This is a genomic window from Flammeovirga sp. MY04, assembly GCF_001682195.2.
Taxonomy (GTDB): domain Bacteria; phylum Bacteroidota; class Bacteroidia; order Cytophagales; family Flammeovirgaceae; genus Flammeovirga; species Flammeovirga yaeyamensis.
Window position 1 is genome coordinate 4,105,001 of sequence record NZ_CP003560.2, and the last position, 57,671, is coordinate 4,162,671.

At 36.0% G+C, this 57,671-nt stretch carries 48 protein-coding genes and 2 rRNA genes (2 of these 50 running past the window's edge); 27 read left to right on the plus strand and 23 right to left on the minus strand.

The features are described from left to right. The 3 genes from MY04_RS16375 to MY04_RS16385 form a co-directional block, all read left to right on the plus strand. Nucleotides 1-1,357 (plus strand): 23S ribosomal RNA (locus MY04_RS16375); it begins 1,524 nt to the left of the window's first position. 69 nt (nucleotides 1,358-1,426) lie between these two features. Next, nucleotides 1,427-1,538 (plus strand): 5S ribosomal RNA (gene rrf, locus MY04_RS16380). A 670-nt stretch (nucleotides 1,539-2,208) separates the two neighbouring features. Further along, the gene (locus tag MY04_RS16385) at nucleotides 2,209-3,198 is read left to right on the plus strand and encodes an alpha/beta hydrolase (RefSeq protein WP_084005928.1); all 990 of its coding nucleotides are present in this window, start codon (nucleotides 2,209-2,211) and stop codon (nucleotides 3,196-3,198) included. Between the two features lie 64 nt (nucleotides 3,199-3,262). Here the strand turns inward: MY04_RS16385 and MY04_RS16390 are convergent, their stop codons facing one another. Continuing rightward, the gene (locus MY04_RS16390; RefSeq protein WP_066211356.1) at nucleotides 3,263-3,772 is read right to left on the minus strand and encodes a phosphoribosyltransferase family protein; all 510 of its coding nucleotides are present in this window, start codon (nucleotides 3,770-3,772) and stop codon (nucleotides 3,263-3,265) included. A 22-nt stretch (nucleotides 3,773-3,794) separates the two neighbouring features. After that, entirely contained in the window at nucleotides 3,795-5,987 is a 2,193-nt protein-coding gene (gene rnr / locus MY04_RS16395; RefSeq protein ID WP_066211358.1) for a ribonuclease R, read from the minus strand. A gap of 129 nt (nucleotides 5,988-6,116) precedes the next feature. Between rnr and MY04_RS16400 the strand changes: the two genes are divergently transcribed. Beyond that, nucleotides 6,117-7,244, plus strand: coding sequence for a hypothetical protein (locus tag MY04_RS16400; protein ID WP_158297739.1), 1,128 nt, complete (start codon nucleotides 6,117-6,119; stop codon nucleotides 7,242-7,244). A gap of 8 nt (nucleotides 7,245-7,252) precedes the next feature. On the opposite strand, the gene cdd is transcribed toward MY04_RS16400, so the two are convergent. Then, nucleotides 7,253-7,741 carry a cytidine deaminase gene (gene cdd, locus MY04_RS16405; RefSeq protein ID WP_066211363.1) on the minus strand — a complete coding sequence of 163 codons (489 nt, stop codon included), beginning with the start codon at nucleotides 7,739-7,741 and terminating at the stop codon, nucleotides 7,253-7,255. Between the two features lie 89 nt (nucleotides 7,742-7,830). Then, nucleotides 7,831-8,460 carry a hypothetical protein gene (locus MY04_RS16410; RefSeq protein ID WP_084005929.1) on the minus strand — a complete coding sequence of 210 codons (630 nt, stop codon included), beginning with the start codon at nucleotides 8,458-8,460 and terminating at the stop codon, nucleotides 7,831-7,833. A 228-nt stretch (nucleotides 8,461-8,688) separates the two neighbouring features. On the opposite strand from MY04_RS16410, the gene dtd reads away from it, so the two are divergent. The 8 genes from dtd to MY04_RS16450 all read left to right on the plus strand — a co-directional run bounded on the left by dtd (nucleotide 8,689) and on the right by MY04_RS16450 (nucleotide 16,970). Beyond that, a complete protein-coding gene (gene dtd, locus MY04_RS16415) occupies nucleotides 8,689-9,141 on the plus strand; it encodes a D-aminoacyl-tRNA deacylase (protein WP_066211368.1) in 453 nt (150 codons plus the stop codon). A gap of 186 nt (nucleotides 9,142-9,327) precedes the next feature. Then, complete coding sequence (locus MY04_RS16420) at nucleotides 9,328-10,284, plus strand: DUF4271 domain-containing protein (protein WP_158297740.1); 957 nt, start codon at nucleotides 9,328-9,330, stop codon at nucleotides 10,282-10,284. A gap of 55 nt (nucleotides 10,285-10,339) precedes the next feature. Continuing rightward, on the plus strand, nucleotides 10,340-11,119 hold the full coding sequence (locus tag MY04_RS16425) for a uroporphyrinogen-III synthase (RefSeq protein WP_066211372.1): 780 nt from the start codon (nucleotides 10,340-10,342) through the stop codon (nucleotides 11,117-11,119). Between the two features lie 199 nt (nucleotides 11,120-11,318). Beyond that, nucleotides 11,319-12,290 carry a PorP/SprF family type IX secretion system membrane protein gene (locus tag MY04_RS16430; RefSeq protein WP_066211374.1) on the plus strand — a complete coding sequence of 324 codons (972 nt, stop codon included), beginning with the start codon at nucleotides 11,319-11,321 and terminating at the stop codon, nucleotides 12,288-12,290. Nucleotides 12,291-12,447: 157 nt separating this feature from the next. Beyond that, nucleotides 12,448-13,500, plus strand: a complete 1,053-nt coding sequence (locus MY04_RS16435; RefSeq protein ID WP_066211376.1) for a type IX secretion system lipoprotein PorK/GldK — start codon at nucleotides 12,448-12,450, stop codon at nucleotides 13,498-13,500. A gap of 86 nt (nucleotides 13,501-13,586) precedes the next feature. Beyond that, complete coding sequence (gene gldL / locus MY04_RS16440) at nucleotides 13,587-14,405, plus strand: type IX secretion system motor protein PorL/GldL (protein WP_066211378.1); 819 nt, start codon at nucleotides 13,587-13,589, stop codon at nucleotides 14,403-14,405. Between the two features lie 51 nt (nucleotides 14,406-14,456). After that, complete coding sequence (gldM, locus tag MY04_RS16445; RefSeq protein ID WP_066211382.1) at nucleotides 14,457-16,073, plus strand: type IX secretion system motor protein PorM/GldM; 1,617 nt, start codon at nucleotides 14,457-14,459, stop codon at nucleotides 16,071-16,073. 15 nt (nucleotides 16,074-16,088) lie between these two features. Then, entirely contained in the window at nucleotides 16,089-16,970 is an 882-nt protein-coding gene (locus MY04_RS16450; protein ID WP_066211385.1) for a hypothetical protein, read from the plus strand. Nucleotides 16,971-17,479: 509 nt separating this feature from the next. Here the strand turns inward: MY04_RS16450 and tsf are convergent. The 8 genes from tsf to MY04_RS16490 all read right to left on the minus strand — a co-directional run bounded on the left by tsf (nucleotide 17,480) and on the right by MY04_RS16490 (nucleotide 23,958). Beyond that, nucleotides 17,480-18,310: a translation elongation factor Ts gene (gene tsf / locus MY04_RS16455; protein ID WP_066211387.1), complete on the minus strand. Its 831-nt coding sequence runs from the start codon at nucleotides 18,308-18,310 to the stop codon at nucleotides 17,480-17,482. 119 nt (nucleotides 18,311-18,429) lie between these two features. Beyond that, the gene (locus MY04_RS16460) at nucleotides 18,430-18,615 is read right to left on the minus strand and encodes a hypothetical protein (protein ID WP_066211389.1); all 186 of its coding nucleotides are present in this window, start codon (nucleotides 18,613-18,615) and stop codon (nucleotides 18,430-18,432) included. A 35-nt stretch (nucleotides 18,616-18,650) separates the two neighbouring features. After that, a complete protein-coding gene (rpsB, locus tag MY04_RS16465; RefSeq protein ID WP_066211391.1) occupies nucleotides 18,651-19,412 on the minus strand; it encodes a 30S ribosomal protein S2 in 762 nt (253 codons plus the stop codon). A 99-nt stretch (nucleotides 19,413-19,511) separates the two neighbouring features. Continuing rightward, nucleotides 19,512-19,898: a 30S ribosomal protein S9 gene (gene rpsI, locus MY04_RS16470; protein ID WP_066211395.1), complete on the minus strand. Its 387-nt coding sequence runs from the start codon at nucleotides 19,896-19,898 to the stop codon at nucleotides 19,512-19,514. Between the two features lie 12 nt (nucleotides 19,899-19,910). Next, complete coding sequence (gene rplM, locus MY04_RS16475; RefSeq protein WP_066211397.1) at nucleotides 19,911-20,354, minus strand: 50S ribosomal protein L13; 444 nt, start codon at nucleotides 20,352-20,354, stop codon at nucleotides 19,911-19,913. A gap of 250 nt (nucleotides 20,355-20,604) precedes the next feature. Beyond that, nucleotides 20,605-21,450 carry a hypothetical protein gene (locus MY04_RS16480; protein ID WP_066211399.1) on the minus strand — a complete coding sequence of 282 codons (846 nt, stop codon included), beginning with the start codon at nucleotides 21,448-21,450 and terminating at the stop codon, nucleotides 20,605-20,607. Between the two features lie 194 nt (nucleotides 21,451-21,644). Continuing rightward, nucleotides 21,645-22,919, minus strand: a complete 1,275-nt coding sequence (gene glyA / locus MY04_RS16485) for a serine hydroxymethyltransferase (RefSeq protein WP_066211400.1) — start codon at nucleotides 22,917-22,919, stop codon at nucleotides 21,645-21,647. A 352-nt stretch (nucleotides 22,920-23,271) separates the two neighbouring features. Next, nucleotides 23,272-23,958 carry a Crp/Fnr family transcriptional regulator gene (locus MY04_RS16490; RefSeq protein ID WP_066211401.1) on the minus strand — a complete coding sequence of 229 codons (687 nt, stop codon included), beginning with the start codon at nucleotides 23,956-23,958 and terminating at the stop codon, nucleotides 23,272-23,274. A 263-nt stretch (nucleotides 23,959-24,221) separates the two neighbouring features. On the opposite strand from MY04_RS16490, the gene MY04_RS16495 reads away from it, so the two are divergent. The 3 genes from MY04_RS16495 to MY04_RS16505 all read left to right on the plus strand — a co-directional run bounded on the left by MY04_RS16495 (nucleotide 24,222) and on the right by MY04_RS16505 (nucleotide 30,634). After that, nucleotides 24,222-28,892 carry a gliding motility-associated C-terminal domain-containing protein gene (locus tag MY04_RS16495; RefSeq protein WP_066211403.1) on the plus strand — a complete coding sequence of 1,557 codons (4,671 nt, stop codon included), beginning with the start codon at nucleotides 24,222-24,224 and terminating at the stop codon, nucleotides 28,890-28,892. Nucleotides 28,893-29,027: 135 nt separating this feature from the next. Beyond that, nucleotides 29,028-29,270 carry a type B 50S ribosomal protein L31 gene (locus tag MY04_RS16500; RefSeq protein WP_066211405.1) on the plus strand — a complete coding sequence of 81 codons (243 nt, stop codon included), beginning with the start codon at nucleotides 29,028-29,030 and terminating at the stop codon, nucleotides 29,268-29,270. A 176-nt stretch (nucleotides 29,271-29,446) separates the two neighbouring features. Further along, the gene (locus tag MY04_RS16505) at nucleotides 29,447-30,634 is read left to right on the plus strand and encodes a GlmU family protein (protein ID WP_205960481.1); all 1,188 of its coding nucleotides are present in this window, start codon (nucleotides 29,447-29,449) and stop codon (nucleotides 30,632-30,634) included. A gap of 169 nt (nucleotides 30,635-30,803) precedes the next feature. Here the strand turns inward: MY04_RS16505 and MY04_RS16510 are convergent, their stop codons facing one another. Further along, nucleotides 30,804-31,550, minus strand: coding sequence for an outer membrane beta-barrel protein (locus MY04_RS16510; protein ID WP_066211409.1), 747 nt, complete (start codon nucleotides 31,548-31,550; stop codon nucleotides 30,804-30,806). A 199-nt stretch (nucleotides 31,551-31,749) separates the two neighbouring features. On the opposite strand from MY04_RS16510, the gene MY04_RS16515 reads away from it, so the two are divergent. From MY04_RS16515 to MY04_RS16525, 3 genes are all read left to right on the plus strand, one after another. After that, nucleotides 31,750-32,370, plus strand: coding sequence for a hypothetical protein (locus MY04_RS16515; protein WP_066211411.1), 621 nt, complete (start codon nucleotides 31,750-31,752; stop codon nucleotides 32,368-32,370). Between the two features lie 175 nt (nucleotides 32,371-32,545). After that, nucleotides 32,546-33,565, plus strand: coding sequence for a pyruvate dehydrogenase (acetyl-transferring) E1 component subunit alpha (pdhA, locus tag MY04_RS16520; protein WP_066211413.1), 1,020 nt, complete (start codon nucleotides 32,546-32,548; stop codon nucleotides 33,563-33,565). Nucleotides 33,566-33,766: 201 nt separating this feature from the next. Continuing rightward, on the plus strand, nucleotides 33,767-34,495 hold the full coding sequence (locus MY04_RS16525) for a tetratricopeptide repeat protein (RefSeq protein WP_066213393.1): 729 nt from the start codon (nucleotides 33,767-33,769) through the stop codon (nucleotides 34,493-34,495). Between the two features lie 41 nt (nucleotides 34,496-34,536). Here MY04_RS16525 and MY04_RS16530 read toward each other — a convergent pair whose 3' ends face one another. From MY04_RS16530 to MY04_RS16545, 4 genes are all read right to left on the minus strand, one after another. After that, a complete protein-coding gene (locus tag MY04_RS16530) occupies nucleotides 34,537-35,376 on the minus strand; it encodes a helix-turn-helix domain-containing protein (RefSeq protein WP_066211415.1) in 840 nt (279 codons plus the stop codon). An 81-nt stretch (nucleotides 35,377-35,457) separates the two neighbouring features. Further along, nucleotides 35,458-36,009: a carboxymuconolactone decarboxylase family protein gene (locus MY04_RS16535; protein WP_066211418.1), complete on the minus strand. Its 552-nt coding sequence runs from the start codon at nucleotides 36,007-36,009 to the stop codon at nucleotides 35,458-35,460. Nucleotides 36,010-36,113: 104 nt separating this feature from the next. Further along, on the minus strand, nucleotides 36,114-36,431 hold the full coding sequence (trxA, locus tag MY04_RS16540; RefSeq protein ID WP_066211421.1) for a thioredoxin: 318 nt from the start codon (nucleotides 36,429-36,431) through the stop codon (nucleotides 36,114-36,116). Between the two features lie 346 nt (nucleotides 36,432-36,777). After that, nucleotides 36,778-37,557: an alpha/beta fold hydrolase gene (locus MY04_RS16545; RefSeq protein ID WP_066211423.1), complete on the minus strand. Its 780-nt coding sequence runs from the start codon at nucleotides 37,555-37,557 to the stop codon at nucleotides 36,778-36,780. Between the two features lie 130 nt (nucleotides 37,558-37,687). Here MY04_RS16545 and MY04_RS16550 point away from each other — a divergent pair, with 130 nt between their 5' ends. The 4 genes from MY04_RS16550 to MY04_RS16565 all read left to right on the plus strand — a co-directional run bounded on the left by MY04_RS16550 (nucleotide 37,688) and on the right by MY04_RS16565 (nucleotide 40,980). Beyond that, nucleotides 37,688-38,566: a dienelactone hydrolase family protein gene (locus tag MY04_RS16550; protein WP_066211428.1), complete on the plus strand. Its 879-nt coding sequence runs from the start codon at nucleotides 37,688-37,690 to the stop codon at nucleotides 38,564-38,566. A 164-nt stretch (nucleotides 38,567-38,730) separates the two neighbouring features. Continuing rightward, nucleotides 38,731-39,291: a hypothetical protein gene (locus MY04_RS16555; RefSeq protein ID WP_066211429.1), complete on the plus strand. Its 561-nt coding sequence runs from the start codon at nucleotides 38,731-38,733 to the stop codon at nucleotides 39,289-39,291. A 109-nt stretch (nucleotides 39,292-39,400) separates the two neighbouring features. Continuing rightward, nucleotides 39,401-40,054, plus strand: coding sequence for a DUF1349 domain-containing protein (locus MY04_RS16560; protein WP_066211430.1), 654 nt, complete (start codon nucleotides 39,401-39,403; stop codon nucleotides 40,052-40,054). A 143-nt stretch (nucleotides 40,055-40,197) separates the two neighbouring features. Then, nucleotides 40,198-40,980 (plus strand): toxin-antitoxin system YwqK family antitoxin, encoded by a 783-nt coding sequence (locus MY04_RS16565; RefSeq protein WP_169055538.1) that lies wholly within the window; start codon nucleotides 40,198-40,200, stop codon nucleotides 40,978-40,980. A 63-nt stretch (nucleotides 40,981-41,043) separates the two neighbouring features. On the opposite strand, the gene MY04_RS16570 is transcribed toward MY04_RS16565, so the two are convergent. Both MY04_RS16570 and MY04_RS16575 read right to left on the minus strand, forming a co-directional pair. Further along, complete coding sequence (locus MY04_RS16570) at nucleotides 41,044-41,685, minus strand: MarC family protein (protein WP_066211432.1); 642 nt, start codon at nucleotides 41,683-41,685, stop codon at nucleotides 41,044-41,046. A gap of 46 nt (nucleotides 41,686-41,731) precedes the next feature. Continuing rightward, complete coding sequence (locus tag MY04_RS16575; protein ID WP_066211434.1) at nucleotides 41,732-43,096, minus strand: saccharopine dehydrogenase C-terminal domain-containing protein; 1,365 nt, start codon at nucleotides 43,094-43,096, stop codon at nucleotides 41,732-41,734. Nucleotides 43,097-43,376: 280 nt separating this feature from the next. Here MY04_RS16575 and thrA point away from each other — a divergent pair, with 280 nt between their 5' ends. From thrA to MY04_RS16590, 3 genes are all read left to right on the plus strand, one after another. Further along, the gene (thrA, locus tag MY04_RS16580) at nucleotides 43,377-45,839 is read left to right on the plus strand and encodes a bifunctional aspartate kinase/homoserine dehydrogenase I (RefSeq protein ID WP_066211435.1); all 2,463 of its coding nucleotides are present in this window, start codon (nucleotides 43,377-43,379) and stop codon (nucleotides 45,837-45,839) included. A 152-nt stretch (nucleotides 45,840-45,991) separates the two neighbouring features. After that, nucleotides 45,992-46,924, plus strand: a complete 933-nt coding sequence (locus MY04_RS16585; protein WP_066211437.1) for a homoserine kinase — start codon at nucleotides 45,992-45,994, stop codon at nucleotides 46,922-46,924. Between the two features lie 137 nt (nucleotides 46,925-47,061). Next, entirely contained in the window at nucleotides 47,062-48,876 is a 1,815-nt protein-coding gene (locus MY04_RS16590; RefSeq protein ID WP_158297741.1) for a hypothetical protein, read from the plus strand. A gap of 71 nt (nucleotides 48,877-48,947) precedes the next feature. Here the strand turns inward: MY04_RS16590 and MY04_RS16595 are convergent, their stop codons facing one another. Together MY04_RS16595 and MY04_RS16600 are read right to left on the minus strand one after the other, a co-directional pair. Then, the gene (locus tag MY04_RS16595; protein WP_066211441.1) at nucleotides 48,948-50,168 is read right to left on the minus strand and encodes an outer membrane beta-barrel protein; all 1,221 of its coding nucleotides are present in this window, start codon (nucleotides 50,166-50,168) and stop codon (nucleotides 48,948-48,950) included. 59 nt (nucleotides 50,169-50,227) lie between these two features. Further along, on the minus strand, nucleotides 50,228-51,430 hold the full coding sequence (locus tag MY04_RS16600; RefSeq protein WP_066211443.1) for an outer membrane beta-barrel protein: 1,203 nt from the start codon (nucleotides 51,428-51,430) through the stop codon (nucleotides 50,228-50,230). A gap of 213 nt (nucleotides 51,431-51,643) precedes the next feature. Between MY04_RS16600 and MY04_RS16605 the strand changes: the two genes are divergently transcribed. After that, nucleotides 51,644-53,263, plus strand: a complete 1,620-nt coding sequence (locus tag MY04_RS16605) for a cation:proton antiporter family protein (RefSeq protein ID WP_066211445.1) — start codon at nucleotides 51,644-51,646, stop codon at nucleotides 53,261-53,263. Nucleotides 53,264-53,482: 219 nt separating this feature from the next. After that, nucleotides 53,483-54,673, plus strand: a complete 1,191-nt coding sequence (locus MY04_RS16610) for a potassium/proton antiporter (RefSeq protein WP_066211449.1) — start codon at nucleotides 53,483-53,485, stop codon at nucleotides 54,671-54,673. A gap of 95 nt (nucleotides 54,674-54,768) precedes the next feature. On the opposite strand, the gene MY04_RS16615 is transcribed toward MY04_RS16610, so the two are convergent. Both MY04_RS16615 and MY04_RS16620 read right to left on the minus strand, forming a co-directional pair. Then, the gene (locus MY04_RS16615; RefSeq protein ID WP_066211452.1) at nucleotides 54,769-55,719 is read right to left on the minus strand and encodes a succinylglutamate desuccinylase/aspartoacylase family protein; all 951 of its coding nucleotides are present in this window, start codon (nucleotides 55,717-55,719) and stop codon (nucleotides 54,769-54,771) included. Nucleotides 55,720-55,950: 231 nt separating this feature from the next. After that, a protein-coding gene (locus MY04_RS16620; protein WP_066211455.1) for an AMP-dependent synthetase/ligase crosses the window boundary here: on the minus strand, nucleotides 55,951-57,671 show its 3' portion. It continues 40 nt past the right edge of the window; only the last 1,721 of its 1,761 coding nucleotides appear in the window; its start codon lies beyond the right edge, outside the window — the gene reads right to left on this strand; its stop codon occupies nucleotides 55,951-55,953.

The window sequence follows — 57,671 nt, forward strand, 5'->3', positions numbered from 1 at the left end:
CGACTTGGGGAAACAAGACAGTACAGAGCGGCCACGGCCAATCTGATAACGATATGAAACGCTTCCAAGAAAACCTTCTAAGATTATGTTATAGGATCCCGTACCCCAAACCGACACAGGTGGTCAGGGTGAGTAACCCGAGGCGCTCGAGTGATTCATGGCTAAGGAACTAGGCAAATTAGCCCCGTAACTTCGGGAGAAGGGGCGCCTACTTACTTTGTAAGAGGCCGCAGCGAAGAAGTCCAGGCGACTGTTTAACAAAAACACATGGCTATGCGAACTCGAAAGATTCAGTATATAGCCTGACACCTGCCCGGTGCTGGAAGGTTAAGAGGGGGAGTTAGTGGTAACACGAAGCTCTGAATTGAAGCCCCAGTAAACGGCGGCCGTAACTATAACGGTCCTAAGGTAGCGAAATTCCTTGTCGGGTAAGTTCCGACCTGCACGAATGGTGCAACGATCTGGACGCTGTCTCGGCCATGAGCTCGGTGAAATTGAAGTAGCGGTGAAGATGCCGCTTACCCGCAACGGGACGAAAAGACCCCATGAACCTTTACTGCAACTTAACGTTGGCCGTTGGCCAGGAGTGTGTAGGATAGGCGGGAGACTGTGAAGGAGCGTCGCCAGGCGTTTTGGAGTCATTGTTGAAATACCGCCCTCTCCTGTTCGACGGTCTAACGGGTTTTGAACCCGGACATTGTTTGGTGGGTAGTTTGACTGGGGTGGTCGCCTCCAAAAGAGTAACGGAGGCTTTCCAAGGTTCCCTCACGACGGTCGGCAATCGTCGGAAGAGCGCAATGGCATAAGGGAGCCTGACTGCGAGAGAGACATCTCGACCAGGCACGAAAGTGGGACATAGTGATCCGGTGGTACCGCATGGAAGGGCCATCGCTCAAAGGATAAAAGGTACTCTGGGGATAACAGGCTGATCTCCCCCAAGAGCTCATATCGACGGGGAGGTTTGGCACCTCGATGTCGGCTCGTCACGTCCTGGGGCTGGAGAAGGTCCCAAGGGTTGGGCTGTTCGCCCATTAAAGTGGCACGCGAGCTGGGTTCAGAACGTCGTGAGACAGTTCGGTCTCTATCTGTTGCGGGCGTTGGAAATTTGAGAGGCTCTGACTTTAGTACGAGAGGACCGAGTTGGACACACCTCTGGCGTACCGGTTGTTCCGCCAGGAGCATCGCCGGGTACCTATGTGTGGAGCGGATAAGCGCTGAAAGCATCTAAGCGCGAAACCCACCTCGAGATGAGATTTCCTTATGAGGGTTGTTATAGATGATGACGTTGATAGGCTTCAAGTGTAAGTTCAGAGATGGATTAAGCTGAGAAGTACTAATCGCCCGAAAGCTTTTCTTCGGTTGGTGTCCCCTTATGGGGGCACCGACAAAGTTTTTACTGTTTCACAGTCAATGATATTAAGACATTGATGGTGCCAATGACGTAGGTGTTCACCTCTTCCCATTCCGAACAGAGCAGTTAAGCCCTACAGTGCTGATGGTACTGGGTTAACCCCCGGGAGAGTAAGTCGGCGCCACATTCATTAAATATAGAAGGTTAGTTAACACGAGATGTTGGCTAACCTTTTTTTGTTTGTCCATATTTTGGAGTAAATCCCACTGCCACCCGCTTGAAATATCAGGATATTCCTGCGGGGTGTTGTTGTGATTTACACTCAAAATCTGAACAAACGGTTATGGATGATCATACATCGAATAAGCAAGGGATTGCAATCCAATGCACATATTTCTACGAAAACCGATAGTTCCCGAGGGGCCAAGGCCGCCTCGCTGGAGACGGGGATGTAGATGGTAAATCCAAAATCTCGAGAATTGAATATACCCAAATAGTGTAGGCCAATAGAATGTGTAACGAGGGGCCAAGGCCACCTCTAGGAAGACGGAGAAATAAATAGATTTACTTTGGAAATTATACCTCAAAACCTTGGAAGCTATTAGTGTGGTAGAGAACTTCCCTCTTCCCTCTTCCCTCTTCCCTCTTCCCTCTTCCCTCTTCCCTCTTCCCTCTTCCCTCTTCCCTCTTCCCTCTTCCCTCCAACCTCAAAAAATTCCCCCATCCCCTTTCCTATTCTCTATATTTTCCCTTAAATTTCAGTTGCTAAATAATCAGGTTTCTAAATATTAATTTCATTTATTGGAATGTATTATTTTCAACCAAACTAAATAAGACGAATACTGAAAAGAAAAAAGATGAAAAAACTATTTTTAATTCTATTAGCCCCGATTGTCCTTTTCTCATGTTCCTCAACAGAGAATAAAACCGAGACTAAAAGTGAAAACAAAAAGGAAAATAAATTAAGTATTGGCGAAGCCTCACAGCTTCAAATACCAAAGGTTGTTGGAGGTAAAATTGAACGAATAGAGTCCTTTAAATCTAAATATATTGACGACCGATTAGTGGACGTATATCTTCCTGAAGGCTATTCTTCAGATAAGAAATACTCCGTATTGTATATGCATGATGGTTTAATGCTATTTGATTCAACGATCACATGGAATAAGCAAGAATGGCAAGTAGATGAGCACATCACGAAACTACTTGGAGAGAATAAAATTGAAGATGTAATTGTAGTAGCAGTTCCTAACAATGGGAAATATCGCTCATCAGAATACTTACCTCAGAAGTCAATTGAAACTTTGGACAAAGCATTACATGATAAGGTCGTGAATGTAAGAATGGCCGGTAAAGCAATATCAGATAATTATTTAAAATTCCTAACAGAAGAGTTAAAGCCTTATATCGATAATAAATACCCAACGCTTTCAGATCGTGATCATACTTTTGTAATGGGATCAAGTATGGGAGGATTAATTTCTCTTTATGCTATTTGCGAATACCCTGATGTGTTCGGTGGTGCAGGATGTTTGTCAACACACTGGCCAATGATTTTCCCAGATAAATTCACAGAAGAAGAATTGAAATTGGTTACTGATGGTATCATCAATTATGCAGATAAGAATTTACCAGACCCTAAAACTCATAAAATCTATTTTGATTATGGTACAGAAACATTAGATGCAATGTACGAGCCTTATCAATTAAGAATTAATGAGGTGATGAAAAAACACAAGTTTGATAATTCAAATTGGATAACGAAAAAATTCCCTGGTCAAAACCATTCAGAAAGATCATGGGATAGTCGTTTAGATATACCATTAACCTTCTTGATGGGTAAATAAACAATCAAACATAAAAAAGCCGAGTGACTCTTAGAAATCACTCGGCTTTTTTATATCAAGTAGTCTAGTTTAATGTGACAACAAACTTGTGAGGGTCAGAAAAATCAGCCTCCACATTTTGCTTTACTGTAGTGGATAACTCATACCCTAAAAAGTTAGGAACAATTGGAAATGTATGATATCCCCTATCCACTAAAACAGCTACTTGTAATTTTTCAATTCGAATACCTAAGAAAGGTTTGATACTATAAGCCAAAGTACGTCCAGTATTTAGAACATCATCGACCAATACAATCACTTTACCTTCCATTGCCTTTAGATCTTTATCTACTTCAATAAAAGTTTGAAGCGGAGCTGTTTTATCTATGGTGATCATGGTAATATCAGAAGGAATAGAAGCGATTTTATCAAACTGATTTTTTAATAACTCAGTAAATTCAAATCCAGATCCTTTGATACCGGCAAATACTATTTCTTTTGCACCGAAATTATCTTCATATACTTCGAAGGCAATTCGACGAATTTTTTGAACGATTTGTTCGTGTGATAAGATGACGTTGGTTGTTAACGACATAATATTTATTTTTTGATAAGTTTTAAACTAATTCAAAATCAATTGACCTCTTCTCGATATTGGTCTCTTTCACAATCACTTTGATAGGATCACCCAATTGGAATTTCTCTTTGTAGCGGACGCCCTGAACAATCATAGCATCATTATCAAAGATATACTGATCTCCAGTCATAGAACTGTATCTAATCAGACCTTCACATCTTGTGTCATTCAATTCGACAAACATGCCCCAATCAGTTAAACCAGAAATTGTGCCTTCCATTTCTTCGCCCAAGAACTCTGACATAAACTCTACTTGTTTATATTTAATCGAGGCTCTTTCAGCATCAGCAGCTACTTTTTCTCTGGCTGATGAGTGCTTACATTTGTCTTCGTACTCATTTTCATCAGCTGATTTACCTTTATCTAAATAGTGCTGCAATAAGCGGTGCACCATCATATCAGGGTATCGACGAATAGGTGATGTGAAGTGAGTATAATGAGCAAATCCAAGGCCATAGTGACCTTCTGCAGTAGTGGTATATACTGCTTTGGCCATAGTACGGATAGCTTGTTGCTCGATAATATTTTGTTCAGGTTTACCTTCTACCTCATCCGTTAACTTGTTCAATGTTTGAGGCAGTTTTTTCATGCTAAGATTTAAGTCGTAACCAAAACGTTTAGCAAAAGTGGCAAACTGAGCCAATTTATCTGGATCTGGATCACCATGTACACGATACACCATAGTACAAGGTTTACCATCTTGTTTCTTTCTGAAAATGCTTTCTGCCACACGTTTGTTGGCTAAAAGCATAAACTCCTCGATCATTTTATGTGCATCTTTTCTGATCTTAGGAGTTAAACCGATTGGTTTTCCTTCTTCATCAAGGTCAAATTTAAGTTCAACTGATTCAAAAGAGATTGCACCATTTTTGAAACGTTGATTTCTTAACTTCAATGCGATATCATTCAGAATATTAATTTCTTCTTGATAATCACCCTTGCCCGACTCAATTCTTTCTTGTGCTTCTTCGTAAGTGAAACGACGATCAGAGTGGATAACTGTACGGCCAAACTGTTGTTTGTGTATTTTACCATCCTCATCCATTTCGAAAATAGCACCAAAGGCCAAACGGTCCACATTAGGATTTAATGAACACAAGCCATTACTTAACTTTTCAGGAAGCATAGGTACTGTTCTATCCACTAAATAGACTGAAGTTGCTCTTTTTAAAGCTTCTTCTTCTAATTGAGATCCAGGACGGACATAATGTGTTACATCTGCAATATGTACCCCGATTTCATAATGACCATTTTTCATTTTTCTGATAGACAAGGCGTCATCAAAATCTTTGGCCGTTAGTGGGTCGATAGTGAATGTGGTTCTATTTCTAAAGTCTTTACGATTCTTGATTTCTTCTTCTGGAATTTCATCAGGAATCATATTGGCTTCCGCCTCTACTTCTTTAGGGAATTCAAAAGGCAATCCGAATTCAAACATAATAGAATGAATTTCAGTATTGTTCTCTCCTGCTTTGCCTAATATTTTAATGATTTTACCTGTAGGCGACTTATCATTCGGTTTCCATTGCGTCATCTTTACGATCACTTTGTCACCGTGATTAGCCTCTCCTATCTGATCTCTTGGAATGAAGAAGTCGAAGAACATTTTTCTATCTGAAGCAGCAACAAAAGCGAAACGGTCAGACACTTGAAGTTGTCCAACATATTCGTCTTTTTCTCTCTTTAAGATCTTAGTGATTTTAGCTTCAGTCCTATTTCTATTACGGTTATAGAAAGTAGTAAATTCAACCTTATCCCCATGAAGCGCACGATTCATGTTAGTAATTACTACACGAATATCTTCTTGAGGCTCCTCATCTACTTTAGTATCTACAATTAAAAAGGCAAACTTAGGATTGACGAAATCAACGGTAGCAGTTCTCGACTCAGAAATTTCATTTTCTAAAGTGATGGACTGATATTTCTTACCTTTAATTTGAAGTTTTCCTTCTTCAGCCATTTGGGCAAGAATATATTTTAGTTTATCCTTATCTGTTTGGCTTTTGATTCTAACCTCTTTATTGATTTGTCTTAAGCTGAAACTACTTTCAGGGGAAGAGTTCAATAAATTGATAATGTTCTCAATGGTGTATTTATTCAAGCTACTTCGCTTTTGAGGTTTTCGCTTTCCTCTAGAATTTTCTTTTTTATTCTTTTTTTTGCCTTTTGTCATGTTTTTGATTTACATCTAGAAAAAGATGAGACAAGATTTCTTATATTAAAGTAATGATGTTGACACAAACCTTGTTACATCTGCTAAATTACGATAAAAACCTAGTATATTGACGATCACCCCCTACATATGTTACGAACTTTATACATAAGTCTACTTTTTTTATTCTTATTATCAAAAAGTACCGCTCAAACTCCCAAAATGTTATGGGAAAATGATGATGCTCTGAACATTGCCTCAGAGATAATGGACTGTTATTACCACTGGAATTTTAAAAAAGCAGACAGTTTATTGGTTCGTTATGAAGTAATGATGCCTAAACATCCCTCACTTCCACTATTAAAAGCATTAGAAATATATTGGGAAAACTCTCCGTTTGATTATCAAAATGATGAGACCGTAGAGAAAATGTTTCTTCATATTAATAGATGTATAACTATATCGGAAAGCCGGATATCGAAAAATAAATCCGATAAAGAAGCGACCTATTTTATGTTATTGGCCAAAAGTCTAAAAGCTAGAGCCTATAACTACAGAGGAGCCACTTGGAAAGCTGTAAATGAAGCCAAGGCAGTGTATAATTTAACCAGAAAAGGAATGGGGTATACAGAAGAACTGCCTGAGTTTAATTTCTCTTCAGGTATTTATAATTATTACAGGGAGTTTTATCCGGAGAAACATCCTATCTATAAACCATTTCTAACTTTTTTTCCATCAGGAAATAAAGACTTAGGTGTAAAACAATTGGTCTATAGTATGAAATCAAGTGTTTTTGCCTCAGCTGAAGCACAAAAGTACCTTATGTGGATTTATTCTCATACGAATAGCCAAAAATCGGTAACTCTTGCTAAAGATATGATCAGTAAATATGATGATAATGAATGGCTTATTTTCGAATCTTTACTAGTATTGTCTAATTACAATATGTTGTCTGATTCTATCATTAATTTAGAAATATTGAAGCTATCTGATTCGAAGAATAATTTCTTTTCATTATCAAGCAAAATGCTTTTGGGAATGAAGTATTATGAGATGCAAGATTTTAGTCAATCTAAGAAGATTTTATTGGAAACTGAGGATAAAATAGATCAAATTTCTACAAGAAAGACTTATTTACAACCCTATATATTTTCCTACTTAAAATCCATTTATGAGTTAGAGGGCAACCAAGAACTCATGAAGAAATATCAAAAAATGGCCAGTAATACGATGTATGGTGATGAGATAATGGCAAGACTATACGCTTCAAGACAATAACGCAATTCTTATTCAAACAAGTCCTTTTGAGTGAATTTGAATGGTAAAAGATCAGATACAGAGTGTATCTCAAATATTTGATCGTCCCCTTTCATGATTACTCGAATATTTTCGTTTTGTTTTACTTCATATTCAAGCATAGCCTGTCTGCATGACCCACAAGGTGAAATAGGTATGAATTCTGTGTCCTCACCTTTTCTAGCTGCAATAGCAATGGTTTTGATCACAGCATTTGGATGAGTAGCACCTGCGTAGTACATCGCTGTTCTTTCCGCACACATCCCAGATGGATAAGCAGCATTTTCTTGATTATTGCCAACGATAACTTCTCCAGTTTCTAATCTTAGGGCGGCTCCTACATTAAAATTGGAATAGGGAGCGTAGGCATTAAAAGTAGCTTTTTCAGCAGCAGCTAATAATTCTTGATCTTCCTTTGATAGGTCATTTAATTGATCATATGAGACAATTTCAATATTTATATTTATTTTTTTACCCATAATTTAAGCGATTGGTTGAATATTGAAGATACAAAAAAAGCCTTTAGAAATTCATCTAAAGGCTTCCAAATAATTTTAAAACTTAAAGCTTATTTACCACTTTTGCGTTTTACATCTTTGATATCTTTACGAGTGTTATCTTCGTATGCAACAATCCATGCATCTTTAACACCCATAGCTCTCATGTATTTTTTAAACTGATCTGCTTCACCGTAGTCACGGAAGTAAGCAATTGTATATTTTTTCAAACCGTCTTCATCTTCCATCCAGAAATTACCTTTGTCTTGGAATTTAGAAAGGTCTCTGTTTTTGAATGCTCCAATTTGTACTTTGTATACCACTCCTTTTGTATAGTCATCACCAGAAGAAGAAACATTGTTGTCCATTTTGCTCTTCATTTTCTCAAGTTGAGCTCTTAGGTCAGCAATTTCGTTGTCTTTTTCTCTCAACTGTTGATCAAAAGACTCTTTTTCTTGCTCCAATTTAGAAATTTCAGCTTTTAAACCAGAAGCTTGTCCTCTAAGAGTGTTTAGTTCTTGAGTCATGTCGCGGAATTTTAAAGGGTCAGTTTCCTTTAATTTCTTTTTCCACTCTTTAATTTCTTTCTTTTGTGCTTTTTTGTCGTTGCCTGAACTTTTCTTTTTCTTTTGGGCGAAAGCATCATTTTCTACTGCAACAATGCTAAAAGCGAGTAATAGTAATATAAAAATCCTTCTCATGGTAAAATATGTTTTCTCAAATTGGATTGATGATGTACGTAAATAACTCACTTTATGTATAGTTTATTATTTCGACGTACAAAAAACATCAAAGTTTATACCATTATTTTAAGTAAAAATTTTGTAGATGTAAAAAAAAAGGAGATTTAGCTTTAAATTCGTGGTAAATTTCATATTCCATATGGGTTATGTTAAATACTAGAAATTTTAGAAAAAGTTATCAATAATATGATTGCAGTTATCCAAAGAGTAACTCAAGCGAAAGTTGAGATAGAAGGAGAGGTAAAAGGACAAATTGACGGAGGGTTTCTCATTTTGTTAGGAGTAACTCATGACGATAATTCGTCTGATATTGAGTGGTTATCAAAAAAAATTACCGGCTTGAGAGTATTTTCTGATGAAGAAGGTAAAATGAATCGTTCCATTCAAGATGTAGAGGGAAATATCTTATTGATTTCTCAATTCACTTTGCATGCAAGTACCAAAAAAGGAAATCGACCTTCTTATATAAATGCCGCACCACCTAAAGTGGCAATTCCATTATATGAAGAAATGATTACGGCTTTGGAATCAAATTTGGGTAAGAAAATAGAGACAGGAGAATTTGGAGCTGATATGCAAGTTTCTTTATTAAACGATGGTCCTGTGACAATAATTATAGATTCTAAAGACAGAAAATAATCAATGAATCATTTAAGGTTTCTTTTTCTAGTCCTTTATATATTTTGTGGAACATCCACATTCGCACAAACTGACAAACAGTTTTACTCCTTACAGGACGAATGGAAGGTGTATGATAACCGTACGTCTAGTTTTCTTCCCTACCTAAAAGAACAAAACCCTTTTACAAAGAACTTTTATCTATTAATGAAAAAAGATGATTTGTATGGATTGGGTATTGAGTTTGTTGTGCCCAAAGGTGCGGGAGTATTCATAAATAATCAGTTGCAAGAAGTAGCTGACTCTGAACATCAAACCATCTTTTTCTCAAATAATTTATTAATTGATAATTTAGTCAATGAAGATGAGTTGTTGTTGGTAGTGAATACGGTGAATGGAATTATACCGGAAGCTTATTTGTCTAATTATCAATATTCCTATCGAACTTTGACTGCGGATAAAATCAAAGCTCAAGAAGATGGAGTGATCATACCTCGATTTGATTCGAAGTATAGAAATATGTTGCTCATGTGGGCGATAATAGTTTTTGTATCTGTAAGTGTATGCTCACAAATTGGTGGTTTGAAAACGGGATATGAAAGTATTTTAAAAGCATTTGATGGAGTAACCCTAGGTCGTTCGGATAATAATAAATTAAACACATTACAGCTTTTGATGTTTTTAGTCTGTTTTATTCTTGTCGGCAGTTTAGCAATGATGTTATTTGGTTCGGGAGATATTTGGTTATCGGAAATCAATTCTTCAGAAACCAATAAGACCTATTCTGATTTTTTTGGAAACATATCCTACATCATTATCTCCATTTTTTTATTTGTCGCCTTTCGATTAATGGTAATTTACGTTTTAGGAAATATTTTTGGCAATAAAAATGTCTCTTCAATACACAGTATAGAATTTTATAAACTCACTTGGGTTTTTGTTCTGTTTTTCTTGTTTTTATGTGTATTATGGACGTTAAATCCCTTTAACATCAGTTGGGATTTTATGCGGAATTTTATAGGTATAGCCTTCTTTCTAAAAAGTTTTTTAGTCTATATCGCTGTATATAAACAAGTAAACCTTAGATTTAATTATTTATTTTCGTATTTTTGCGCGACAGAATTCTTACCATCGTTGCTGGCGGTAAAGGTATTCATAGGTTGATTTCTTATAACTCACAGACAAGTCTAAGGACTTTTATTAAATATAAATCACAAGCATGGCAAACGACATAGCAGGTAAAGTGGTGAAGAAAGCCGTAAAATCAATTTTGGTGTCTCAGCCGGAGCCATCCAATCAAAATTCGCCTTATCATAAATTAGGTGAAAAGTATGGTATCAAAATAGACTTTCGCCCATTTATTGAAGTTAAAGGTGTAACAGCAAAAGAGTTTAGAACTCAAAAGATCAATATTTTAGATCATACAGCTGTCATTTTCACTTCGAGAAATGCCATTGATCATTTTTTCAGATTGTGTAAGGAGCTAAAAGTAGAAGTTCCTACAGATATGAAATACTTCTGTATCTCAGAACAAACTGCTAACTATCTTCAAAAGTATATTGTAGTTAGAAAGCGTAAGTTGTTCACAGGTTACAAAACAGCAAGAGATATGTTTGATTTATTCAAAAAGCATAAATCAGAAAAATATTTATTCCCTTGTTCAGATATTCGTAAAGAGGACATTCCTAATTTCATGACAGAAGCAGGAATTGAGATGAATGAAGCAATTATTTACAGAACAGTTGCTGCAGATTTATCTGACCTTAGCGAGATCTACTACGATATGATTGCATTTTTCAGTCCATCAGGTATCAAGTCTTTGTTCACAAACTTCCCAGATTTTGAACAAAAAGAGACTAGAATTGCTGCTTTTGGACCAACAACAGCAGCAGCTGTAAGAGATGCAGGATTACATTTAGATGTAGAGGCACCTCTACCGAATGCACCATCTATGACAGGTGCCATTGAGTTGTACATTAAAGAAGCGAACGATTTATAATCGAGCTTTCCATATATAAGAGCATCATTTCCTGGAAATGATGCTTTTTTTATTCCATTTTTTTCTGAATACCTCATTTATTTTATTAAATTGTATTAACCAGATCAACTTGATCTCCGGTTATCTAACACATTTAAGCAGACATAAATCATCTGTACTAAACAACCTCATCACTTAACCCTTGGTAATCTTTTAATTTATGCATCTTAATAAGTTACTAATAAGAACTTTAATCCTAGGACTTACTATTTTATCTCTTCAGGTAATGGGTCAGCAAGATCCGCAGTTCACTCAATACATGTTTTCAAAGCCGTTTCATAATCCAGCTGCTGTAGGGATGACCTCAACAGATGCAGAGGCTTTGTTAATTCATAGAACTCAATGGTTGGGTTACGAAGGAACATTTGATGATAATGGAACTTTAAACACGCAATTATTCTCTTTGAGTGCTCCAATTGCATCAAAAAGATTGGGAGTAGGTTTTCATGTTATACATGATGACGTGGGGTTGATGAGTAATCTGGAAGCTCAGTTTTCTGTATCTTATTATGTGCCAGTTAAGAAAGGGACATTGTCATTTGGTTTAAGAGGAGGTGTATATGATCGTTCTATTAATACCAGTCGTTTGAGGTTCGTGAATGAGAATGATCCATTTTTTACTTCTGGTTTACCTTTAAACTCTATTGTACCTGATATTTCAGCGGGTATTTACTTTCAACATGAGAAGCTTTACGCAGGTGTAGCAGCCAAACATTTGCTTCCATCCGAATTTATCGGAGGAAAGGATAGTCCATTTTCTTCTTTAAAGATGGCATTTAATGGAATGTTTGGAATGTCATTCGACGTAACCAATAATATTGTACTTCAACCTTCTGTATTGGTGAAGTCTGATTTGAGTAATTTTACTTTCGATGCTAACCTTATTACCAATTTACAAGAATGGATCTATGTAGGTGCTGGAGTGAGAGAAATAGAGTCTTTAAATGTGTTAGCAGGTGTATATGTTCTTAAAAATAGAAAGTTACATATAGGGTACGCCTTTGATTATACCTTAAGGGATCAAGTAGCAAAAGCGCCTACATCTCATGAAATACTATTATCCTTCGGATTTAATTCGTTTGGCTCAAAAACCCCTTCAGCGATACGTACGCCTAGATATCGACATGATTAATCGCCACTAAAATCCATATATTTTTATTTTTTTTTAGAGAATTCTCCTTTTTGGAATCTTTTTTGTTTTGATACCAATATCTATGATCGAGTTAAATTTTATTAACTATCAATCAGGAATTAGAAACAATAAATCCAAGTAGGAGAATTTTTAGCATATGAAAAGCTTGTCATTAAAAAGGCTTACGGGAATGTTAAGCATTTTGGCTGTCTTAACTCAGAGTTGCGGAGGAGGCGGCCTATTCGGAGGCGGGAGTGTCTCTGATGAGGGAGAACTTACGGGTTCATTAGACCGTCCTGAGTGGGATGCGCAAGTTATACCTATCGGTATGACGAACGTTCCTGGTGGTACTTTCCACATGGGACAGGCAGACGAAGACATTACGTATTCGATGATCAACATGAATAAACAAGTTACTATTAGTGGCTTCTTTATGGATGAAACAGAGATCACAAACAACGAGTATCGTCAATTTATCGAGGGTATGGAAGCAGAGTCTGATACTAGTGCAGATTGGACTTATGAGCAAATCCAAGAAGAATTAAGACCAGATACAACAGTATGGGAGAAAGATTTCTCATATCACATGGGTGAACCAATGCAAGATTACTATTACTCACATCCTGCATTTGATGAATATCCAGTAGTAGGTGTAACAAGAAGAGCAGCAGTTGAATTCTGTGCTTGGAGAACAAGACACCTTAATAGTTACAGAATTGAGCAAGGTCAAGCAGAATTACCTGCGTTTAGATTACCAACAGAAGCAGAGTGGGAATACGCTGCGAGAGGTGGTCTGGATATGGCGAAATACCCTTGGGGTGGTCCATATGTAAGAAACGGTAAAGGTTGTGCCTTGGCTAACTTTAAACCTGGTAGAGGAAACTACTATGACGATGGTTATTCATACACGTCACCAGTAGGTGCTTATTTCCCTAACGGTTTTGGTTTATATGATATGTCGGGTAATGTTGCAGAGTGGTGCGATGACGCCTATAACCCAGCTGGCTATCCGATTGTTTGGGACTTAAACCCAACATACACAGATCCTAACGAGCCTAAGAAGATTGTAAGAGGTGGTTCTTGGAAAGACATTCCTTTCTACATCCAAACAGGTACTAGATCATACGAGTTCGAAACACAAGCGAGATCTTATATTGGTTTCCGTTGTGCAATGATCAACTTGGGTAGATCTTCAGGATTTGAATTTTAGAGTAATTTTTTAAATGTTATTTTGGCCAATTTTGGTTATCAACATTATCGAAACACATCAATTAGAAAATTTTTAAGCAGACAGAAATGAGCCATTTTCACGAAACAGGTAGACAGAAGTTCTACAGAGTATATGCTCCAATTTTAACAAACTTAGGAGCGTCGGTCGTAATTATTGGAGCCATGTTCAAAATTCTTCACCTTCAAGGTGGTGGTCCTATCCTTGCGGCAGGTTTGGTAACAGAGGCATTCTTATTCTTCATTGGTGCTTTTGCTCCAGCTCCTCCTCCAGAGAAACATTACGATTGGGAATTAGTTTATCCAGAATTATTAAGTGGTGAAGCTGCTACAGCTAAGAAACCTGCTAAAAAGGATAATTCTAAAGACCTTGCAGCATTAGGTGCAATGGATAAATTATTGGCAGATGCGAAATTAACTCCAGAAGTATTTAAGAACTTCGGTTCTGGTATGGAGAACTTGAATAAATCAGTAGGTCAAATGAAATCTGTAGCTAGCGTTGCTGGTGCATCAGATGAGTACTCAAGAAGTTTACAAGTAGCAACAAAGTCTATGGGCGACTTAAACAAGTCATTCTCGACTACTGTAACTGCAATGAAAACAATGGAAGGTACAGCTGCTGACTCTAAAGCTCACCAAGCTCAAGTACAAGCAATCACTAAGAATTTAGGTGCATTAAACGCTGTTTACGAAATGGAATTGAAAGATGCTAACAACCATCTTAAAACAATCAATAAATTCCACGGTAACTTGGCTAACGCTGTTCAAAGTATGGACGAAGCATCTAAAGAGGCTTCTAAATTCAAAACACAAATGTCTACATTGACAACTAACTTAACTCAGTTGAACAATGTATATGGTAAGATGCTAACTGCTATGAAAGGCTAGTCTAGTCTTTCACAAGATGTCTAATTTTAACACAATAATCTAAAAAGACTGATGGCAGGAGGTAAGGAAACACCAAGACAACGGATGATTGGTCTAATGTACTTAGTACTTATGGCCATGCTCGCATTGAATGTTAGTAACACGGTTCTTGATAAGTTCATGTTCATTGAACGTGCACTTAATGAGGCGAATGAAATTAAGATTCAAGAGAATGATAGACAGTTGCATGCAATTGAGGCAGCTGTGAAAAAGAAAAACAACGCAATCACTCAGGAAGTACTTAAAGAAGCAACTGCTTTAAGAACAGAGACTGTAAAAGTAACTGACCTTATTGAGGAACTTAAGCAGGAGATCATTAAGAAATCTGGTGATTATGATGAAAGTACAGGTGAATTAAAAGGAAAAAGTGATACCCAAATCCCTGCTGAGATTATGATCGGTGTAGAGGGCGCTAAGAAAAAAGGTAAAGCTTATGACCTTGAGAAGAAGTTAAATGAATTAGCGAAGCATTATGATGCTGTAGCTATGAAATTTGATACTACAAAAACTTGGAGAAAGATCGGTAAACTGGCCAAATCTGCAAAAGAAATGGAACAGTACAAAAACGATAAAGACAACAAGAACAAAGATTACGCTCAAATTCAATTCGAAGATACTCCAGTAGCTGCAGCATTAGCAGTATTAACAGAAGTATCGTCTGAAGTATTACAAGCTGAAACGAAAGTTTTACAAGTATTGAACGATAGAGTTGGTGGACGTGTAGTTTTCGATAAAGTAGTAGCGGTTGTTAAACCAACTTCTAAATTTGTAGCAGCTGGATTGGATTATGAAGCAACAATGTTTATTGCTGCATCATCTTCAGCAGCTAAGCCAAGAATGAAACAAAACGGTGCTGATATCAAAGTAGAAGCAGGTGTAGGTACAATTAAATTCCCTGCAAAAGCAGCTAAATATGATAAAAACGGTCGTTCAACTCAAACTTGGAAAGGTGAGATTACATATACTACTCCTTTCGGTGATACTACATTATTAGTAGAGGAAGAGTACGTAGTAGTTAGACCTACAATTTCTGTAAACTCGGCAACTGTAAATGCCCTTTATAGAAACGTTGCAAACAAATTAGTTGTAGACGTACCTGCTTTAGGTGAGTCTTACAGCCCAAGATTCTCTGCAACAAATGCTTCTGTAAAAGGTAGTGGTAAAACGGCAACAATTATCCCTACTCAAAAGGCGAAAAGCGTTGTACTTACTGTAAACAGTGGTGGTAACAGAATTGGTACTAAAACGTTCAAAACACGTGGTGTACCGAAACCAACTATTAAGTTCCCAGGTGTCGATATGAAAAAAGGTATCTCACGTAAGACTTCTAAATTACGTGTTGTTCCTGAGCCAGATGCTGAATTTAAAGCAGCTCTTCCAGATGAAGCTAACTACCGTGTAGTAGATTGGGAAGTTACAGTGGCATTCGGTACTAAACCAATTGGTAAGCCTATGCGTGTTACAGGTGGTAACCAATCAATGGATATCGGACGATTATTAAGAAACGCTCCTAAAACAGAAGGTGTTCGTATTGTAGTTGATGTAAAGAAAGTGGTTCGTAAAAACTCTTTGGGTAAAACTGAAACAGTTCCAGGTGTTGGCGGTATCACAACAATTGCAGTGAACTAAGAAGAATTAAATATTATGAAAAGTCTAAGAGGAATACTTTTACTAGCATTTACAGTATTTGCTAGCATGGCTTACGCTCAGGAGATTGATGAGAGTGAATGGAATAAGCACTCTGTGAGACCTGTTCGTAATGCAGACATTATGTTTAAAAGAACAGTATGGTACAGAGTTAACCTGAACGATAAAATGAATCAGCCATTCTTCGCTAAGAATAGATGGTTACCAAAACTGATGATTGATGCCGTGAAGAGTAGCTTACTTAGACCATATGAAAATGATTCTTTGAAAAAGCGTCTTACTATTGACGAATTCAAAGAGCGTGTTAAGAAGCCTAATCTAGGTGGTGACTCAGGCGGCGGTGACGACTGGGGCGGCGGCGACGATTGGGGCGGCGGCGGCGGCGGCTGGGGCGACTCAGGCGATAGCTGGGGCGGCGGCGGAAGCGGCGGCGCTGGTGCAGTAGCTGCTTCTTCAGACGAAGTTTATCCTGAAGACATCTATTTAATGGATGTTCAAGTAGATATCTTGTTTGACCGTAGAAGAGGTAAGTGGATCCACGATATTCAAGTGTTGACGCTAGTTCTTCCTGCAGAAAACAACGGTGGTACTTTGGAAAGACAAGTTGCTTCATTCTCATACAAAGAGGTAGTAGAAAACCTTTTCAAAGAGAACAGAGACGCACTTTGGTATAACGATAGAAACTTAGCAGAAAGCAAAAACCTTTCAGATGCTTTCGACCTATTGTTACACGATGGTAAGATCACTAAATACTCTAATACACAAGATAAAGACATTGCTTTATTGTATGGAGATGCTAAAGGTGATATCGCTTTAATGAAAGGTTTAGAATACAAATATGACCTTGTAGAATTCGAATCAGACCTATGGTCTAACTAATTCTATAAGAAACCTATAAAAGGAAAGACTTCTTACTTCGGTAAGGAGTCTTTTTTTTTTGAAATGAAAAGTATAAAATTAAAAATTAAAAATGAAAAGTTAAAAACGTGGTTACTGGAGCTAACGTTGGGGTGTTTCTAGTGATATCATTTAAACTAGATATGTGTTTTATGTAGATATATATAATCAATTAAAAACGAGGTCGGGGAACCTCTCTAACGTTTCTTAGACACAGATATCGCTATCGCTTAACATCTGCGGCAGTATTAATTACCCCACCTACACGTTATTGTAACTAATTACATTTTTCATTCTTAATTTTTTACTTATAATTTCTACACGTTATTGTTACTAACTACGTTTTTCATTTTTAACTTTTCATTTTTACTTTCAAAAGTAATAAGTAGTAGAGAACTAGTCGTTTCATAAATCATCACCAACGAAAAAAAGGTCACCCTAAACAAATAGGATGACCTTTCATATATAATTAATTCCTTGTTGGAATAAAATTACTTACCAGTTGAAACTCTGTTGAATGATTTTACAACCATACCAGATTTCACGCTACCTACGTAGTTCTTCACCGATTGGCTAGGATCTTTAACGTAAGCTTGCTCAAGAAGAGTGTTTTCTTTTAAGAATTTCTTCACGTAACCTTCAGCGATACGCTCTAAGATATTCTCAGGCTTACCTTCTTGACGAGCACGCTCAACACCGATTTCTTTTTCTTTAGCAATTAATGTAGGATCTACATCTTCAGCAGCTAGAGCCAATGGACGCATAGCAGCAACTTGCATACCTACGTTTCTACCAGCTTCTAATACAGCTTCGTCTGCAGCCTCAGAAAGCTCAACTAATACAGCGATAGAAGCACCGTGCTTATAAGCAGCAACAGCAGCACCTTCTACGTTAGCGTAGCCAGAGATTTCCATTTTCTCACCCATCTTAGCAGTCAATGCTGTGATAGCTTCAGTTGCAGCTACACCATCAACAGTAAGTGCAAGAACTTCCTCAGCAGTTTTAGCGTCTGCAGCAACAGCAGCATCCAATAAGCTTTGACCTAAAGCTTTGAATTCGTCGTTTACAGATACAGGCTCAGTTTCGCAAGCGAAAGCTAAAGCAACTGCTTTTGAGTTGTCATCGCTAGAATAAACGAAAACTTGACCTTCAGTAGTCTCTCTGTCAGCTCTTTTAGCTGCCAATTTTTGACCTTTTTTACGAAGGATTTCAACTGCTTTGTCCAAATCACCTTCAGCTTCTGAAAGTGCTTTTTTACAGTCCATCATACCCGCACCAGTCATAGTACGAAGCTTTTTTACGTCTTGTGCTGTGATAGCCATCTCTTTATGATTTAAAAAAGAGGTTAAACAAATGGTAGTAAACTACCTTAAATTTATACGAACAAACCCGCAAGGTACTAGTACGATGCGGGTTTGGTTAAAACCCAAATAAGTTATGCTTATTTAGAAGCTTTATTAGCAGCTAAACCTTCTTTAACTTTAGCTTTAACTTCAGCCATCTCAGTACGGATAGCTTCTAAAGCTGCAGCGTCGCGGTCCGCTTTCTTTTGCTTGAAGATATCGCCTTGCTTCACTTTTAATTCGTGAAGTTTAGCTTCAAGCTCTTTGATATCTTTAATATCCATTTTTATTCAAAATTTAAAGGTAAACGAGATAAGAATTACTCATTAGAAGCTTCGTCAGCCGCTTTCTTTTCTGCTTCAGCAGCAGCAGATGCAGCTTCGTCACGCTCTTTCTTACGCTCGCCAATTCCTTCTTCGATCGCAGAACCTACAGCACCCATGATAGCGCTTACAGATTTGAATGCGTCGTCGTTTGCAGGGATAACGAAATCAACACCCTCTGGGTTTGAGTTAGTATCAACCATTGCAAATACAGGAATACCCAATTTTTGAGCTTCTTTTACAGCGATAGACTCACGCTTCACGTCAATGATAAACAATGCAGCTGGAAGACGAGTTTGGTCAGCAATACCACCCAATACTCTTTCTAACTTCTCACGCTCACGTTGCATCATAAGACGCTCACGCTTTGCAAGAGAGTTGTACTCATCCGACTTCATTAATTTGTCGATAGACGACATTTTTTTCAATGATTTACGTACTGTTTGGAAGTTAGTTAACATACCACCTAACCAACGCTCAGTAACGAAAGGCATTTTTAGTCTTGCCGCTTCTTGAGCAACGATGTCTTTTGCTTGCTTTTTAGTAGCAACAAACATCACTTTACGACCAGACTTTACAATATTTTTTAGAGCGTTTTGTGCTTGCTCTAAAGCAGTCTTTGTTTTGTTCAGGTCAATGATGTGGATACCATTGCGCTCCATGAAGATGTAAGGAGCCATCTTTGGATTCCACTTTCTGGTCAAGTGACCAAAGTGAACGCCTGCGTCAAGCAGTTCTTTATATTCTAAATTTTTCATTGTTCTAACAAGTAGATTGTTTTTGCAAAACGTATTTATGCAGCTCGGCTGATAGTCTTCTGAGAAGACCATCGATAGCCGGCAATACAAAATACAAGATTAACGTTTCGAGAATTGGAATTTTCTTCTCGCTTTTCTGCGACCTGGTTTCTTTCTTTCCACCATACGAGGGTCACGAGTCAAGAAACCTTCTGGTTTCAATGTCAATCTGTGTTCTGCGTTGATTTCGCAAAGTGCTTTAGAGATCGCTAAACGAACTGCTTCCGCTTGTCCGTTAATACCACCACCTTGCACGTTTACGCTAATATCGTACTTGCCAGACTCATTAGTCAATTCTAATGGTTGTTGCACTTTGATTTGCAAAACCTCAGATGGGAAATAATCACCAAACTCACGTTTGTTGACAGTAATCTTTCCTTCACCTTGACTCAGGTAAATTCTTGCTACAGAAGTCTTTCTTCTGCCTGAAGTGTTAATTACTTCCATCACTTAATTTAATTAAAGTTCAATTTTCTTTGGTTGTTGAGCTTCGTGCTTGTGCTCGCCACCTGCATATACATACAAGTTACGGTATAAATCACGTCCCAATCTTCCTTTCGGCAACATGCCTTTAACTGCGTTCTCTACTAATCTTGTAGGGAACTTTGCTTTCATTTCTGTAGCAGTTCTTGATTTCAAACCACCTGGGTAACCAGAGTAACGAAGGTATACTTTTTCGTCCCACTTTTTACCTGAAAGCTTCACTTTTTCTGCATTGATAACAACTACGTTATCTCCACAGTCAACATTTGGTGTAAAGCTAGGCTTCTTCTTACCACGTAAGTACATGGCAATTTCAGTAGCCAAACGTCCCAATGTCTTACCTTCAGCGTCGATCAAAACCCACTCTTTTTGAGCAGTAGCTTTGTTTACTGAAACAGTTTTGTAACTGAGTGTATCCACTGTATTGTACGTTTTATTAATTTAAAACTTGAAGTATTTACGTTCCTGTAAAACAGCAAGTTGTAAATACTTCGACCTGAACACGCAAAACGGGTAAACGTTTGCGACGGGCAAAGGTAGAACATTATTTTTTGATTACCAACAATTTAGCGCTTATAAATGTCTAAATAATTCATAATTACGCCATAAAAATAAGGTGTTCATCTTTGAAAATGAACACCTTATAAATTAATGTTTGATAAACTCTTTGTTAATTATCTTGTATAATCACTGTTTTTGACCATGTACCAAACATCGGATCAGCATCAGAAATACATTTTACTGTAGAATCAAAATAATTATAAGTGATGTTGATTGTGAATTCATTTTGTGGTAGTTCTGAGTCAACACCAGGTCTTGTGACAGTATAGGTCACCTCAAAGTTGTAGGTATAATATCCATTACTATCTTTTTCAAGGGAATGACTTTTTACTTCGAAAGCAGTTCTTGCTGAATGAGGGATTTCTGCAGGAGTATTGTCAACTACAGCATCAAAAGCTCCTTCTAATACACTGGTACTAAATTGAATCCCTGTTTGGCCAGGTACATCAACTGAAGTGCTTGTTCCGTTAAAAGGTAAAACTGATTTTAATGTACCTCTTACAGTGAAGTTAGCTCCATTAAAGGCAGAATCTGGAATTTCAGTGCTATCAATTTGCATAATGAAAGGCTCACCGACTACTCTAATTTGTTGATTGACATTGGCTGTTTTACCTTCATCAGTATAAGCAGTAAAATTGATAACATATTCCCCATTATTATAAGGAGCGGATTGATTATAATTTAAATAACCCTCATTGGCATTTAGAGTAGTGTCTTGACTCTCCATACAAGATCCTTCTGGAGTGCCGTCAATATCACTAATAGGTGCACTGCTATTTGTTTTGGCTAGAACATCCAATTCAACGGGTTGTAAAGGGTACACCTCTAAAACCTCTTGTTTATTATCGATAGAAATGCTTGGATCATTACTAGGGTTTTCCCCATTGTCGTTATTATCACAACTTATAAAAGAAAATGATAGTAAAGTTAAGATGATGATTGATAGATTTTTCATGATAGTGTATTTAGTTATAATGTGTTAAACGCAGGGCATCTGTTTTGGTAGCTTTTGGTTTACGTTTATTACAATTATTAATATAATAAAATCTGACATCAAAATAACTATTTGATTATGATCCATTTGTTGGATACAAAAAAAGCTAAGTCCATTGCTGAACTTAGCTTCTTATTATAAAGGAGAATATCCTATTACCATTGGAACAATGGGAACTGACGCATCCACTCATTGATCTCAGCTCTCACTTTCTCAATTTCAGCATCATTTTCGTGGTTCATCAATACGCGATCGATGAAGTCAACGATTTTACCCATATCTGCTTCTTTAAGACCACGAGTAGTCACGGCTGCAGTACCCACACGCATACCTGAAGTAACAAATGGAGATTTGTCATCGAATGGTACCATGTTTTTGTTGATAGTAATATCCGCTTTGATTAATGTATTTTCAGCGATCTTACCTGTCAAGTTTTTCGAACGAAGGTCGATCAACATCATGTGGTTGTCTGTACCACCTGAAATAATTTCATAACCTTTAGCCAAGAAGTGTTTTGCCATTTCTTGAGCATTCTTTTGTACTTGAGTTACATAAGCATCATATTCTGGAGTTAAAGCCTCACCGAAAGCGATAGCTTTAGCTGCGATTACGTGCTCTAATGGACCACCTTGAGTACCAGGGAAAACACCTGAGTCTAATAAAGAAGACATCATACGAGTTTTACCTTTTGGAGTTTTTAATCCCCATGGGTTTTCGAAGTCCTCGCCCATCATAATTACACCACCTCTTGGTCCACGAAGAGTTTTATGAGTTGTTGTAGTTACGATATGACAGTGTTTGATAGGATCGTTTAGTTTACCTTTTGCAATCAATCCTGAAGGGTGAGAAATATCGGCCATTAATAAAGCTCCGATTTCGTCAGCTACAGCACGTAATTTAGCGTAATCCCACTCACGAGAATAAGCAGAAGCACCAGCAATAATTAATTGTGGCTTTTCTTTACGAGCAGTTTCAACCACTTTATCGAAGTCGATTAAACCAGTTTCTTTTTCTACACCATAGAATGTTGGCTTGTAAAGTTTTCCAGAGAAGTTTACTGGAGAACCGTGAGTTAAGTGACCACCGTGAGATAAGTCAAAACCCAAAATTTTATCACCTGGCTTTAAAACAGCTAACATAACTGCTGCGTTTGCTTGTGCACCAGAGTGAGGTTGAACATTGGCCCAAGCCGCACCAAATAGTTCTTTAAGACGGTCGATAGCAAGGTTTTCTACCTCATCAACTACTTCACAACCCCCGTAATAACGTTTACCTGGTAGGCCTTCAGCGTATTTGTTAGTCAATACACTACCCATGGCTGCCATCACTTGTTCTGAGGCGAAGTTTTCTGAAGCAATCAATTCGATGCCAGAAATTTGTCTTTCTTTTTCGCGATCTATAAGATCAAAGATGATATCATCTCTTTTCATGGTTGGAATAGGGTTTGTTCTTTAGTTGATACCTCTATTTGACGTAAATAGGAGGTTGTACCTTTTCGAACTGCAAAAGTACTAATTTTATAATATTCAATAACGATAATTATCAAAAAAGATTTAATCGATTAACTTTTTTATGATTTTTATAAAACCTTAAGTCATCGAATAATACCCTATTTAATAGTTTATCTTATCTGTTAAAGTTGATGTTTAAATTCTTTGTTTTAGCTTTTGATAATGAATGATGGCAGTTTTTCCATCTTTCAGTCAATTATTGGATAAAAAAATAGCCATGACGGGTGAGGTCGATGGCTACTAAAATATTTCTTGATTTCTTAGAGTTACCTTAGTCGTATAAATGACTAATTTTTACCAACCCATCCGGATTGATAATCTTGATACTCCTTTTATTGATCTCAATCAATTTTTCGTGTTTAAACTCCGATATGATTCTTATCGCAGTTTCTTTTACTGTTCCAACTAGGCCTGCCAAGTCTTCACGAGTAAGGGTGATCTGTTCTTTGTCTTCAAAAGCTTTATCCAAAAGCAATAATGCTTCTGCAATTCTACCTCTTACAGGTTTGTAGGCAATATCCGTTAATTTTGATTCGGCATTGTCGATAACTTCACACAGTAAATGGACGATTTGTTGATAGAACGCAACATTTTCATGAAGCAATTCCATAAAGATAGCTTTGGGAATGTGACAAATTGATGAATCTTCAATAGCTATGGCTGAAGCACGGTAACGACTTCCTTTAATTAAGGATTTGTAACCTACGAAATCGCCAGGTTTGGCAATTCGTAAAATTTGTTCCTTTCCATTACTCCCTAGCTTAGTTACTTTTACAAGACCTTCGCTAATACAAAAGACACCCGTGGGAACGGACTCTTCCTGAAAGATAGGTTGCCCTTTTTTAAAGAAGTGACAAGTATGTTGCTTTACTTTCTCTAATTGTTCAGGAGTAAGACAAGAAAACAAAGATTGGCTTCCCTTAGCTTCTAGTGCACAAGTGGGTTGTACCAATTTCATCTTTTTAAATATAAATGGATAATTCTGATAAAAGCGTGACTAATTTAAGATAACTATCACTATTTATCCAAAAAAAAAATGACATTTGTTACTTTTTAGACAAAAAAACACAGCCAAGGGTGAAAATCACTCCCGACTGTGCGCTTTTATCAGAATTATCCGTTGCAAATGTATTTCTATTTTGCCAACTTGTGTATGACAAAAGTTCTTATCAATAGTGACTTCTCTCACTATTCTCATTGCTAGTTCAACGATTCATAACTATGTACTCACAAATACGCTTTTTTACATTATTATATGTACTCTATTGTGTGTTTTTTTCTACTAGGATTCAAGCACAAACCATTGATGTATTTTCTGACTTTTCAGCTCAAGAAAATTGGAATACAAAACTCTTTTCCTCAGGCGATATACCTAGTGGAAATTATTTATTTTTAGATAATACAACAATTCAATCCAATTTTGTGTCAGGAAGTGGTCAACGAAAAATAGACTTTCTTTATAAAAATGATTTTCCTTACTCTTTTAATAAGGATACCTTAGAATGGCTTATCTATATAAAGCATGATTTTTCGATCTCATCTTCTTTACAAAAAACAAACTATTCCAGCTTATTACTTTTTGATGATCTTCTTGAAGTTGATTTGGGTTCTTACATTAAAGTAAGACACCTTGATCAAGTCATTTTTGAAATAGAAACCGATTGGATTTATCAAGATTGGAATACAGTCGAAGTGCAGTTGATCGGTCATCAATTCACTTTAAAGGTTAATGACCAACTTCTCGGAGTATTTGATATACATTTAGAGGAAGGTGCATATAAAGTCGGACTGTCATCTCTGTTTACATCAAGCAGTCGGGGTAATGCTTTTTTCTATAAAGACTTCAGTTTTAAAAAGAAGATTAAACAAGTTGACCTCACACCTCCTAAATTAGTAGAGGTTTCTTTCTTGGATCATCAACAAATAAAATTAAAATTTGATGAGCCGATTTTTTTGGATTGTGGTGATGTATCACAATTTAACGTGAGTGATAAAACTTTAGATAGTGTATTCTTTGATTCCAAAGAAAGCTTGGTACTCTTACTTCAAAACGGTTTGCAAGAATCTGATGCTATAACTATTTCCTTCTCTTATCTATGCGATGAAAATCAAAATATCTTATTGCCATCTTCTTTTGATACCGTTTACACCGATTCCCAACCTCCTAAAATTGTACAAACCTCTATTCTAACTCCTTTTTCGGTTTCATTAGAATTTTCTGAAGCTATTGAACTATCTGAAGTATACGGCATATCTTTCGATGGGTATCAGGTCAAAGAATTTAGTATCAATGAGCATCAAATGATTTTATATTTTGAGGAGACTTTCCCTGAGAATACTGTTTTTGATTTGACACTTTCCGGCATTTCTGATCATAAAGGAAATGTATTGAACACTAGCATCAATGTATATTATGATACCCAAAAGCCGAAAATAGTCGCTTATGATTTCCATCCTCCAAATCAGTTTTACATTAAATTTTCAGAAGAGGTAAAAGGGTTGGAAGACCGTTTTAATTATGCCTTATATAATACAGCAGTAAGTGAAGTTAAATTGATCTCGAGTCAAGAGATTTTACTTTCTTTAGATATGGAAGCTTTGGTTGAATTAACCACTTATACATTACAGGTAAAAAATATCGAGGATCTCCAAGGCAATGTGATGAATAATCGATACCTAAAGTTTGTGTATGATATTACTCCTCCAAATGTGGAAACCTATATAAAAAAGGATTCCTCCGCTTTTATAGTTTTCAGTGAAGAGATCATTTCTTGTGATTCCATATTTATAAATAACACTTTATATGAGTATGATTGGTCGAATTGTGGAAAAAAGATCATTCAATTACCTATTAAAGATGCTGATGTTTTAAAACTGATTGGTCTAAAAGATGAAAATGATTTCTCTTCTGATCTTATTGAAGAAGTGATATTTTCTGATGTGGATTCCCTCCTTTATCAAGACTTCGAATCACTATTAGATGAACTCAGTATTATCGATCATCATCATGTTGTACTTCGTTTTAAGGAGGCAATAGAGAAGTTAGATTTTTTAGAAGCAGAAAATATCCAATATCAATTTATTGATGATACTCAAGTGTACATCACTTTAAAAGATGAATTGCAGAACAATGTTGAGCAGATATTAACGATTAAAAGCGGTCGAACTTGTTCAGGCTATTTGATAAAAGAACATGCTATATCATTTCAATGGGATAATGTTCCACCAAAAGTGAAAGAGGTGGAATTAATCGATAGATATACAGTCTCTGTGATTTTTTCTGAGTTGATAAATGAAGAAAGTTTGATCAACGGACGTGTAACAATTGAAGAGAAAGAAATTTCAGAAAAAGAATTAGAAGAAAATACGCTGAGATTAGATTTGTCTTCTCCAATAAATTATGGAGAAATGTTGGCCCTAGTTGTTCATGCAGGTGTTGAAGATGTGCATCAAAATAAAATGCAGAAGGATACAATATGTTCCATTGAAGTCCCTACACTTCCCGAAATAGGTAGTATTGTATTAAATGAATTGATGATTGATCCCACTCCATCTATTGGAAGCCCGAATGCTGAGTTTATAGAATTGCATAACCCCACTACTCAAGGTGTTTCTCTTTTTGGCGGCTATTTGATGATTGATGAAAAGAAAATCAAGTTGCCTCATCGAGTAGTAAAGGCAGGAGAGTTTCTAGTTTTCACAAAGCCTCAAGAGTTGTTTTTATTTGTAGAAGTAGCTCATGTCTTACCATTGGAGAATTTTTCAGGCTTATTAAATAGTAAAGGAAGTATTCAGTTATGGTTCGATGATCAGATGTACGATGAAGTCAGTTATCCAATGCATTTCAATAACCAAGCACATTTAAATGGTGGACAATCATTAGAACGAATTGATCCACACTTTTTTTGTGATGCACATCAAAATTGGAAAAGTTGTCAACATTCCTCTGGAAGTACTGTGGGTGTTGAAAATTCTATTTTTGCACTTTTAGAAGATAGTCAACCTATTGAAATTGATGAGATTAAAGGTGTTGGTGCTCGAACAATTCAGGTGAAATTCAATAAAAAGGTGTTGGGAGATTCTGTGAATAGTACAAGCAATTACTCCTTGTTGAATGTTGATAACTCTGTGAATAACCTCGAAATTGTTGATAACTATACCCTGAACATCAGCTTCGATCATGATTTACCGACCGGAATGTTGATATTTTTAACTGTTGATAACTTTGTTGATTGTTTTAGCAACTTTCAATTTTACTATCAAAAACCCTTTGTATTGCCTCAGAAAGTTAAATATCAACAAATGTTAGTAAGTGAGTTGATGATTGATCATTCACCAATAGTCAAAATGCCTGAAACAGAGTATATAGAAATACACAACACATCGAACGACTACTTGTACCTGTCTGAGTGCAGAATGTTAAGTAATGGGGATACAATTGACTTACCAAATGATTGGATTATTCCGGGAGGATACGTGGTCTTGTGTGATCAAGATGCTGAAAATCTATTTGATAAAGATATCCAAGTGATAGGTGTTGATAACTTTCCGATTTTGAGAAATGACGAGGGGTATATACAACTCATCAATACCGAAAATGAGTTGGTCGATGAAGTCTTTTACGATATTGATCAATTGGATGATTCACAAAAGAAAGAGGGAGGTTGGTCGATGGAACGTATTGATGTATCGAGCGATTGTTTCAGTCGTTTTAATTGGACGTATTCTGATGACGAAAGAGGAGGAACGGCAGGGGAAGAGAATTCGGTAAACTATGTTTGGGACGACAAGCAGGCACCGAGTTTAGAAAACGCAATTTCCATTGAAGATACGGTGGTGCTCTTTTTTGATGAAGAGATTTCCATCAATAAGTCGAGAGATTTAAAAATTAATTATGGGTCGAGTGTCTATTCATTATTAGATGTAGAGGTGGATGATCAGATCATTTCTTTTGTAGGAGATGGATTTACTAATGAACATCAAATAATGATTGAGGGGGTGAGTGATTGTTTTGGAAATTCGGAAAGGCAGGAAATCAAGATCACACCATTGAATTTAGATAGTCATTCTCTTCATTTATCAGAAATACTTTATGATCCTTCTGTGTTGAATACCGATTTTGTGGAATTGTATAATGCTTCTGACCTTCCTGTTTTGCTGAATGATTGGGTGATTTCTAATGGATCGGAAAGTAAAAAAATAATATCAGAAACGAAGTATTATTTGATACATCCACATTCTTGGGTGGTACTCACAAGCAATAAAGAGTATTTGATGAGTTATTATCCGAGTTTATCATCAGAAAGTGTGATTGAAATGAGTTTGCCTTCTTTTCCGAATGCGGGTGGAACTTTGAGTTTGTGGTATAAAAATGAGGTAAGGGAAAAGATGAATTATGGAGATCAGTTTCACCAACAATATATTAGAGATACAGAAGATGTGAGTTTGGAACGTATCAGCTATAATGATAACGCTGATCTGGAAAGTAATTGGACTTCTGCTACTGAAAGTGCGGGGTATGCAACACCGGGGGAAAAGAATTCTAGAAATCAATTTTCGAAAAATGAAGAGGGTAGTATTGGAGGTTTAACGTTTAGTGCACCTATAATCACTCCGAATGAAGATGGAGAAAATGATTTTCTGGAGATAAGGAATACTACTGAAAGTGCTTTAAGAATCTACAGAATGGAAGTATTCGATTTGTCTGGAAAATTGGTAAAACAACTTGTTCAAAATTATACCTTGGCTGCAGGAGATGCGATAAAATGGGATGGGGAAGTCGATTCTAGAGAAAGAATGTATGGACAATTTATCGTCTATGTACATATTGAAAATCAATTCAATAGCGTAGAAACGTATGCAAAAGTTATTCGTGTAGCGACCTGGTATTGAAAGAAATAGGTCGATTTTTAAATTTATTTATAGTTGTTATCGAATAAGTTGCAATTTATTTTGTATCAGTAGTTTAAATATACTACTTTTGCATTTCGATTTGGGATTACAGAAAAAGTTAAAAATATTAATAAGATGAAACAAGACATTCATCCGGAGTTCAGAACAGTGTTATTCCACGATCTGACTTCAAACGAAAAATTCCTTATTGGATCTACAGTTGCTACAACTGAGACTATTGAGCACGAAGGTGAAACTTATCCTTTATTCAAAGTCGAGATTTCTTCAGCTTCTCACCCGTTCTACACTGGTAAGAAAGCAGCTATCTCAGCAGCTGGTCGTGTTGACAAGTTCAACAAAAGATACGGTAAAAAATAATTTTATTTTTCTGTACAAAAAGCCATGGTTTCTTTATGAAATCATGGCTTTTTTTGTTTATCGAAATTAAGAGTGCATTTTTGTGGTAGTTATAAACAACATCACGTTTAAACTATTTTTTGTGCGTTATTAAAGAGCAGATACGCTAAGCTGTTCTATCATTATCTCCATAGATCATGAATATTATTTTATTCGACAATCCTAAAACGAGAGTCAAACTTCTTCCTTTCACATTTGTTCGCCCAATTGCAGATATCCGTGTGGGTATTTTTAAAATCTTCGAAAAGTGGGAAAGAGCTTTCGATACTAAAGTATCTTTCTTAACAGATGAATATCTTCAAGGAAAATTTCCTTTAAAACATGGTACCGATCAATACTACATCAACGGTTCTTTATGTCCGAACCCTTCGATGCTTAATCGAATTAAGGAGTTGAAAGAAGGACAAGGTTTGGTTTGTGGAGAAGATTTATTGGTATTGCATACTTCACATCAATTCGAAACATTGGACAGTGAAGCAGGTGACTTTGAGAGAATTGAAGTTCCTCAAGAGGAAGTCGTTTTAATTAAGCATCCTTGGGAGATCTTTACGCAAAATAGAGGACAGATTATGCAGGACTTTGAGGTGGTGACAAGAGGTAGACACTCGCATCATATCGAAGATCCACATACGGTAGTGTATGGTAGAGCCAATATTTTTGTGGAAGAAGGGGTAGAGGTAAGAGCTGCGATTCTAAATGCACAAAAAGGGCCAATTTATATTGGTAAAAATGCGGTGATCGAGGAAGGTGTCATTATTCAAGGTACTTGTGCTATTGGAGAAGGTACACGTATTAACATGGGAGCAAAAATTAGAGAAGATTGTTCTTTTGGTCCTCATTGTAAAGTAGGAGGAGAGATTAACAACTCTGTCATTTTTGGCTATTCTAATAAGGCCCACGATGGTTATTTAGGTAATTCGGTTGTTGGAGAGTGGTGTAATTTAGGTGCTGATACAAACAACTCTAACTTAAAAAATAACTATGGACCAGTTAGAGTGTGGAGTTATGCGGATAGAAACTATGTGAGTACTGGTCAACAATTCTGTGGAATGATGATGGCCGATTACTGTAAGGCAGGGATCAACACCATGTTTAACACAGGTACTGTGGTTGGGGTTTCTGCACATATTTTCGGTGGTGGTTTTCCTCCAAAACACATTCCATCTTTTGCATGGGGAGCGATTGAATCGAACGATGTGGCAGAATTAGATAAAATGATAGAAATAGCTGAACGTGTTTTTGCAAGACGTAAGGCGGAGTTTACGATACACGATCGTCAAATTCTTGAGAAAGTATTTGAGTTGAGTAAATTTGATAGAAGGTAATTTGAGTTAGGAGTTAGGAGTTAGGAGTTAGGAACTTTGCTCTATCATATATAAAAAACGGATGCTTCAATTTAATTTGAGGCATCCGTTTTTTGATCTTGTAGGGACGTAGCACTGCTACGTTCGAACTTGGTGTATAATATAGATCTCTTTTTGAGGTTTATATCTTTTAGAAATCAACAGACACTTTAGCTTTTTTAATTCTATTGATTTTGCGTTTTGTATCAAAAATATCGCAGTTGAGAGAGAAGTAGAATACATTGCCAGTAATCTGATTATAGCTTAATGTTGTTCCATGAATATTCTCTTTATCACTTCCCCATGATTCATTAAAGAATGGATCCAAGTAATATTTAAACTTAAGATTTAATCCTTCTGTAAACTGCACACCTAGCATCACACTTTGTTGGGTGGTGACTCTATCGGTAAACCACATCGAGAACTTGTTCGTTTTATTTCCGCCAACAAAAGTTTTCTCTTTATAATGGATAGGTTGTTCAATTTCATAACCGCCGTATAAGAAGAACCCATTGAGATTTCCTACTTTAATACCCACGGGAACACCCACATTATACGATCTCATTTTCTTTCTAACAGTACCCGAACTAGCATCTGCTTTATATTCATCAGGAACATCAAATATGAATCCTAAGTTTTTGATAGAAACCCCTGCAAACAAGCCAAAGTGATTACCTAAATCCATATTGAAATAGGTTTGTCCGTTAAATACAGGAGCAAAACGAATCACATCATTTCCATATTCTTGGTTATTGATTTTATTCGCCGTCATTCCAGAAAAAATGATTTCCATTCCACCAGAAAAATAAAAATCTGTTTTTTTCTCTTGTCCGAATGATGAAAAAGATAGAAGTGCCACTCCGATAAGTGGTAAAAGTAGTTTTCTTAATTTGACCATGATCTTAAATTTTTGAGTAGATAAATAGTTGATGATTGAAGATTGATTTTGTTATCTACCAATTTACCTGAGTATTTTTCGTTGGGCTCAGGTTTTAAAAAGAATTAATTTGCACTAGTATTGCCCTAAAGACAGGAATAAAATACGTAGGTTGCATCAAGAAGTATTTTTATTGAAAAAAATTTTGATTGAGCAGTAAATGAAGAAATATACCGCTTTAGACCTCGTTTTAATTCCGTCTGAACAATACATCGATTCAATAATTGACTATAATCGTCGACTGCCTGATACAGAATTGAAATTGGGTAAAAAAGAAACTATTCCTCATGTATCAATTAGCATGTGCAGAGTGGAAGATAGTCGTATTGATCAGTTATTTAGTAAGTTACGTGATTATCTAGAGATATTGGATCTTTCAGAATTATCATCTTTAAATATTTCATCAGTTTATAAGCATAATATAAATACGGTAGGTTGGAATGTTGAATTAAACAATAGTTTAACTGGCTTGCATCAAAGTGTTTGTGCGTTGATGAAAAATTATCACTTTGATCAGATGGAAGAGGAAAATAATGAGGACTTCTATGTAATTCATGAAAATATGCCTTTTTCAGGTATAGCATATCTCAATCAATTTTTTGATGAAAATGCTTACCATAATTATCAACCACATATCACTTTAGGGCAGGGAGAAGCGACAATTTGTGAAGAATGGGTAGGCAAAACGATGAAGTTTGATCGACTTAGTTTGTATCATATGGGAACGGGTTGTACCTGCGAAAAAGAATTATTGTCGCTCCCTCTAGACAACAATTATTAGCAAAGAAGTGTGATAAAATTGACAAAAATCACTTTCGGTTAAATATTGAAAGCAAATAAGATTGTTTTTTTACCGAAATATTAGCAGATTTGGGGCGAAAACGAAAAATTTAAAATATATCTTTTAGCCTCTACATTCCAAAATGTGGACAGCTAACACTCAACAACCGTAAGAGATGTCTCAAGAAGAAAAAGTACTGAAAGAAGAGCGTGCCTTCTCAAAAGAGCAATATTGGGAATGGTATGAAAACATGCTATTAGTAAGACGTTTTGAAGAAAAAACGGCACAACTATATGGTCAGCAAAAAATTAGAGGTTTCTGTCACTTGTATATCGGACAGGAAGCTTGTGCCGCTGGTCAGGTTTCTGCGTTAACGAAAGACGATTCTTATATTACAGCATACCGTGATCACGCTCATCCAATTATGTTGGGGACAGACCCAGGTGCTGTGATGGCAGAAATGTACGGTAAAGCAACTGGTACAACTAAAGGTAAAGGTGGTTCAATGCACATCTTCGATAAAAGTGTAAACTTTGCAGGTGGACACGGTATCGTAGGTGCACAAATTCCTATGGGAGCTGGTATTGCATTTTCTGAGAAATATAAAGGAACGAAAAACCTTTGTGTAACTATGTTTGGTGATGGTGCTATCCGTCAGGGTGCAATGCACGAAGCATTCAACATGGCAATGGCTTGGAAATTACCAGTAATCTTTATCGTAGAGAACAACGGTTATGCAATGGGTACTTCTGTAGAAAGAACATCCAATGTACACCACTTATACGAATTAGGTGCGGCATATGATATCCCTTCTCGTCCAGTAGATGGTATGACAGTAGAGGAAGTTCATATTGCAATGGAAGAGGCTGCTGCTCATGTACGTGCAGGTAAAGGTCCTTACTTCTTAGAATTCAGAACATACCGTTACAAAGGTCACTCGATGTCCGATCCAGCAAAATACCGTACGAAAGAAGAGGTAGCTGAGTACAAGGCACAAGACCCTATCGAAAAAGTAAAACAAACGATTTTGAAGAACAAGTGGGCAACTGAAGAAGAATTGAAAGAGTTCGACAAAGGCTTAAAGGCAAAAGTGTTGGAAGCTGTGAAATTCGCTGAAGAGTCTCCATTCCCAGATAAATCGGAAGCATATACAGATGTTTATGTTGAAGAGAACTACCCGTTCTTGGATTCTTAATAAATAATCTAAATTTGTTAATGAGAGAGCTGTTCTTTTTAAAAGGACAGCTTTTTTTATGAATTAAGTGTATTTATGTACATTTTTAGGACTAAACTATGGCGAAAAATATTAAGTTTGGAGGAAATTTTATAAATTTGCCGACTGAATAATATGAACAAAAATATTTAGGTCGAACCTAATAGTATATACATGGCAATCATGAAAGAAAAAAAACAAAAAGTAGACAAAGGTAATACTCACGAGGAACACAAGGAGTACGAAGTATTTGAGAGCGCTGAGGTATTACAGGAGAGAATTGTAGAGACACAAGGTTTCCTTGATAAAAATAAAAATAGTGTAATCGGTTTAGTTGCTGCTGTTGTAGTAATCGTAGCTGCTTACTTCTTATATGGAATGAACATGGAGTCTGAAAACGCAAAAGCTCAAGCAGCTTTATCTCCTGCGGTTTTCTACTTCGAAAAAGACTCTTTAAACAAAGCCTTAAATGGTGATGTTGATGCAAACACTGTTGGTTTCTTAGCTGTTGCTGATGAGTACAGCGGAACAAAAGCTGCCAACCTTGCAAACTACTATGCAGGTGTTTCTTACATGAAAATGGGTGAGTTCGAAAAAGCAATCGATCACTTAGAGAAATTCTCTTCTAAAGATTTATTAGTTCAAGCTAGAGCATATGCTTTAGTCGGAGATGCTTACGTTCAAACTGAAAACTTTGATGCAGCGATCTCATCTTACAAAGATGCAGTGAACTACAAGGAGAACGATGATTTCACTCCTGCTTACTTAATGAAATTAGCATTTGCTTATGAGGCAAAAGGTGATGTAGCTAACGCTAAATCAACTTACGAAGCTGTAATCTCAGATTACGCTAAGTCTCAAGTAGTAAATGACGCTAAGAAATATTTAGCTTTATTGAATACACAAGGTTAATCTAAACCGTATTCCAATAAAAAAGTCAGCTGATGTTTACATCAGCTGACTTTTTTTGTTTGTAGTGTTCTGTATTCACTTGGGCTGCTGCCTTCTGCTTTTTTAAAGAACCTACTGAAGGCTTGAATGTCATCATACCCCAATTCAAAAGCGATCTCAGAAATGGACTGATCAGTATATATTATTTGTCTCCTTGCTTCTAATAAAATTCTTTCTTGAATAAATTGAAGTGGGGTTTTTTGTCCTAATAACTTAAATACATTGGATAGCGTTTTAGGAGATTTATTAAGAAGATCCGCATATTCTGCTACCGTCTTTTTTTCTTTAAAATGCTGTTCCACTAAATAATTAAATTCTTTGACGATGGTGAGTTTATCGTCTTCCAGCTCTGATAATGCGGTTTGCTTTTTTAAAATACGCGTACACAATATCAAAAGCCTTTTGAGGAGCATTTGAAGCATTTCTAGTTGAAGTTCATCCGCTGATTTCATTTCGTATTCAAATATTTTCCACAAGGAGATCAACATTTCGCCATCTTCATTAGATAAATTGATACGAGGGATACTATTCGATCCAAAGAAGAGTACTCCTTTGCAGCCTACTTCGCTATCGTGGTTAACAATACAATAGAAGGATTTATTGAACCTTACAAATTTAGCAGTATTGATTTTTACTTTCTCTACTTGATGAAACTCTGTCAGGAAGATAATTTCGTTATGATCAAATTGTCTTTCTCTGCCATCAATAATTAAGGTATTATTATCTGATGTAAACCAAATCACAGAAAGTTTCCCTTCATTCTGATTTAACATCGATGAATCACAATTAGAGGTAAGGTCTAATATTTCGAGGTATTCTCCTGTTGGTTTCTCAAATTTCATAGGATATATCAAATAGAAAAGAGTAGACAATTATTCAAAAATAATTATCTACTCAAAATACAACAAATAAAATTCGGGGGACTAAACTTGTTGAAGTTCGTTTAAGGGCTGAGCTAACGGGAAGTCAACTGCAATCTTCGTTAAATTGTGAATGTAGTTGGTCACTGAAATCTCAGCAATACTAAGCACTACATCAATAAGATCTTGTTCGTTATAACCCGCATTGAAGAAGACATTTTTAGTCGCCTCATCGACTTTTCCACTATTTTCAGCAACTGATTTCGCAAAAGCGCCTAAAGCTTTTAACTTATCATCAAATTGTATGTTACCTGAACGAATTTGGATGATTTCTGCTTCACTAAAACCATTCATTTTAGAAATAGCAGTGTGGGCAGAAAGACAGTATTCGCATCCGTTCAATTCACTTACCGAAAGGTTAACGATTTCTTTTTCTCTATTCGATAACGTTGACTTTCTGTTACCGAAAGCTAGGAAATCTCCCAATCCTGTGTCGTGCTTACCGATATAAGCATAGATGTTAGGGACGAAACTTAGTTTTTCTTTTAGTTGGCCAAAGATTTCTTGATTTTGAGCCGACACTTGATCGATACTAGGGACTGTAAATTGTGACATAACGTTTAGATAGTTTTAAGTGCATGTTTGGAGTATCAATTGATTTCCAAACATGCTATATGATTGAAATGAGTGTAATTAATTTTCTAGGTTAACCGAAAAGATTAGTTGGCTAAAGCGTCTAAGTTTTTTCTTAGTACATCTTCTCCTGCAAAGCCAACATGTGTATTGACTACTTTTTGGTTCTTCATAAACACCAAGTTGGGAATACTTCTTACTTTATGAAGTGCGGCCAATTCTGGAACCTCCTCGATATTTACTTTTTGGATGGTAACTTTTCCATCGTACTCATCAGATAGCTTCTCTACTGTTGGAAGTAAAGCCTGACAAGGTCCACACCAATCAGCATAAAAGTCTAGTAAAACTGGAGTTCCTTGTGCTACCAATGCATTATATTCTTCGATATTATTAATCTTCTTCATGATATTTTCTTTTAGTGTTTTTGTTATTGAACATTACAAATATGCAGGGTCTCCAAGGGTATTTGTTATGCTATTCTTCACTTCAACTTAACAATATTTCCCTTTTTGGACCGATTGGTCAATTATTAGATGGTTTGATAAGTTTTTCTTGGGGAAGAATTCGGTTTTTACATTTTTATAACTGTCATTTATAATGAAACGAGGTCGGGAGACCTCTGAAGTTTATGGGCACAAATGTCGCTATCGCTAAACATTTGCGCCAGTTTTACTTCTTCCCTCTTACTTCTTACTTAAAACGAGCGTTAACTTTGCTACCTGCTACCTGCTACCTGCTACCTGCTACCTGCTACCTATTATTGGTGTAGGTTAGAAAGTTCATCACAATCTGCTGACATTTCAACTTCTCCTCAAACATCCCCATATGTCCAACATCCCCAAGGTAATACACGTGGGCATCGTTGGGTAGGTGACTTTGCTCGACGCTTTTTTCTAAAGGTACTGCTCCGTCTTTTTTACCATTGATAAATAATACAGGGATGTTTAGTTGAGTAAGTAGTGCTGCACTATCTCCTCTGTCTTTCATGGCGAGGGAAATTTTGGCAATACTATCGACGCTTTCTTTCTCAGCCTCTGCTATTATTTGATGTATGGTCGGACGATGTTGCTCTCTTCTTTTTTCGGCAAATAGGTTACCGATCATTGGAGCAACAAAGGCTCTTGCACCGTTGGCTCTAACAAAATCAGCTGCTTTTATTCTGACTTCTTTTTTGGCATCGTCGTCTTCAAAGGCGGTAGAATGGAAAAGGCCAATGCCGTTTAACGAAGTTTGGTATTTCTTGGCATAAGCCAAAGTGACGTATCCTCCTAATGAATGTCCAATCATGGTATATTTCGATACGCCTACATCTTGAAGTGTTTGATGTATCTCATCGGCAAAATCACTTAATTGGGGAGAAGGCGATGCTATCTCGGGGTTTTCACCACAACCTGGTAGATCTAAACAGATCACTCTAAAATAGGGAGTAAGTGAGGGAATAAAATCATCCCAAATCGATTTATTTTCGCAGAAACCGTGTATTAATACTAGTATAGGTGCATCAATACCATTATCCGTTAATTTCAGCATTTGATTTATTATTTTTTGATTTCTAAAATTAAATCAAGCTTTTGAAAACTAAAATTGTTAGCTTAGGTTTATTGAATAGGACAATTAAAATCATATTCATTGATTATTTAAACTACACTCGATTTCTACTATGAAAAAAGTAAGCATCTTTCTATCCATCATTTTCTTGATGGGACTTTCATTTTTATCATTTCATCAAACATCAGAACCTAAAGAACCGGTATTATGCCATGCAGATATAGCTTCGGCAAGAGCGTTTGCGGAATTTACGAACCAAAAGGAGTTTCGCGAGGCACACAGTATGTCAAGAACTCTAGATAAGACGAAGTTTAAAGGGAAGCGTATTTCTTTTGATGTAGCCGATGGTAAACAAGGTGAAGCTTATTTTGTGAAGTCGAAAAAGAAGTCTTCTAAGTATTTATTTGTATTTCATGAGTGGTGGGGATTGAACGATTATGTGAGAAATGAATCGGATCGATATGCAAGCGATCTAGGTGATGTCAACATCATAGCATTGGATTTATACGATGGTAAAGTGGGAACGACTCGTGAGGAAGCAGGTAAATACATGAAAGCATGTGACCCTAAACGAGCTGCTTCTATTATTCAGGGAGCCTTGGCTTATGTTGGAAAAGACGCTAAAGTGGCCACAGTGGGTTGGTGCTTTGGTGGAGGTTGGTCATTGCAATCTGCACTTCAGATAGACCAACAAGCAGTGGGTTGTGTGATGTATTACGGAATGCCTGTCAAAGATGTAGATCGTTTGAAAGATCTAAAATGTGATGTATTGGGTATTTTTGGAGAGAAAGATAAATGGATCAATCCGGACGTAGCTGCAGAATTTGAAAATAATATGAAGTCGGCAGGGAAGAACTTAACAGTGAAGATGTATGGTTCGGATCATGCTTTTGCCAATCCATCATCAGATAGATATAATGAAGAAGATGCTCAGAATGCAAATAAGGAAGCTTTGGCGTTTATCAAAAAATCATTTTCAGCAATGCCATAGTTGAATGAATAGATAATAAAAAATGCCTTCTAGATTAGATGATGATCACCTCTAATTTAGAAGTTTTTTTGTGTTTAGGGATAAAAGGGAGATAGTCAATTTGATTTTTTGATAGGGGGTTTTGTAATTTTTTACACTTATAGTATTGAACATCAATATATACAATGAAAAAATTAGTTGAAAGTGTCTCATTACTACTTGCTAAGATATTTATATGTGTTCTGTTATTGGTTGTGTCAAGAACAGAAGTGAAATGTCAATCTTTAATCGAAAAAAATAATAAAGGAGCGTGGGGAGTGGCAGTGAGTTATGGTAATCAGTTGGATAAAGATGCCGTTTTCTATGGATGGTCTGTGGATTACAGTAAACCAATTGGTAATGGCCCGTTCTCAGTAGGAGCTGCATTAATGTGGGATAATGAGTTAGAAAGAACAAGTGAAAATAGAATCTCAGATGTGTCTACCTTCACTTTTACAGCAACATTAAATTATAAGATCAATGATAAATGGTCGATAGGAACTGGTCTCGCCAAAGGCTTTATGGATAACGATAATGCCTCAAGACAATACAGTTTTAATAGTGGCGATTGGAGTACAGGTCTTATTCTTAATTATCAATTTAATATTGGGAAGCAACGATTCAATATCAGTGGTTCTTGTGAGTACAACATGAGTCAGAAAGAAACGAGTTTGAGTTTCGACTTGGGATATGTGCTTCCTTGGTAGTCGAGGTATATAATCAGAAAAACATTTAACACATAGGTTAAAAAAGAAATAAGTTTCTTCTAATTCAGCTTATTAATTAAATTGTGCATCTAAATAATAAAGATTGAAAATGAAAAAATTCCTTTTAATTGGATGTATGCTATTTACATCACCTTATTTATTTGCCCAAATGAATCCACAAGTTATGCAATGGTTTAATGCCCCTGAAAAATGGGAAGTAAAAGACAATAAATTAACCATGCAAGTTACTGGTCAGACTGATTATTGGAGAAAAACGCACTATGGTTTTACAGTAGATGATGGTCCTTTCTATTATCAAACAAGAGGTGGAGAGTTCGAAGTGAATGTAAAAATCACAGGTGCTTATAAAACTCGTTTTGACCAAATGGGGTTAATGCTTCGTATAGACGAAAAACATTGGATCAAGACAGGTATCGAATATGTAGATGGAGTATATAACTTCTCTGCAGTAGTCACCAACGATCATTCAAGCTGGAGCGTAGTTGCTTTAGAAGGTAAGCCTAAATCAATCTGGATAAAAGCTATCCGTAGACAAGATTCAGTTGAGATCTCTTATTCATTGGATGGTAAAAATTATCAGATGAGCAATCTAGCTTACTTGCCTGATCATAAACCAATGATGGTAGGCATGATGGCCGCAAGTCCTGATGGTGATGGTTTTGAAGCTGTTTTCGAAGATTTTGAGATAAAACACCTTGCTGATGAGAGACGCTTAGAGTGGTTAGAAAAGAATCAAGAATAATTATTTGATAAGCTTGAGTGAAAATATTTTCACAGAACTAATAATGAAAGTCATCTTCGGATGGCTTTTTTTGTATATTTAAGGTTCGACTTAAAATCAATATTTTTTATCTGTATTAACTACTATTCCACAGCAAATTTATTATGAACAAAACAAAGCTCTTTCTAATAACTAGTATTATTTTTAGCATTTTCATGTTGGTAAAAAAAATAAGCAAACAATTAGAAGAAGAAAATCAAGAAATTGCATTAGCTGAAAATCCTAAAAAAGATCAAGTCCGTGTGACTTATCACAAAGGAACTAAAATCAAAAAGTCTGTAGTAAGATATGTAGATGGCCAAAGAGATGGATTGTCTAGATCGTTCTATAAGGATGGTAAAAAACACATGGAAATCGAGTACGTAGACGGTCAAAAACACGGTGTTTCGAAACAATATAACAAAGACGGCTCATTGTATAAGGAAGCATTTTATGATAACGGGTATGTATATCAAAGAAAATTTTATCATAAAAATGGTCAGCTAAAAGCAGATGAAACCTATGTTGATGGAGAGCCAACTATTCATTTAAAAGAGTATCTCAAGTCAGGAAAACAAAAATCCCAATATCCAGAAATCTTAGTAACGATGAATAATGATACTAAAGATTACAACAAAGTGGTATTGGAGCTAAACCTCGATGTAAGAAGAAAGAATACCAAATTCTTTTTAGTGAAAGATGAAAGTAAGGAAGTGATCACTGCTGAAGAATGGAATCCTAATCTATCTTTTGTTCAAATGTATGGCCACAGAGGAGTGGTAGAAATTCCTTTACCTAAAAACAGTTACATTGACAAGGTGGTACCTATTTATGTGAGATATACTACGTTATATGGTCGCCAAAGAATTGATAAAATTGATTATCATTTGAAGGTGAAGAATATATAAAAACTGATATAAAACAAAGGGCTTCAATCAACTTGAAGCCCTTTGTTTTATATAATTATCACCTTATGGATTCATTATAAATCGATGAATCAACGGCCCTAATCCTGCAAATAAGAATTCAACGGCCATGACCATAACGATAAGACCCATTAAACGAAGCATTAACTTGTTGCCGGTATCACCTAGTACTTTCATAATTGGACTTGCCCCTAATAAGCTTAGACAAGTAATGGCCAATACTAAAGTGATTGCAATAAATAGAGCACCCATTTTATAAGGGCTATCACCTGCATTATCCATTAAGATAATGGCATTGGCAATAGAACCTGGTCCGCATATAATAGGTATGGCCAAAGGAGTAATTGCTACATCATTGGCATATTCATGAATTTCATCTTTGGTTACTTTCACGCTACCCAATCTAGCCTGAAGCATATCAAAACCTACTAAGAAGAAGATAATACCTCCTACAACTCTCAGAGAATCGATAGAAATCCCGAAAAATTTAAATAGCGATTGTCCTGAAATCGCAAAGAAAATCAAGAAACAATAGGCAATTAAAGTGGCTCTAAGTGCCGTTCTTTTTCTTTCGTCTTTCTCCAACTGATTCGTGATAGTCATGAATACCGGCATAATTCCTACCGGGTTGATCAGAGTGAAGAAAGAAGTAAAGGCCAACAGGCCATATGTGATGGCTTCTTTCATAGAAAAATAATGGTAAGTTGTGTTGGCCGCAAAGATGATAAAATGATTATAAACTTGAAAGCTCAGAAGGACTCATTTTCACTTCTTTCTCCACAAACTCAATCCCGTGCTGTTTCAATTCTTCCAATACAGGTTCATAGATATTTTTGTGAACAGGAATACACGTTCCCGTTTTGGTAATCTTCCCTTCCAATATCAATTTAGTAGCGATAGCAAGAGGAATCCCTACTGTATCCGACATTGCTGTAAAAGTTTGGTCTTTTCCTTTGACCACCATATGCGATGTTCGCATGATATTCTCATCACCTGATTGATAGAATAACTTATGATACATCACGATCATGTCTTTGTCCTCTTTCTCCAATTTCCATTTTTCTTCTAAAATCTTTTGGAGAATTTGGGCAGGGGTAGCCGATTTCAAACCAACTTTTTTATCCGAGAATATGTCTAACCATCTCAGTTTGTCCATTTCCAAATCATCTTGTGATAATTTTAGATACTGCATTAGCTTCAATTCTACTGAGTCTTGAGGGTTGTAACGTAAGAAAGAATTGATGAATTCACGATAGGTCATGTCTTCGGTATCTTCCATTACATAACTATCATCGGTGGCTCCTAACATTACAAAGCAGTTCCATGCTCTGCAGAATCCCGGTCTTCTTAATGTGCCTCTGTAGACTGTTGGTACACCTTCTAAACCGTATTTTTCGACATATTTTAGAGAGTCTCGGTTGGCATATCCCTCAAAACTTCCGTAATGATCGATTTCGATACGCTCCGTTCTTCTAAATAATTTATGGTACGGGATGTACTTGTATTTTCCATTATGAAGAAAGCGAACGGCACCACCTTGTCCGGCAATGACTACATTTCGGGGGTTCCAAGTGAATTTATAATTCCATGGATTGTTATCTGATTCAGGGGCCATCAAACCGCCAGTAAACGACTCGAAACCTTCGATCTTGTTTCCTTTTTCTTTCACCTCTTCAATCATCTTCATCGCAGACATATGATCAATGCCAGGATCAAGTCCTATTTCATTTAATAAAATGATTCCTTTTTCTTTGGCTTGTTCGTTTAAGGCTTGCATTTCCTCGGTGATATAAGAAGCCGTGGTCATAGGAATCCCATTTTCTACCGCAATTTTAGCGACTTCTATATGAAATCTCGCCGGTAGCATGGAGACAATGATATCTGCTTGAGGGATGTACTTTTGTTTGTGTTCTTCGTTGTTTATATCAAATTGAAAGGCCGTAGCGACCCCTTGATACTTTTTGATTTTCTCTTCAGCCAAAGCCAATTGATAATCACCCAAAAGGATCTTCCAAGATGCGTCGTTAGCGTGTTCACATAAGTAGTTAATTAGAGACGAGGCAGAACGCCCAGCACCTAGAATAAGAATTGTTTTCATTGTGTGTTTATGTGGTGTTATATGTGTGTTGTTATTACAATAATAGAAAGAATTTCGTAATAGTGAAATACCATTCACTATAATGTAGTGATGTGCCTAATTCTCATGATAAATCGTAATTAATTTTAAAAAAAGGCAATAGTTACCCCACTTTGAGTTGAAGTCGTTGCATTTTTGATAAATTTTTGGCGATTCAGTAATATTATTACTACTTTTATAACTTATATCGCTAATTATTGCGAATTGTTTATTTTTTTAAGACTAGCGAACAGGAACAAGGATGAAAGTACTCAAGTTTGGAGGAACGTCAGTTGGAAGTGCGAAAAATATCCAACAAGTAGCCAGTATCCTTTCCGATTATCAACAAAACGGACAAAGGGTTGCCGTAGTCGTATCGGCAATGAGTGGCATCACAAATAAGTTAATAGAAGTAGGCGAAAGAGCCGCTTCTGGAGATGAGACCTATAAGTCATTATTAAAAGACATTGAGTCTACCCATTTGACCTGTATTCGCGAGTTGATTGAGGTAAGAAGACAAAGTAAGACGATCGCTTTTGTGAAGTTATTACTTAATGATCTTGAGGATATTTTGAGAGGTATTTTCTTGTTGAAAGAATTGTCTCTTCGTTCTCTAGATATTCTTCAAAGTTTTGGCGAGCGTTTATCATCGTTCATTATTGCCGAATACTTAACTCAAATTGGTGTAGAAGCAGAACAGCTGGACGCTCGTAAGATCGTTCGTACGAACGCTGTATTCGGTGGAGCAAAAGTTGATTTTGTAACGACGAACTCTGCAATCACTAAACATTTTGGTGAGACGGATAAAATGCAAATCGTTACTGGATTTATTGCATCTTCAGAAAGTGGTGAAACAACGACATTGGGTCGTGGTGGATCGGACTATTCTGCAGCAATTTTCGGTGCAGCATTGAACGTGAAAGAAATCGAGATTTGGACAGACGTTGATGGGGTGATGACTACAGACCCTCGCGTAGTACCAACAGCATTCTCTTTACAGCAGCTTTCTTACGAAGAAGCAATGGAGATGTCTCACTTTGGAGCGAAAGTGATTTATCCACCAACATTGCAGCCTGCAATTAAAAAGAATATTCCATTAAGAATTAGAAATACATTCAATCCTTCTTTCCCTGGTACATTGGTAACAAGTACTTCAGGACAGGAAGATTGGCCAGTGAAAGGAATCTCTTCTATCAAAGATATTTCTTTAATCACTTTATCAGGTAGTGGCTTGATCGGTGTACCGGGTGTATCATCGAGATTGTTTGGTGCATTAGCTAGAGGCGGTGTATCTATGATCTTGATTACTCAAGCATCATCAGAACATACCATTACTTTCGCCGTTGCTCCATCAGATGCAGCAGCTAGTAAGAAGATCATCGAAGAGGAATTCTTCAATGAGATGGCTTCTGGTAAAGTAAATCCGGTAGAGGTAGAAAATAGCCTTTCTATTTTAGCCATTATCGGTGAAAACATGAAAGAACGCCCAGGTGTGGCAGCAAAGCTGTTTAGTGCATTGGGTAAAAACGGTGTAAACATCGCAGCAATTGCACAGGGTTCATCCGAATTGAACGTATCTGTAGTGATTGAGAAAAAACACCTGAATAAATCATTAAACGCCCTTCACGAAATCTTCTTCTTGTCGGATATGGCAGAGTTGAACGTTTTCATGTTAGGTTTAGGTTTGATTGGTGGTACACTATTGAACCAAATGAGAGATCAAGCAGAATACTTACTAACAGAGCGTAATTTACGTCTGAACGTAGTAGGTGCGGCGAACTCTAAGAAAATGATATTTAGTGATACAGGATTGGACATCTCTTTAGAAAAAAAGGCGATCCTAGCTGATGGAGAGGAATCGAATGCAGCATTGTTCGTGGAGAAAATGATCGAAATGAACTTGCCAAACTCAGTATTCGTAGACTGTACTCCAGGCGAAAGTGCTGTAAAACTTTACGAAAAGATCTTGATGAACTCTATCTCGATCACCACTCCAAACAAAATTGCGAACTCAAGTAGCTTAGATTACTACTTAAAGTGTCAAGCAGCTGCAAAACGTAGAGGAGTAAAATTCTTGTATGAGACCAACGTTGGTGCAGGTCTTCCTGTTATCGGTCCTCTTCAAGATTTAGGTAGATCAGGTGACAAGATTATCAAAATTGAAGGTATCCTTTCAGGTACACTTTCTTACTTGTTCAACACGTTTGCTGCAGGTATGAAATTCTCTGACTTGGTAAAACAAGCCAAAGAGATGGGGTATACTGAGCCAGATCCACGTGATGATTTAGGTGGAGTAGATGTTGCCCGTAAGATCTTGATCTTAGCTAGAGAGGCAGGGTACAATCTAGAACCTTCTGATGTAACCGTAGAACCGATCTTACCACAAGCATGTTTAGATGCTCCATCGGTAGATGATTTCTTCGTAGAATTAGAAAAAGCCAATGGCTTATTCGAAGAGAAGAGAGCAGAAGCAGAGTTGGACGGTAAAGCACTTAGAATCGTTGCTACTCTTGATGAAGAAGGTAAGGCAACTGTTGCACTAAGAGCAGTAGATAGCACTCACCCATTCTACGGATTGGTAGGTTCTGATAACATGGTAGTTTTCAAATCACGTCGTTACTTCAACGAACCATTGGTGATCAGAGGACCTGGTGCTGGTGCGGAAGTGACTGCTGCAGGTGTATTTGCAGAGATCATTACGATTGGAAACTTCTTAATCAACTAGAAAATAGGTAAGAAGTAATAGGTAATAAGTAATAGGTTGTTATTTCTAATTATCAAATAACTTACTTCTTAATTGATAATGTGGGGACGAGGCGATGCTTCGTCCTCATTATATTTAAAAATAATTATTACTCACTTTGGACGAATAACGTCATGAAAGAAGTAAAAGCTTTTGCCCCAGCTACAGTAGCCAATGTAGCTTGTGGTTTTGATATCCTCGGCTTTGCCGTAGACAGCCCAGGCGACGAAATCGAAATGAAATTAGTCGATAAGCCGGGTATTGTTATTAAAGATATTACAGGAGATGAAGGACGTTTGTCTAGAAATCCTAGAGAAAATACAGCCACTGTTTCAGTGTATCAGTTTTTAGAAAAAATTGGAGCTGAAAAAGCAGGTATTGAAGTAATCCTTCATAAAAAAATGCCTTTTGGTAGTGGTTTAGGTTCATCATCTGCAAGTACAGTAGCAGGTGCTTTTGCCGTAAACGCACTATTTGATAATCCTTTGAGTATGGAAGAATTACTTCCATTCGCGATGGAAGGAGAAAGAGTGGCTTGTGGTGCTGCACACGCCGATAACGTTGCTCCGGCTTTATATGGAGGTTTCGTTTTGGTAAGAAGTTACGATCCATTAGACGTAGTAAGGTTGAACGTGCCGGAAGAATTATGCTGTGCAGTGGTTCATCCTCACATCGAAGTATCTACAAAAGATGCAAGAAACATTCTTCGAGGTGAAGTGCCTTTGGCGGATGCAGTCAGACAGTGGGGTAATGTTGGTGGTTTAATTGCTGGATTAGAGCAAGAAAACTACGAACTTATCGGTAGATCGCTACAGGATGTTGTTGTAGAACCTATTCGTTCGATGTTAATTCCAGGTTTTGATGAAGTAAAAAGAGCGGCAGTTTATGCGGGTTCTATGGGAACAGCCATCTCAGGTTCTGGACCATCTGTTTTCTCTTTATGTAAGGGAATGGAAAAGGCAGAAAGAATTGCAAATGCAAAAGTAGAAGCATTCAAAGCTATCGGTATTGATAGTGATAAATTTGTTTCTAAAGTAAATAAAGAAGGGCCGAAGATTATTTACTAATCTATTTTACCCATTTATTCTCTGATATTATCAGATTGAAGAGCAAGATGTTAAAGTTACATCTTGCTCTTTTATTTTTATAAGAACTTTGAGTTAAAAACTTTGCTCTCAATTTTTTACAAAAACTACTTAATCAAATGCTATACAATAGACGACTGTCAGCAATAACTATTTTATTGTGTGCTCTTTTCTTTTCTTGTTCTGAGAAAAAAGAGATTGAAGAAAAAATCGAAGAAGAGGTAGAAATCAATCTACCCGAAATGTCCATCCAAGAACTCGATTATCTAAGAGGTAAAGATACTATTGAGGTAGATTTAGGGACTTACTCATCTGATATTATCAATATAGATGATATCTATTTTACCCATAATGGTAAAGTTCTAGAATCGGACTATTCTTTTGAAGATGACAAACACCAAGTAATCTTTGATTCCAAACAACTTGATGACGGTATTTATACAATATCAGCTACTGTGAAATTTTCGAGTGATGAAACTTTAGAAAAAAATGAAATTTCTAAAGAACTAGAGGTAGATGTTGATAATTACCTTCCTCTAATTTTTGTTGAGGCAGGTTACTCTGCATCATTTAATGATTATAATGAGATAATTCAAGGAGAATGGACTTCTAGATCAGAAACAAAAGAGGCATTATTTTCTTATATGGTTTTAGACAAAGATTTAAACCCAGTGACTGAATTCTTACACGAAGATGGCAATGGAATTAATGAAATAATAGAAATACCAAAATCGATTAAAGGACAAGATTTTAAATTGGTAGAGTTTGACACCAAAGTGATAGAAGCTTATGCAGGGTTTGAAGGTTCATCTCCACTATGGGATTATATTAAAGATTATAGATATATTAGAATAAAAGAATTCTATTCTCAAGGAGAAGGTTTAAAATTAGATGCTATAGTACGTCCATCAAGAGTAATGGCCAATGAAAAAACAGTAGTTGTAGCCGTTTCAAAATCATTTGAAAGACACCTATCACAAATAGATGAGACATTAACTTCAGATGATAATTATGATTATCTCACAATTACTAGATCTACTGACTTTTCTTGGGTATCAGAATTAGATTTAAATAGTGTAAAGAGTTATTCTGTTCATGTTACAAATGAAGAGAAAGGAATAATGATATCAATTGAAATGATGAATGATGGTGATACTATTTTTATTGAAGAATCAGATTTAAAAGTACCTTCTAAAGTGATGTTGTCAAGTAATTTTCATCGATTTGCTTATGAACACGAGGGAATAAAATTTGTTGAGGGTTTTTCTAGTAATCAAAAATATCTTTCTGAAGAAGGGCCACATGAGTATACTTTATATGAATATATAAATATAGATAAAGAAGATATTTCTCATGTCGGAAGTAAAGAGAAAGTAACAAATAACAATTTTAGTGGATTTGTATCAGAAATAAAAAATTTAGATGATTCGTTTAAAGAACCATATGCTAATAACTCTTTTGATTTTGACATAACAGAAAGCGATATTGTTTTATCTCCTTACCAACATGATATTGAAAAAGAAAATGTAGAAAATATTATCGGATATTCTGTAGTTAAACCTTCAGAAGGTAAAACAGAATTCTACCTTGGAGTCTCTATGAGCACTGAAAAAAACGAATCATTATCCTTACCTAGAAAACTTTCTATTGATGGTATTTCTACTATTCATAATGGTAAGTTTGCTGATTTTTTAACCAACGATATCACAGAAATTTCAATGCATAGCTCATCGAATTCTAACTTCACATTTCTTAATGAAATCAATTCTTACACGGTTAGTTATACAGTTGATAAAGATGGAAATCCTATCATTGTACCAAGTAAAGTGAATCTATTAGAACATGAAGCTAGACAGTTAAGCAAAATACGTAATGAAGAACAATTCAAGATGGCTTCATTAGATTTAATGCAGAGATATCTTGAGAAGAAATAGATTAATAATTTTCAAAAAAGAGTCGCCTATAAAAAGGTGACTCTTTTTTTTGCGAAAATAAACGCTCAAGATTAATTGATGGTATAGACTAGACTCATCTCAAAAACATTAAAGTTATCTGCAAAATTCTGATAGTCTCTAAACAGAGATCCTTGATGATTGTACCTGAACTCAGTACCCCAACGTTTATTGTATTTAACTCCAAGTCCTAGATGATATCCAATAGAGAAGGTCATTTTATAAGGGTCTACTGCTAAATTTCTATCTAAATAGCTATCCAATGGCTGATCAATAGAAAGACCTCCATTGTAAAAAATGGACCATTTATCACCCAAGTATGAATAATATCTTAAACCTAATGGGAAATGAAGTGATTGATATTTAACATCAAGATTTAGGTTTTCGACTTGTGCAGAAGAAGAAAAACTACGGTAAGAAGGCTCTAAATATAATCTCCATTTTTGATGATTAAAGCCAAATGCCACTTCCACTTCAACACCTATTTTGAACTGAGTGTTTGATCCAAAATCGATAGGTCCATCCATGGTTTGATTGTTTTTATTACCTTTTTCGAAGATATACGAACCTGTAGTAAATCCAGGTCTCAAGCTAAACTTTATCCCTCCTTTAGAATTGGATGTCTTTTCTATTTTATTTTCAGTGATTTTACTTTCTGAGGAGAATTTACTTAAAAACTTGATAAGTGAAGAAGCCTCATAATTTAATTTCTTTACATCCTTAATCGTCGCTCCGTCATTTTCAAAAAGATTTAATAACTGTTGTTGGTAGTACTCATTTTTGTGGACATGAAATTTATCTTGTCCAAAGTATTCTTTATACACTAATGGTAATATTTCACCTTCTTTACCTTTCAAATAAAAGTATGTAATTTCTTTTTGATGAAACTCGTAAAGTAACACATCACCATGGTAAATCTCTTTTAAGAAGACTTCTTCCTTCTCAAACTTAGGCTGTCTTTCATAAGATAAAGTTTTAATATTTTGTGATGTTCTATCAACATCCACCATTACTTTTATATACTTTAATTGATCAAAAATCTCAAACTCTAGCATTTCTTCCTTACTAACTGTTTGATGATCTTTTTGGGAAAGCTCTTTTTTGATACTAATTTTCTGAGGCTCAGATCTCCAATCTAAGTTTTTGATGTAACATTGAACAGTATCGTTTTGAAGATTGATAAAATACCCTTTTTGAAAAGTACTTTGAGCTAAAGTAATTTGACAAAAGCATAAAAGTAAAATGAAGATTAGGCTGATACGTTTAGTTTGCATTAGTGCGTTATTTTAAAATTGATTCTATAAAATTGGTCGCACTAATATAATATTAAAAATCAATTGATGGTATAAATTAAATTAATCTCAAATGCTTTAAATCGATCTATTTGCTCAGCGTCATGAATTAAAGATCCATGTTTGGTATATCTAAACTCTGTCCCCCATTTTTCATTGTGTTTCAATCCAATACCTAAGTGATAGGCCATATTGAAACGGATTGTCGTGGGAGCTGTGTACACATTATGATCCACATAAGAATTGATTGGGTTGTCTAAAGTAGCACCAACGTTATAATACACCGCCCAATCATTTTTTAAATAAGAATAATAACGAAGGCCTATAGGAATAAGAAAAGATTGATAATTGATACTGATGTTTAAATCGTTGACCACAATAGCCGAAGAATAACTTCTGTAAGAAGGTTCTGCATAAATTCTCCATTTATAGTGATTGGCAGAAAAGGCTTTTTCTAGTTCAACACCAAATTTAAAATTCAATTTAGTGCCATAGTTGTTGGGGCCATCGAGAGGTAGGTTATATTTATTTTTCTGTTCATCGATATAATTACCAATCGAAAGCCCTGGTCGAATACTTATTCTGAAGCTTTTTTTAGAGACTTCGTTTTTCTCTTTTTTCTCAATAGGATCAAACTTCTGAAAACATCTTCTTAAGGATGAAGTTGAATAAGAAAGATCTTTCACATAATTACTACTAATCCCTTTGTCTTCGAAGAGATTGTAGAGGTCCTGTTGATATTGTAAGTTCTTATTCAATACTAACTGCTTATCATTATAATACTCTTTAAAGACAAGTGGTTGAATAGTATTATTCTTATCCTTATAATAGAAATATTTGATGTTTTTATCAGATAATAGATACAAGGAATAAGTATTGCTAAATAGTTCTTTGAGCAATATGGTTTCAGTTTTAAAATCGGGCTTTCTAAAATCTGATAAACCATCGGTGTACTGGGAAGTTCTATCCACAGGTACGGTTGCTTTGATATATTTCAGTTCACCATAAATTTCAAATTCAAGTAGTTCCTCTTTTTTGACCACTTGATGTTCGGTTTGAGATAAATTCTTTTTTACCTGTATTTTTTGAGGAGTTGTTCTCCAATCCAAGTTTTTGATATAACACGATACAGTATCATTCTCTAGATTGATATAATATCCACTTTGAAAGGATACTTGAGAAAATAGATTCGTCGATTGAAGAAGAACCAATATTAATGTGATGAAGATTGGTTTAGCTTGCATGATAATTAGTTTTTTTTCTTATAAAAAGTAGATCAAGTAGTAATATTAATATTAATTTCCTGAATTCATATATTACTGTTTCAAGTGGGTAATGCAGATAAATAAGTAGTTAAAATTTAACTATTTACATCATTTTTAAACTTTTTAATATGAAGTTTTTTTCATATAATCCATAGCGATTAAAACTAAATAATTCACTAACCGATTTTATATATGACCACACACATTATTATTATTCTCTCTGCATTTATCGCAGGTTATGTGGCCTTAAAATTAAAGTTTCCACCGCTAGTAGGATTTCTATTAACAGGTTTCTTATTGCATTATTTTGGTATCGACGATACCACTCAAATTAAGCAATTAGCCGATTTAGGGGTCACTTTATTATTATTTACCATTGGATTAAAGTTAGATATCAAAATGCTTATAGGTAAGCATATTTGGTTAAGTTCCTTAATTCATAATTTACTCAGTTCACTATATTTTGTAGCAGCATTATGGGCACTGCAATGGATGGGGCTATCCATTCTTCAAGATTTAGAGATCATGCAATTGGTACTAATTGCTTTTGCCCTATCGTTCTCAAGTACTGTATTTGCAATTAAAACACTTCAAGATAAAGGGGTGATGAATGCTGTATATGGATCATTAGCCATTGGAGTATTGGTCATGCAAGATATCTTCGCCGTAGTGTTCATGACCGTTAGTTCTGGTAAAGTTCCAGAAGTATGGGCGTTATTACTATTTACCCTTCCTTTAATTCGACCACTATTCTTTAAGATCTTAGATACTGTAGAACACGGAGAAATGTTGGTGCTTTTTGGTGTATTTATGGCATTGGTAGTAGGAGCAGGATTGTTCTCCATTGTAGGATTAAAAGCAGATCTAGGTGCTTTAGTGATGGGAGTGATGATGTCTAGTCATAAAAAAGCATCAGAATTATCGAAAGCTTTATTCAACATCAAAGAGTTGTTGTTGGTGTGTTTCTTCCTTGATATTGGATTGACAGCCTCAGTGACCTTGAATGCTTTGTTATTTGCTATCGCTTTAGTGATACTTTTACCCATCAAAGGTTGGTTGTACTTCCAAGTATTCGATCGTTTTAACTTCAGGGTAAGAACATCCGTTTTCGGTAGTTTGATGTTGATGAACTATAGTGAATTTGGCCTTATCGTTGGTGGTTTGGCTTACAAAATGGGATGGTTACCTGGAGAAATGTTAGTAAGTATTGCCATTGCAGTTTCTCTATCTTTCTTGATATCGGCACCAATTAATAATTGGAGTAATGAGGTGTATTTAGGATTGTCTCAGTTTAAAAGTGAAAGTAGCCGCCTGAATACAATGGATAAAATGATTGAAATTGGGAAGGCAAAAGTTTTGGTAGTAGGAATGGGACGTATCGGCTCTGGTGTGTATGATGAAATGCAAAAACAATTTGGAGATGTTGTTCTAGGTATTGAAGTGAATGATCATACAGTAGAAAAACAGAAAAAAGAAGGACGAAATGTTATTCAAGGTGATGCTGTAGATAGTGACTTTTGGGAAAGAATTAAAACCTTAAATAATATCACGTTAATCTTTTTTGCTATGCCTCACCATCATGCCAATGAGTTGGGAGCAAAGCAATTGTATAAACAAAATTTCAAAGGAATGTCTACAGCAATTGTTGAGTATGCTGATCAGGTGGCACCTTTAAAAGAAATAGGAGTGAATGCCGTCTTTAATGTTTATAGAGAAGCAGGAAAAGGTTTTGCTTTGCATGCAATAGAAGAATTTCAACCGCAAAAATTAGTGGTGAATAATCCGAATAAAAAAATATCTATATCGCTATAGAAATTCTTATTATCAACGGTCAAGGAAAGGCATATTTTCTTTGACCGTTGTTTTTTTAATACTATTTAATGGTATCTATGAATACTTGTTATCGTTTTTCCGTTAAAAAAAGAAGAGCTAAATGACTGAACAAACCAATTTGAACTTTATATTCCATAAATTACCCAATTCAGAAAAGGATGCTCAACTAAAAATTCACTAATTTAAAAGAACTACAACATGATCGGAAGCGAGATGACGCTATTGCTAGCTGTTTTAATCATCATTGGTATTTTACTTTATAATCCGAGTAAAAACTTAGGCATACCTGCGGCATTTATTTTTATAGGTGTAGGGTTGTTTTTAGGGAATGGGGAATCTTCTTTTGAAGTTTATGATAATCCTGTTCTCACCGACTTTATTAGTCAGGCAGCTTTAGTACTCATCATTTTTGTGGGGGGATTGCATACCAAAGTTTTGGATATCAAAAAGGTATTTAAAGAAGGATTGTTAGTTTCTAATGTTGGAGTTTTAGTCACCTCCTTGGCCTTGGGTGTATTTGCCTCATTTGTAACACCTTTATCATTATTAGAGGGCTTATTATTGGGTTCTATTGTTTCTTCCACAGATGCAGCAGCCGTTTTTGGGGTTTTAGAAGCCAAACAGATGAAATTAAAGTTTGCTTCTGATAAGGTATTGGAGTTCGAATCGGCAACCAACGATCCTATGGCAATGATTCTTACATTAATTTTTGTCAGTATTCTAAAAACTCCAGATTTACCAATTGATTATGTGGAATACATTCAATTCTTTGTTCAGCAACTATCAGTTGGTGTAGGCTTATCCTTTGTGATTTTCTATATTATTAAATTTATTTTCAAGAAATTCCATTTCCAGGAGGAAGGTTTAGTACCTATTTTATTATTCAGCACACTGATTGTCTTCTTGAAAATTTGTCAGTTGATGGGCGGAAATGCATTGATTGGAGCATATATCTTGGGGGTATTACTAAACACTTTAGATTACCAAAACAAGTATAATTCTCTACATTTTTTCAATAGTTTTTCTTGGTTGGCTCAATCGGTTATGTTCCTTATATTGGGTTTACAGATATTCCCAGAAAACTTAGTAGAGGTTATTCCAATAGCCATATTACCAACATTATTCCTATTCTTTATAGCAAGGCCATTAGGGGTGTTTATCTCTTACCTGCCTTTAAAAACACCAATGAATAAAAAGATATTTATTTCTTGGAGTGGGTTAAAAGGAGCAACACCTATTGTGTTTGCATTGATTCCTATTTTATCCAACCTGCCTAACTCGGAAATGATATTTTATATTGTGAGTTTTATCGTTTTAGTATCACTTATTATCCATCCGTTTAGTATGGAATACCTTGCTAAAAAAGTAAAATTATTGGTAGATGATTAAAATGGTAGGAGCGCCGCAAAGCAACGCTCTTACATGTCCTGACACAAATTATATGAAAGTAAAACATCTGAATAGTGGTTCAGACAATATCATTTTTATTTGGTTACACTGATATGGAAGATGGCATCGCCTTTATACACGTTTGGAGCAGTATTTAATCCAAAAATATGTCCATCAAAAGGAGCGTAAATTTTCTTCTCAAATTCTCCAAAAGGATCTGATACACGACCTATCAATTGTTTTTTAGTAACATATTCTCCGTTCTGAATCATCGACTCGAAGATTCCGGAATAAGGAGCTCTCAACCACTTACTTTTCTTGATGAAAACGGTAGGTTGATGAATATCAATTTCACCTTCTTGTAAGCCAAGATGTTTCATCACATTAAGTGCTCCAGTAACTCCACATTGGATCACCTCATTATCTAAGTGAAGAGATTTCCCTCCTTCAAAAAGAATAATAGGTTTACCCATTTTATGGATGGTTTCTCGAATAGAATGATGTATGTAGCTGGAGTGCATCATAAAAGGTGCACCGAAAGCTTTGGCCATTTCAAACTCTTTCTCCTCATCAAAGTTGCAGCGAATGTTGGGATAGTTACTTCTATCGGCTCCACCGGTGTGGAAATCCAATACATAATCGACATATGGAGCAATTTCTTTGGTAAAAGTATAAGCAAACTGACTCGCCAAAGAACCTCTTTTGGATCCAGGAAAGATTCTGTTTAAATCTCTTCCATCAGGAAAAGCTCTGGATAAGTTGAGGTAACCAAAAACGTTAAATACAGGAATGCAGATAATGGTACCATTCTTTGGTTTATGGTACTTCTTTCTGATGATATCACGTACAATAGCCACCCCATTGGATTCATCTCCATGTACACCACCTAGAAGTAAAAGCACAGGTCCGTCTTTCTTTCCTCTTTCTACAATTACGGGAACCTTCAGACTGTTTCTTGTATGAAGTTTAGCGACTTCTAATTCTAGTACCGCCCCTTTTCCCTCTTTAATCTCCTTACCTAAAAGGACTAATTTATCACTAGTCATCTTCGAATAAATTAAGATGAGTTTTGGATGAAGGCTTATTTAATTTTCATCACAAAACTATGTTGAGAGCTAGTAATACGCTGTTTGTTATCAGATGGTTGCCAAGATTGAGAAAAAAATGAAAATATTTTTTGAAGGGGTGAAGTCATTAAAAAAAGCCCATGATTTCTCACAGGCTTTTTAAAGATTAAATTCAAATTAATCGATTATATTTTGATGATATTGAAGGGATTAAGAGTAAATCTCCTCAATCTCTTTTTCATATTTTTCGTTGATGATTTTTCGCTTAGGTTTCAGCGTTGGTGTTACTTCACCTGTATCAACCGTCCATTCATTTTCTAGTAAACTGAACTTTTGTACTTGTTCATAACGAGCAAATGATTTGTTGGCCGCAGCTATTTCCTTTTTGAACATTTTCAAGACAGTAGGGTTTTCAATCACTTTTTGAGGGTTTTCCTCAAAAATATTGTTCTCCTCACACCAATTTGATAATGCTTCGAAATTTGGAACGATTAAAGCGGCTGCAAACTTTTGGTTACTGCCAATTACAGCTACTTGTTCTATATAAAACGATTCTTTCAGCTTATTTTCTAAGAACTGAGGAGAAATGTATTTACCTGCCGAAGTCTTGAATAATTCTTTCTTACGATCGGTGATCTTTAAGAATTTTCCATCGATTAATTCGCCAATATCTCCAGAGTGTAACCAACCATCTACAACCGTCTCGGCCGTCAATTCGGGTTGTTTGTAGTAGCCCATCATCACGTTTGGACCTTTAATCAAGATCTCTCCGTCAGGTGCAATTTTAACATCAATTCCATTTAGAACAGGACCGACTGTGCCAATCATCATGTCTTGCGGATTTACTCTGTTCACACAAACTACAGGAGCGGCTTCAGACATACCGTAACCTTCGCATACTTTAATACCTGCAGCCCAGAAAGAACGAATCAATCGTGGTTGAAGTGCTGCAGCACCTACGTTCATATTTCTAATTTCACCACCTAAAGCTGCTCTCCATTTCTTGAAGACCAATTTATCAGCAATAAAGTGTTGGAAACGGTACCAAAGCGATTGTTTCTCTCTTGGATTATAACGCAGTCCCAAGTTTAATGACCAAAAGAAAATAGCCCTTGCTAAACCTTTTGTGGCCATTCCTTTATTAAGAATAGCATCGTATACTTTTTCTAAAAGACGAGGAACCGTACAGAAAACATGAGGTTTTACCTCTTTCAAGTTGTCGGCTACTTTTGCTACATTTTCAGCAAAATAAACCGATACGCCACCACATAAATAAGAGTACAAACTTGTACGTTCATATACGTGAGATAAGGGTAAGAAACTTAATGCTCTTGCATTCCCTCTATCTACAGGAAGGGTTTCTGCGGCAGCAATAGCATCTGTAACCACATTTCTATGAGAAAGCATCACTCCTTTAGGATTGCCTGTCGTACCAGAGGTATAGACAATAGTGTAAAGATCTTCTTCTTGAATGCTGTCTTTGATCTTATCAATGTTAGCTATTTCTTCTTCCGATGCAGAAAGTAAAGTCTTCCATGAGGTTTCTCCTTCTACTTCATTAAAGGTATAGACCTTCTCTAGTTCAGGTAGCTTTTCATCAATCTTTCTGATTTTGTTTACAAGGTGTTGCGATTCTAAAAATGCTACCTTGATTTCAGCATGATTGAAAATATATAAATAATCGTCCTCTGTAATGGTGGGGTAAATAGGCACTACTGTTACTCCAATTTGAGCACAGGCCAAATCTACAAAATTCCATTCAGGACGGTTTTCCGAAACAATTGCTACTTTATCGCCTTTCTTTAGGCCGTAACGTAATAAGCCACTACCTAATTGATATAGAATATTAGATGTCTTTTCAGTAGAGTAAGTAACCCATTCTTCGTTTACTTTATTTGCAAAACACACCTCTAAACCACCGTATAGCGATT

Bases quoted from the DNA above. Each gene is read 5' to 3' on its own strand.
- glyA (WP_066211400.1), bottom strand. From the start codon at position 22,919: ATGAAAAGAGATGATATCATCTTTGATCTTATAGATCGCGAAAAAGAA.
- MY04_RS16550 (WP_066211428.1), top strand. From the start codon at position 37,688: ATGAAAAAAGTAAGCATCTTTCTATCCATCATTTTCTTGATGGGACTT.
- MY04_RS16585 (WP_066211437.1), top strand. From the start codon at position 45,992: ATGAAAGAAGTAAAAGCTTTTGCCCCAGCTACAGTAGCCAATGTAGCT.
- MY04_RS16530 (WP_066211415.1), bottom strand. From the start codon at position 35,376: ATGAAATTTGAGAAACCAACAGGAGAATACCTCGAAATATTAGACCTT.
- MY04_RS16615 (WP_066211452.1), bottom strand. From the start codon at position 55,719: ATGACTAGTGATAAATTAGTCCTTTTAGGTAAGGAGATTAAAGAGGGA.
- MY04_RS16425 (WP_066211372.1), top strand. From the start codon at position 10,340: ATGGCAAACGACATAGCAGGTAAAGTGGTGAAGAAAGCCGTAAAATCA.
- MY04_RS16515 (WP_066211411.1), top strand. From the start codon at position 31,750: ATGAAGAAATATACCGCTTTAGACCTCGTTTTAATTCCGTCTGAACAA.
- cdd (WP_066211363.1), bottom strand. From the start codon at position 7,741: ATGGGTAAAAAAATAAATATAAATATTGAAATTGTCTCATATGATCAA.
- MY04_RS16495 (WP_066211403.1), top strand. From the start codon at position 24,222: ATGTACTCACAAATACGCTTTTTTACATTATTATATGTACTCTATTGT.
- MY04_RS16505 (WP_205960481.1), top strand. From the start codon at position 29,447: ATGAATATTATTTTATTCGACAATCCTAAAACGAGAGTCAAACTTCTT.
- rpsI (WP_066211395.1), bottom strand. From the start codon at position 19,898: ATGGAAGTAATTAACACTTCAGGCAGAAGAAAGACTTCTGTAGCAAGA.
- MY04_RS16525 (WP_066213393.1), top strand. From the start codon at position 33,767: ATGAAAGAAAAAAAACAAAAAGTAGACAAAGGTAATACTCACGAGGAA.
- MY04_RS16450 (WP_066211385.1), top strand. From the start codon at position 16,089: ATGAAAAGTCTAAGAGGAATACTTTTACTAGCATTTACAGTATTTGCT.
- MY04_RS16610 (WP_066211449.1), top strand. From the start codon at position 53,483: ATGATCGGAAGCGAGATGACGCTATTGCTAGCTGTTTTAATCATCATT.
- MY04_RS16430 (WP_066211374.1), top strand. From the start codon at position 11,319: ATGCATCTTAATAAGTTACTAATAAGAACTTTAATCCTAGGACTTACT.
- MY04_RS16435 (WP_066211376.1), top strand. From the start codon at position 12,448: ATGAAAAGCTTGTCATTAAAAAGGCTTACGGGAATGTTAAGCATTTTG.
- rpsB (WP_066211391.1), bottom strand. From the start codon at position 19,412: ATGAAAAATTTAGAATATAAAGAACTGCTTGACGCAGGCGTTCACTTT.
- MY04_RS16590 (WP_158297741.1), top strand. From the start codon at position 47,062: ATGCTATACAATAGACGACTGTCAGCAATAACTATTTTATTGTGTGCT.
- MY04_RS16385 (WP_084005928.1), top strand. From the start codon at position 2,209: ATGAAAAAACTATTTTTAATTCTATTAGCCCCGATTGTCCTTTTCTCA.
- MY04_RS16565 (WP_169055538.1), top strand. From the start codon at position 40,198: ATGAACAAAACAAAGCTCTTTCTAATAACTAGTATTATTTTTAGCATT.
- pdhA (WP_066211413.1), top strand. From the start codon at position 32,546: ATGTCTCAAGAAGAAAAAGTACTGAAAGAAGAGCGTGCCTTCTCAAAA.
- MY04_RS16570 (WP_066211432.1), bottom strand. From the start codon at position 41,685: ATGAAAGAAGCCATCACATATGGCCTGTTGGCCTTTACTTCTTTCTTC.
- MY04_RS16510 (WP_066211409.1), bottom strand. From the start codon at position 31,550: ATGGTCAAATTAAGAAAACTACTTTTACCACTTATCGGAGTGGCACTT.
- MY04_RS16555 (WP_066211429.1), top strand. From the start codon at position 38,731: ATGAAAAAATTAGTTGAAAGTGTCTCATTACTACTTGCTAAGATATTT.
- MY04_RS16410 (WP_084005929.1), bottom strand. From the start codon at position 8,460: ATGAGAAGGATTTTTATATTACTATTACTCGCTTTTAGCATTGTTGCA.
- gldL (WP_066211378.1), top strand. From the start codon at position 13,587: ATGAGCCATTTTCACGAAACAGGTAGACAGAAGTTCTACAGAGTATAT.
- MY04_RS16490 (WP_066211401.1), bottom strand. From the start codon at position 23,958: ATGAAATTGGTACAACCCACTTGTGCACTAGAAGCTAAGGGAAGCCAA.
- MY04_RS16545 (WP_066211423.1), bottom strand. From the start codon at position 37,557: ATGCTGAAATTAACGGATAATGGTATTGATGCACCTATACTAGTATTA.
- MY04_RS16390 (WP_066211356.1), bottom strand. From the start codon at position 3,772: ATGTCGTTAACAACCAACGTCATCTTATCACACGAACAAATCGTTCAA.
- MY04_RS16480 (WP_066211399.1), bottom strand. From the start codon at position 21,450: ATGAAAAATCTATCAATCATCATCTTAACTTTACTATCATTTTCTTTT.
- MY04_RS16595 (WP_066211441.1), bottom strand. From the start codon at position 50,168: ATGCAAACTAAACGTATCAGCCTAATCTTCATTTTACTTTTATGCTTT.
- MY04_RS16560 (WP_066211430.1), top strand. From the start codon at position 39,401: ATGAAAAAATTCCTTTTAATTGGATGTATGCTATTTACATCACCTTAT.
- dtd (WP_066211368.1), top strand. From the start codon at position 8,689: ATGATTGCAGTTATCCAAAGAGTAACTCAAGCGAAAGTTGAGATAGAA.
- gldM (WP_066211382.1), top strand. From the start codon at position 14,457: ATGGCAGGAGGTAAGGAAACACCAAGACAACGGATGATTGGTCTAATG.
- MY04_RS16420 (WP_158297740.1), top strand. From the start codon at position 9,328: ATGAAAAAAGATGATTTGTATGGATTGGGTATTGAGTTTGTTGTGCCC.
- MY04_RS16575 (WP_066211434.1), bottom strand. From the start codon at position 43,096: ATGAAAACAATTCTTATTCTAGGTGCTGGGCGTTCTGCCTCGTCTCTA.
- MY04_RS16460 (WP_066211389.1), bottom strand. From the start codon at position 18,615: ATGGATATTAAAGATATCAAAGAGCTTGAAGCTAAACTTCACGAATTA.
- MY04_RS16605 (WP_066211445.1), top strand. From the start codon at position 51,644: ATGACCACACACATTATTATTATTCTCTCTGCATTTATCGCAGGTTAT.
- rnr (WP_066211358.1), bottom strand. From the start codon at position 5,987: ATGACAAAAGGCAAAAAAAAGAATAAAAAAGAAAATTCTAGAGGAAAG.
- MY04_RS16400 (WP_158297739.1), top strand. From the start codon at position 6,117: ATGTTACGAACTTTATACATAAGTCTACTTTTTTTATTCTTATTATCA.
- MY04_RS16600 (WP_066211443.1), bottom strand. From the start codon at position 51,430: ATGCAAGCTAAACCAATCTTCATCACATTAATATTGGTTCTTCTTCAA.
- trxA (WP_066211421.1), bottom strand. From the start codon at position 36,431: ATGAAGAAGATTAATAATATCGAAGAATATAATGCATTGGTAGCACAA.
- tsf (WP_066211387.1), bottom strand. From the start codon at position 18,310: ATGGCTATCACAGCACAAGACGTAAAAAAGCTTCGTACTATGACTGGT.
- thrA (WP_066211435.1), top strand. From the start codon at position 43,377: ATGAAAGTACTCAAGTTTGGAGGAACGTCAGTTGGAAGTGCGAAAAAT.
- MY04_RS16500 (WP_066211405.1), top strand. From the start codon at position 29,028: ATGAAACAAGACATTCATCCGGAGTTCAGAACAGTGTTATTCCACGAT.
- MY04_RS16535 (WP_066211418.1), bottom strand. From the start codon at position 36,009: ATGTCACAATTTACAGTCCCTAGTATCGATCAAGTGTCGGCTCAAAAT.